The sequence below is a fragment of the Pseudooceanicola algae genome, from assembly GCF_003590145.2.
GTDB classification, from domain to species: Bacteria; Pseudomonadota; Alphaproteobacteria; order Rhodobacterales; family Rhodobacteraceae; genus Pseudooceanicola; species Pseudooceanicola algae.
In genome coordinates, this window is the sequence record NZ_CP060436.1 from 1,806,669 (window position 1) to 1,863,897 (window position 57,229).

Sequence of the window (57,229 nt, forward strand, 5' to 3'; positions counted from 1 at the left end):
AGCCGCGTGGTGACGCCATTGCCCCGGTCATGAGCGGGGATATCGGGCGTGTTGAAGATGCGGGCGGTCTTGGTGTTGGTCATGGTCAAAGCTCCAGCGTCGCAAGGCCGGCGTCCTGCGCGACCTGGTTCAGGGATTTCAGCAAGACGGGCGGACAGGGAATGCCATTGGCCCGCCGGTCACTGCGCAGCGCCAGCGCCCGGTCTCCGGGCAGGCGGATCGCGTCGAAGTCGGGCCGGGTGGCCGAGGTCGTCAGCTCGGTCCGGATCTGGTCGACTTGGCGCTTGAAAAGCTCCGGCGCGCCAAGGGCCTTGAGGTCGATTACAAGGATCGACTGGCCCGTGTTCGTCGGGGTCACGTCGTCGGCGTTGAAATCCACCAGATCCCGGCCAAGCGCCGCGCCGTTCAGCGTGCCCGCCAGCAGACCGATCATCAACGCCAGCCCATAGCCTTTCGGCCCGCCGATGGGCAGCAGTGTCCCTGTCCCCGATTGCGCCGGATCGGTCAGCGGCTTGCCTTCCGCGTCGATCATCCAGCCTTCGGGCAGGTCCTGCCCAAGGGCGGCGGCCATCTTGATCTTGCCATAGGCGGCGTTGGTCGTCGCCATGTCCAGCAGGACAGGCCCGCCTTCGCCGCCGGGCACGCCGATGGCGATGGGGTTTGTGGACAGCAGGGCCTCGGTTCCGCCCCAGGGGGCCATGTGATTGGCGCTGCCGACAGCCATGTAGATGCCGATCATGTCCTGCGGCACCGGGCGCATGGCCCAGACCCCGGCGGCCCCGGCATGGTTGGAATTGTGGCACCCGACCCAGGAAACCCCGTGATCAGAGGCGCGCGCGATGGCCTCGTCCACGCAGCGGCGCACCACCAGATGCCCCATGGCGGAATCGCCATCCACGCGGGCCAGCCCGCCCTTGCTGCGGTCGACCCGGATGTCGGGCGTCCGGTTGAAACCACCGGCCTTCAGACGGTCGATATAGCGGGCAAGGCGAAACAATCCGTGGGCGTCGGCTCCGTGCAGATCGGCCTCGATCATCATTTCAGCAACCACCTCGGCATCTGCCTGCGGCAAGCCATGACGCGCCAGAGCAGAAGCGACGAAGGGCTGAAGAACCGAAAGCGGCAGCCTTGGAACGTCGGGTGAGGTCATGCGAATTCCCTTCTCGCCGGAGATCTTCTAACTCTTATATAAGAGTCGAAGGGCAGGCCCGTCAACGGGGGTCGGCAAAGGGTTTTCAGCGCCGGTCTACGAGGTAATCGTGGGCTGACGTGTTGCACAGGCTGCGGCGCCATTCGACCGGTGTGCGCTCTGCCTCGAAGGCCAGGCGGTCGATTTCCAGCAACGGCGTGCCGGGGGCGATCTCCAACAGCTCTGCATCCCCGAAGCTGGCCGCCGCCGCCCGCAACCGTTCCTCGGCAGAGGTCACGGTCCGACCGTAGCTACGTTCGTAATGGCGGAACAGGTGGTCGGGCAATGCGCCGCCCTCGCCCAGACCGGGCAGGACGGCTTCGGCCACCACGATCCGTTCCAGAATCGTCGGGCGGTCCCGCAACAACCGGACCCGCAGCAGGCGCCGCACCGGACTTTGTGGCGGCAAGGCAAGGCGGTCAGCCTCTGCTTGCGTGGCCGCGCCGATTTCACAGGACTCCAGCCGGGCGGGGGGCAATTCGTGCTGCCCGTCATGGCCGATCATGTTGAAGAACAGGAACAGCGACCGGCGATCCTCGATCTCCGGGACGAAAGTGCCAAGACCCTGACGTCGGGTCAGCAGACCTTCGTCGACAAGGCCGTTCAGCGCGCGGCGCACGGTGCCCTGGCTTACGCCAAGCTCGGCGGCAAGCTTCATCTCGCTGGGGATCATGGCGCCGGGGGGATAGACCTTTTGCAACAGGCGCTGGCGCAATTCGCCATCGACCATTTCATAAAGCGGCACCTGACCGATCCTGCGGGGCGCCCGCCCGCGCGGCGCCATCAGCGCCCCCTCGAGGCCGGGCAGGAAGGCAAGGCGCGACGCATGATCAGTTTCCCCTGCATGACGGAACATAGGCCGGACCTGTCTAGCGCGGCGCCCTGCCCCATGCAATTACGCAGCCGCATCACGCGAAAGGCCGCCCCAGGGGAGGGAGGGTCCCACGGGCGGCCTTTCTGCAGGTCGACGTCAGGCGTTCAGGAGGCCATGACCTGCAATTGCTTCAGGGCTGTATCAACCTCTCGGACACGCTCTGCGTTGTCCGTGGCGACCGACCCATCCGCGTTGTGGAACGAGTTCTCGAACCCCACACGGGCCTTGCCGCCAAGGCGGGCAGCCTCGACCAGGCTGGCGGTTTCATCCGCCCCGAAGGCGCAGACCATCCAGTCGAAGGTCTGCCCCTCTGCCCGCTTGAGCTCATCGAGGTATTCGGACAGGGCAAAGGCGTTGAGGCTGCCATCGGCATAGGTGCCGCGCACCAGCTGAATCAGGTGGTGCTTACCGGGAATGTGGCCGTTTTCCGTCGCGATGACGAAGCCCTGCACCTCTTGCGGGCTGTAGAGGATATGCTGGATCTCGACCCCCTCTTCGGCCGCCCAGTCGTAGAATGCATGGGCGGCGGGCCAGTCGGTGGGCTGGCGCACGATTTCGCGCAGGGCGACAGAGACGTAGCGCGGCTTCAGCTTGCGCATCATGGCGCGCTGCGCCTCGGCCTCGTAGCGCCCGGCAGATTCCGACGTCACTTGCAGGTAGGTGTCGGGCAGATCCGATTCCAGCCGCTCGAGCAGGGCACGATAGCGGCCCGCGTCCAGCAGATGCACGCCCTGGGCGTCGCGCAGATGCAGGTGCAGGCCATCCGCCCCCGCCGCCACGCAGCGCTTTGACGTCTCGACCAACTCGTCGTCCGTCATCGGAAGCGCCGGGTGGTCGGCCTTGGTTCGCCGCGCCCCGTTGGGCGCAGACATCAGCCGGGGGAGCGCCCTCATAGAGCCTCACCCATTTCCGCGAAGCGCCCGCGATGGAACAGCAGGGGCGCGACATCCTGATGGTCGACGCGCAGAACCCGTCCGATGAATATCTCGTGGTCGCCGCTGATGATCCGCTTTTCGGTCCGGCATTCCAGCGTTGCCAGCGCGCTGCGCAGCACCGGCACCCCATAGTGGCCGGCCCACCAATCCACGCCGGAAAACTTGTCTTCGGCGGGATTGCAGAACCGCATTGTCTCGTCCTTGGCGCCCGCCCCCATGATGTTCACGGCAAACCCGTCATGGGCGCAGAAGGCCTCGCGGGACGGGGAATTCAGCCCGATGCTCCACAGGATCTGCGGCGGATCGAGCGAGACGGACGAGAACGAATTGACCACCAGGCCGACGGGTTTCCGGTTTTCGCCAAGCGATGTCACCACGGTCACGCCGGTTGCAAAGCAGCCGAAAACGTCCCGCAGGAGCCGGGCATCGATTTGATCAAGTTCAGTTTCTTCAGACATGCTTTTTCCTTCCTCTTCGTCGCTTGCCCCAGAATATGAGCGGTTGAAGCATCAGGACAATTAATATTAGACTGTGGCAGATAGAAGAAAAGTGGATAGCCGGTCATGAAGCTTCAGCAATTGCGTTATTTCGTTGCGGTCTTCGAGCAGGGCTCGTTTTCGGCGGCCGCCGAGAAGGTCAATGCAACCCAGTCCGGTCTGTCCATGCATGTGGGCCAGATCGAAAAGCGCTATGGCGTGGTGCTGTTTTCGCGCAGTTCCTCCGGTGTCAGCCCGACCGAAGCCGGGCGGTCCTTCTACCGCGAAGCCGTGAAGGTCCTTGCGGCGGCCTACCGCGCAGAGGATCGCATCCGGTCGCTTTCCAAATCCGTGACCGGGCATATCCGGGTCGGCCTGATGCCCACCTTTACCCGCGCGGTGCTGACCCCTGCCCTGCTGGAATTCGCAGAGGAATATCCCGAGGTTCGCCTGTCGATCTCGGAAGCCTATTCCGGGGCGCTGGCCAATGACGTGACCGAAGGGCGTCTCGATTTCGCGGTTGTCCCGGCCTCCTTTGACTTAGGCGAAATGCTGGTGGCGACGCCGATGGGTCAGGATCGGGAATGCCTGGTCTGCGCTGCCGGGCGCGAATTCCCCACCACGCCGGATGGCGTGCGCCTGCGGGATCTGCCGCCGCAGAAATTCGTCCTTCCCGGCCAGGGCAATGCGCGGCGCCATCGGATCGACGCCTACCTTGGCCAGAACCAGATCGAGGTGCTGGAACGCCTGCAACTGGACACGATGCACGGCACGCTCGGGCTGGTGGGGCAGTCGGACTGGGTGTCCATCCTGCCCGGTATCCTTTGCCTGCCCGATCTGGACGGCACGCGCCGCCGCGTCGTGCCGCTGGCCGATCCCGCCCTCACGGTGGATTATCTGCAGATCGAACACGCCTCGCGTCCGCTGAGCCAGGGCGCACAGGCCTTTGCCGACATCCTGCAGAAGGAACTGACCCGCGCGCTCGGGGTCGCGCCTGTCAGCCGGAACCCCGACCGGTCCGCCCTGCGCAGTATCGTCGCCACGGCCTGAGCCGAGCTGACCGCCCATGGGGGAGATGCCTTTGGCGCCGCCTCACCGGATCTGGATGGCAACGGGCGAAGGCCATCAGTAAATCTGATAGGCGCTGAAATTTTTAATCATTTCTTTTATGCCCCGTCGGGCGTTAGCGTTTTCTTAGGGAACGCCGAAACCCTTGCTAAGCAATTGATCTGCAAAGACGTCACCGCGATGCGCGCGCCACGTCGTACCACAGCGGATCATGACCGCGGCCAGGGGCGTTGCACGGGTTCGGACCGCGGGCCCGGTTGCCATTGATTACGGGAATGCACATGACTTCTATCCAACTTCACTCCTCCGTTCATGGGGCGGCCGATGCGCCCGTCCTGCTGCTGCTCAACAGTCTCGGCGCGACGGAGGCCATGTGGGAGGCGCAGATCCCGCTGCTGAGCGGCCATTACCGGGTCATCACTTGCGACACGCGCGGCCACGGTCAAAGCCCGGCCCCCGAAGGCCCCTATGCCTTTTCCGATTTCGTCGATGACGCGCTGGCGGTGCTGGATGCCCATGGGGTTGAAAAGGCCTCTGTCCTGGGTCTGTCGCTTGGCGGGATGACCGCCCTTGGTCTGGGCCTGAACCACCCCGACCGGATCGAACGGATCGTCTGCTGTGCGGCGCGTTCCGACGCGCCAGAGCCTTTCGTGCAAAGCTGGCACACCCGGCTGGCCAAGCTGGACGAAGGCGGCGTCGAAGCGGTCTGGAACGGCACCGTCGGCTTCTGGCTGAGCGAAGAAACCCGCGCCGCCCACCCCGAGCGCGAAGCGGCGCTGCGCGACGGCTTCCTGCGCACCTCGCCCACCGGCTATCGCGGCTGCGCCCATGCGCTGATGGAACTCGATTACCTGCGCCACCTCGGCAAGATGACCGTGCCCGCGCTGTTCGTTTCCGGAGAGAACGACGGCGGCGCCTCCCCTGCAACGATGGAAGAAATGGCCGCCGCCTGCCCCGGATCGCAATATGCCTGCGTCAGCGGCGCCAAGCACGTCATCAACGTTGACCGGCCGCAGGACTTCGCCCTCGCGATCGGTGGCTTCCTCGAACTGGATACCGAGTAATCCCGATGAGACCGACTGATCGCACCAATCCCGCTCCCGCTGCGCCCCGCGCTCAGAACGGCTCAGGCCGGGCCCTCGGCCCGGCGGCAGGTGGGCGTGTCGGTTGATCGGACATATGCTTCCGATCCTGGGACCAATAGGAATATTGGTCCTGATCGGCTACGCGATGGGACGCGGCGCCACGGGGCTGGACACCCGGACGCTCAGCACGGTCGTCGTGATGGTGGCAGCGCCCGCGCTGATCTTCAGCAGCCTGACTTCGTTGGAGATCACACCGCAGGCGGTGGTGGCAATCTCGGGCGCGGCGGCGCTGTGTCTGGCAATCTCGGCCCTTCTGGCCGCTTTGGTCCTGAAACTGACGGGCGGGTCCCTGCGCAGCTTTCTTCCGGTGCTCATGATGCCCAATTCGGGCAACATGGGACTGCCCCTGGTCATGCTGGCTTTCGGGGACGCGGGACGGGAGCTTGCCGCGGCCTATTTCGTCGTCGTCGCCCTGGCCCAGCATTCCATCGGCATGTCGATCTATGCGGGCAGTTTCAAGGTCGGCACCCTGCTGCGTCAGCCGCTGATCTATTCGGTCCTGCTGGTCGTGCTGGTGCTGACGACGGGGATAGACGTGCCCCCCGTCATTGCCACGACGGCCGAGATGACCGGCGGCATGATGGTCCCCGCCATGCTGCTGTTGCTTGGTACATCGCTGGCGCGGCTGCGGGTGGCGGATCTGAAATCAGCCGTCGTCCTGGCCTTCGGGCGGCTGGCGATCGGGGTGATCTCGGCCATCTGCGTGATCTGGATTCTCGGGCTCGAGGGGATGCCCGCGGGCGTCGTTTTCCTGATGGCGACCATGCCGACGGCCATCGTAATCTACGTTTTCTCGGAACGGTACAACCGCGATCCCGAACGCGTGGTCGGTGTCGTCGTGGTTTCAACCCTGCTGACCTTTGCCTGCCTGCCCGGCCTGACCTGGATTGCGCTCAGGATGGCGGGCGTCGCCTCCTAGGTCAGAATCGTTCCCCTGACGACGGATCGGTGGCGAAACCGGAATTACGAAAAATTGGGTGACCAATCATGAAAAAGAAGCCGAAATAATACCAGTCAATAACCTGATTTAAAACGAAAAAAAGATGCGGTGGAAACGTAGAAGATTTATGTTGAATGGAAGGAATGGCTGACCAAAGTTGATCGAAGCTGCGCTCTGCCCGACCACCGGCACGCGCGGTTCAACGGATTGGAGGATCCGTCTGCGGGAAAGCCCCCGCATCACATCAAGGGAGGAGACATCATGACAGACGACAGGAAACACCTGACCCGCCGTGCGATTCTGGCGCAGGGCGCAAGCGCGACCGGCCTGGCGGCCATGGCCATCACCATGCCCGGCATGGCACTTGCCCAGAACTTTCCCCGCCGGCCGGTGACACTTGTGGTGATGTATGCCGCGGGTGGCGGCACCGATGCCATTATGCGCAAGCTGGCCGATGAAATGGCCCGCGCGCAAGGCTGGACGATCAACGTGGTCAACAAGCCCGGCGCGGTCGGCGGCGTGGCGACGCAATATGTCTCTGCAGCACGGCCCGATGGCTACACGCTGCTGGGGGCGGCCAATTACAACCGCTTCGTGCGAGTCCTGGGCCATGCCGATTTCGTGCCATGGCAGGACTGGCTGCCGATGAAGGCCGCCGATGCGCCCGCCAGCTGGTCGGTGCGCGCGGATTCCCCCTTCCAGACCATGGAAGACGTGATCGAAGAGGCAAAGGCCAACCCCGGCAAACTGACGATCTCCACCTCCGGCACCGGTGGTGTCTGGCACGAAGTCTCGCTGATCATCGCCAACATGGCCGGGATCGAGATGAAATACGTCCCCTACAAGGGCGGCAAACCGGCCACGCTGGCCGGGCTTCAGGGCGAAACCGATGTCGCCGGCGGCGGTCTGCATGAACATATCGACCTGATCCGCAGCGGCGAATTGCGCAATCTCTGCCACGCCAGCACCAGCGACATCACCCTGGATGACGGCAAGGTCCTGCCCTCGATCGGCGGGATCATCCCCGAGGCGCAGAAGATCCTGCCCGTCGGTGCCACCTACAACTTCATGGTGCCGCGCAATCTGCCGCCCGAAGTCCTTCAGCAGCTTGCCGACGCCTTCCGCGCGGCCGCAACCTCTGACGGCTTCAAGGAGATGATGGAGCAGAACTTCTTCCAGCCCGGTCTGCTTGTCGGCGAAGAAGCCGACCGTCAGGGCGCGCTGATGGAGACCATCACGGCCGATATCTTCAACAAGAACCAGGACGCCATCGGCGCCGAGGTCCGGACCGCCGAGGAACTTGGCCTGCCCGCGCCCGAGGACTTCGATTCCTGGTGGCCGCCGCAGGGCTACACCCCGCCGCCGATCAGCTGATTGCCCCCGGCCCGGGTTGCGATGGCCGCCCGGGCGCATTCCCTGCTTCAACTAACCAGCCGAAGGCTGGCACCGGAGGTGCCATTCATGACTTCCCCTGTTTCGGACGACATCAAGTTCGAAGGCGAGGACGCGAACGCGGGCGACGCCGCCCCGATCCTCGACATCATCGCGGCCGGAGCCCTGATCGCCACGGCCATCGTGGTCATGGTGGCCTCCCTGCGTCTTCCCGTACCGGGATCTGCGCTGACCGCGCCGGGGTTGCTGCCCTTCATGGCTGCGGCATCGCTGGCGGTCATGGCAATCGTGCTGGGGCATTCGGCAATCCAGCGCCGGCGCGTGACCGGCGCGTCTTCGGAACAGCTTTTCGGTGATCTCGAAGAACAGATGCGGATGCTGGTGCTGGCCGGGATGGTCGGGGCCTACATCCTTGCGCTGCAGCTTCTGGCCTTTCAGGTCTATTTCGACATCGCTGGTATCCCCTTCGTCTTTTCGGCCTTCCAGCCCGTCAGCTTCATCGCGCTTGCCGCCATCATGCATGTCTTCTGGCGCGGCCCCCTGTGGACCAAGGCGGCGATTTCCGCCGGATGGACCCTGGCGCTGACACTGACCTTCCAGAAACTCTTCAACATTCCACTGCCGGGCGGATTCTGAGCCATGATTGACGCATTCCTCCAACTCATGTCTCCGATGCTGCTGATCATGACGCTTGCCGGGGTGTCGCTCGGCATCATCTGGGGCGCCCTGCCGGGGCTGTCGACGACCATGGCCATGGGCCTGCTGATCGGCCTCTCCGCGGGCATGTCGCAGGACCTGGCCATCTGCTTCATGATCGGCGTCTATACCGGTTCGGTCTTCGGTGGCGCGATCTCGGCCATCCTGATCAACATCCCCGGCACCCCCGACGCGGTGCCCACGATGATCGAAGGCCACCAGTTGGCGCAACGCGGCGAAGGCGGCCAGGCGCTTGGCATGTCGATCACCGCCTCCTTCATCGGCGGGACCCTGGGCATCCTGCTGCTGGTCCTGTTCATTCCGCTGATCCTCAGCTTCGCCCTGAACTTCCGCTCGTGGGAGATGTTCTGGCTGGCCGTCATCGGCATCATGGTCTCGGGCTCCATGGCCTCGGGCGAGATGCCCCTGAAGGGCTGGATCGCGGGCTGGATCGGTATCCTGATCGCCCTTGTCGGCCTGGACGAGATCCACGCGGTGCCGCGTTTCACCTTCGGCAGCTTCATGCTGTTCGACGGCATCAGCTATGTCGCCATCCTGATCGGCCTCTTCGGCTTTGCCGAGATCCTGCGCACCCTGCCCTCGCGCTCGGCCCCCACCATCCCCAGCAAGGTCGGCCGGGTCTTTCCGCCGCTGCGCCAACTGCTGCGCTTCACCCCCGCCGCGACCCGGTCGGGCATCCTGGGCGCGCTTATCGGGGCCGTGCCGGGTGCGGGCGCCAACGTGGCCTCCTTTCTTGCCTATGACATCGGCCGCCGCCGTGCCTCGCCCGAGGAACAGGCGAAATGGGGCAAGGGCAGCTATCAGGCGCTGGTCTGCGCGGAAACATCGAACAATGCCAATATCGGCGGGTCGATGCTGCCCACGCTGGCGCTCGGCATTCCGGGCAACGCGGCTGCTGCCGCGCTGCTGGCTGCGCTGACGCTGAAGAATGTCAGCGTCGGGCCGACCATCCAGATCGACCACCCCGGCCTGATCTACTTCATCTACGGCGCGCTGCTGCTGGCCAACATGATGATGTTCGGCGCCGCCTTTGCCCTGATCAAGCCCTGCGTCAAGCTGTTCAGCCTGCCGCGCGGCGTGCTGATGCCGCTGATCATCCCGGTCTGCATCATCGGCGCATGGTCGGTGAAGCTGTCGATGTTCGATGTCTGGATCATGTTCGGCGCCGGTATCTTCGGCGTGCTGCTCAGCATCTTCCGCTTCCCGGTCGCCCCGATCGTGCTGGGTGTCATCCTGGCCCCGCTTGCGGACGAGAACCTGCGCCGCGCGCTGCTGGTCTTCGAGGACAAGAGCCTGGGCTTCGTGATGTCGCAATGGATCGGGACGGTCCTGATGCTGGCAGTGCTGTTCGTGGTGGTGGAAGGGATCCTGCGGGGTCTGCGCAGCCGCCGGGAAAAAACCGCTGCCCTTGCGGCGGAATGACGATGAAAGAGGAAAAGAGCGAGATGACTAAGGACAAACAACAGGTCGGCCTGGCAATCGTGGGCTGCGGCACCATCGGACGGATCCGTGCGGAACTGGCGCGCGCCTTCCCCGGTATCGGCTGGATCGGCCTTTGCGACATCAAGTCCGACATCGGCCACAAGCTGGCCGAGGATGTGCAGGCCGATTTCTACACCGACGATTACCGCGAACTTCTGAACCGCCCCGAGGTCACCGCGACGATCATCGCCACGGACGAGAACTTTCACTTCGATCCCACCATGCTGGCCATCGAGAACGGTCATGCGCTGTTCATCGAAAAGCCGCTGGCCACCGATGCGCGCCAGTCGGCCCAGATCCTTGCCGCGATCGAAGAAAACGGCATCGACGCGGTCGTTGGCTATACCCAGCGGTTCCGCCGCCGGTTCCTGGCGATCAAGGAACGTCTTGTCACCGGCCAGATCGGCGATGTGCATTCCGTCGTCACCCGCGCCTTCATGAACCGCATGGTTCCCATCGCCACGACGCAGCGCACCCAGGAACGTGCCACGCTGACGCCGATGGTGGTTTCGGGGACCCACAGCCTCGACATGTCGATGTGGCTGATGGAGGGCAAGAAACCCGTCTCGGTCTTTGCGCAGTCCTGCGACAAGGTGCTCAGCGCCCATGGCACCAAGGACAGCACCTTCGGCGTCTTCACCATGGAAGACGGCACGATCTGGTCGATGAACATCAGCTGGGCCCTGCCCGAGGTCTGGCCCGGCGCCGTCTACGGCATCGAGATCGGGATTGTCGGCACCGAAGGCGTCATCGACATCGAGGACACGCACCGCGATCTGGTCATGGCGACCAATGTGGCGCAGGGCGGCGGCTATGTGCCCGATGGCTATACGCCCCCGGCGCGGCACGTCGATTTCCTGACCTCCTACCCGCCGGGCGATCTGCATGACGGTCAGCTTTGGGGTCCGATGCGCGAGGAAACCAACAGCTGGTTCCAGCGCGTCTATGCCGGGATGCGCACGCCGCATGCCACCGCCGCCGACGGCCATCGCAACCTGATGATGACCATGGCGATGGACCTTTCGGCCAAGCGCGGCGTGCCCGTTGCCCTGCCCGTCGACCCCGACGAGCTGATGCGCGAGCTGGTCGGATGAGCGCGCTCCATCGCATCACCTTCGGCGGCTACCAGGGGCCGGCCTCCGTGCATACGCGCGGGGCCGAGGCCTTTGCCGCGGCCCTGTCGCGCCTGACCGATGGCCGCGCCGAGGTCGTGCTGCGCCCCAACATCACCACCGAGGGGCGCAAGGCCGCCGATCTTCTCGACATGGTCGAGCAGGGAGAGATCGACGGCTGCTACTTCTCGTCAAGCTACATGGCGGGGCGCGTGGCCTCGCTGGCCTTGTTCGACATGCCCTTCGCCGCGCCGGAACGCGAGACGCTGTTTGCCAAGCTCGACGGCGCGCTCGGGGACCAAATCGCCGAAGACGTGGCGCGCCAGACCGGCTTTGCCGTCCTGGGGTTCTGGGACAACGGCCTGCGCCATGTCTCGGGGCCGCGCGCGCTGAACGGGCCCGGGGACTGCGCGGGGCTGAGCCTGCGGACCCTCGCCAGCGAAGACCACCAGCGCGCCTTCCGCGCCCTCGGCTTTGATCCGCGCGTGATCGATGTCAAGGACCTGGCCACCGCGGTCGAGGCCGGAGAGGTCGATGCCCAGGAAAACCCGCTGACCAATATCTACAATTTCGGCCTGCATCGCGCGCAGCCCGAGATCACGCTGACCGGCCACCTGCAGGGCGTCGCCCCGGTCTGGTTCCATCGCGCCACGGTCGAAAGCTGGCCCGAGGACCTGCACCGCGCCATCCGCGCCGCCATGGCCGAGGCCGGCCTTGCGCAACGCGGTTTCGCCAAGGCCGATGACAGCGGGTGCACCGACGCCCTGCTGGCCGACGGCTGCCGGTTGCACAGCCTGTCCGCCGATCAGCAAGCCGCCTTCCGGGACGCCGTCGCCGCCGAAAATGCCCGCACGCGGGACCGGATCGACCGCGCAGCCCTGGACCTTTTCGAACAGCCTCAGGAGATCACGGCATGACGCCCGACCAAACCGCTTCCAACGATCCGCATTCCGCGCATCGATCTCCCAACAACGGCAGGGGCAGGTTCCGCAGCCCCGAGACGCTGACCATGGCCGCCCTGCTCATCGCCTCGGTACTCTCGATCCTGTTTCTGGGCGCGCTGGTGGCCGAACCCAAGGCGCTGTTCGGACGGTCGCTGTCGGCCATTGCGCCCAGCCTGTTCCCCACAATCGTCCTGACGGCGCTGGCCGTGCTCAGCGCGCTTGCGCTCTACGCGAACCTGCGCGGGATCGCCCCCGAAGAAGACGCGCCCATGACCCGGGACCAATGGATCCGGGCGGCGACCCTGTTCGGCATCATGCTGCTTTACGCGATGATCCTGACGCCCTTCGGGTTTCTGATCTCGACGATCATCGCCGTGGCGCTGATTTCCATGCTGATGGGCGCGACCTCGGTGACGCAGATCACGCTGGTCTCGGTCATCGGGCCCGTGCTGCTTTACCTTGCCGCGACCCGTTTGCTGGCCGTTTCCCTGCCGGAACTCGACCAGGTCGAGGCCCTTTATTCCCTGGTCCCCGGTCTCTGACGTGCAGAGGCTTCCGGACCCCATGAACCGCCCTGTTTCCAAGAGGCTCGCATGATCGAACAATTCACCCAAGGCTTCGCGATGGCGATGCGCCTTGACACCGTAACGATGATGAGCTTCGGCTTGTTTGCCGGCATGCTGGTCGGCGCGCTGCCCGGTTTCACCACGCTGATGGCGATGGCGATCCTGCTGCCGATCTCCTTCTTCCTTGATCCCATCGTGGGCATCCCCTTCCTGCTGGGGATCTACAAGGGCGGGATCTTCGGCGGCAGCGTCCCGGCGATCCTGATCTCGATGCCCGGCACCGGGGCCTCGGTCGCGACCTCACGGGACGGCTACAAGCTGACCCAGAAGGGCCAGTCGCGAAAGGCGCTGGACATGGCGCTGGTCGCCTCCGTCATCGGCGATACGGCCAGCGACATCTTCACCATCGCGATGATCTTTCCCATCGCCTTCCTCGTCATGCAATTCGGCCCGCCCGAGCTGTTCGCCGTCCTTCTGATGAGCCTTGTGGTAATCTCCGCCACCTCGGGTGCGAACCCGCTCAAGAGCCTCATGATGATCATGCTCGGTCTCTGGCTGTCCTTCATCGGCACCGATCCCCTGGGCGGCGTCGAGCGGTTCACCTTCGGCTCCTTCGATCTGAAATCGGGTATTCCACTGCTGCCGATGCTGATCGGTGTCTTTGCCCTGCCCGAAGTGGCCTCGGTCGTGATCCGCAACGAGAAGGCGCGCAAGCTGACCTCGCTTGTCGGTGAACGGATGAACTGGCCGGACCTGCGCCGCTGCCTGCCCACCATCGGCCGGTCGACCGTGATCGGGACCGCCGTCGGGATCGTGCCCGGCCTTGGTCAGATCGTGGCGGCCATGATGGGCTATTCCGCGGCCAAGAATGCCTCCAAGCATCCCGAAACCTTCGGTGAAGGCGAACTGGAAGGCGTCGCCGCCGCCGAGGCCGCCAACAACGCGGTCAACGGCCCGACCATGGTGCCCCTGCTGACCCTCGGCATCCCGGGTGACAACGTCACGGCGATCCTGCTGGGCGCCTTTGTCGCGCAGGGCCTGCGCCCCGGCCCGCAACTGTTCGAGGAACAGGGTGCCACGGTCTTTGCCATCCTCGTGGCCATGGTCATCGCCAACCTGCTGTTCCTGGTGATCGGCTACCTGTCGATCCCGTTCTTCTCGAAGCTGGTGACGATCAAGACCTCGGTCCTTATTCCGCTGGTGATCATGTTCGCCTTCGCGGGGACCTACGTCTATCGCTCCGACCCCGTCGACCTGCTGATGCTGGTGGTCTTCGGTATCTTCGGGATCATCGCCCGTGCCGCAAGGTTCGACGTGATGCCGATGGTGATGGGCTTCATCCTCGGGCCATCGATGGAATACGCCTTCGGCCAGACCATGGCGATGGCCGGTGGCGATGCCACAGGATTTTTCCTGACCGAACGTATCGGTGCACTCTGCATCCTGCTTGCGACACCGGTGATCGGCTTCCTGCTCTGGAAGCGGCTGAACGCCAAGTCTGCCTCGATCGGCGCCCCGGGACATTAGGTCCTGGGCACGAAGACCCGGACACCAAGACCGGGAGGTTCGAGCCGGGAGACTCGAACCAGGACACTAACGAACGACTTAAACCAAGGGAGGACCTTAACTATGATGAAGAAAACCTTGAAGGCATCGCTGACAGCCTGCGCGCTGGCGGCGGCGGCCCTGACCGGGACCACCGGCAGCGCTCTGGCCGAATACCCCGAAAAGCCGGTGACCATGGTGATCCCGCTTGGCGCGGGCGGATCGCACGACCTGAATGCACGGGTCATCACGTCGATCCTGCCGAACTACCTGGACCAGTCGGTGATCGTCCAGCTGACGCCGGGTGCCGGCGGCCAGAAGGGCACGCAGGAGGTCGCACGGGCCAAGCCCGACGGCTACAAGTTGCTGTTCACGCACAACTACATCGACATGCTGCAGCAATACGTCGAGAACCTGCCCTACGATCCGCTCGAAGACTTCGTGACGGTGGCACGGGTGAACTATGCGCCGACCTCGGTCATCGTGCCTGCCGACAGCCCCTACGAGACCTTCCAGGATCTCGTTGACGACGCGAAAGCCAATCCCGGCAAGATCCAGATGGCCCATTCGGGCAACTGGGGCGCCTTCTTCGTGCCGACCGCGCAAATGATGCAGAAGCTCGACATCTCGCTGAACCTCGTGCCCTACCAAGGGGGCGGCCCGGCTCTGCAGGCGCTGCTGTCCGGGGATGCGGATGTGACCATGGCCTTCCCTTCGGCCCTTGGTGAAATGCTGCGTGCAGGCGAAATCCGCGTTCTGGCCACAGCGGGTGACAAGCGGATCTATGACGACGTCCCGACCTTCGCCGAAGTGGGCGTTGATGGCGACATCGGCTTCATGCACCGCTTCGTGCTGGCACCGAAAGACACCCCGCAGGACGTGATCGACACCCTGGCCGCAGCCTTCGAAAAGACTTTCGAGGACCCGACCTTCAACACGCTGATGGGGCGTCTGGGCGAAAGCGTCGACCCGATGAGCGGTCCCGAGTACGAGAAACTGCGCGCAGGTCAGGCCGAGGCCTACGAGAACCTGGTCTCCGATCTGACCTCTCAATAAGCCACGGCTTTCGAAACGACAAAGGCGGTGTGCCCCAAGGGGCGCGCCGCACAGCGTTTACAGCCCCACGGCGCAAAAGGTTGACCAATAGCGCGCCCGTGCGACATCACGGGACCAGATGGAAGAGCCGGGAAAGCAGATGAGCGACAAGATCTTGACGAGGGCCCGCAGCTGGATAGTGAATTCGGGTCTCGCCGAAGGCGACCGCCTGCCCCCGGAACGTTCGCTGTGCACCCAGTTGGGCATGACCCGGTCCGAACTGCGCAAATCGCTGCTGTTGCTGGAAGCCGAAGGGCTTCTGTCGCGTCACGTCGGGCGCGGCACCTACCTTGCCAAGCTCCCCAAGACCGCCGGAAATGCCGGGATCGAAACGGCGATCTCCGCCCTGTCGCAGACCACGGGCCCGGTCGATTCCATGTCGGCACGTCAGGCCCTTGAACCGGAGCTTGCCGCCCTTGCCGCGTTGCATGCCACGCCGGCGCAACTGCGCGAATTGCGCCGTCTGTGTCAGGCGATGCCCGTGGCCAGCAGTTGGGCGCGTTACGAACAACTGGACAGCCGGTTTCACGAAACCATCGCCGAAGCCTCGGGGAATACCCTCTTGCAGGCCATGCACCGCATCGTGAACGGGGTCCGCCTGGTGGTCGTCTGGCGACAGCTCGACACCCCCGACAGCGGACCGGAATCCCATTACCATTCGTTTGACGAACATCAGGCCATCCTTGCCGGGATCGAGAGGCGCAAGCCCGACGAGGCCCGACAGGCAATGTACGCACATCTGAATTCGACGCTGCAGACGATGCTGGCCCGCCGCTGAACCGCATGCGCAACAGGGGCGCCCGCCGTGGGATCGGGAATGTTCATGGCCGCCATCAGATTAACTTTATTCCCGCAAGGCTCTGTCGGCCTTATGTTTTTGGCAACAACTGGATTTGAGGAGAGAACAATATGCGACAGGTCGAAGTGGCTGTCATCGGAACAGGCTGGTGCGGCGGTATGCGCGCGGAATCGCTGGCGAAATCGGCGCTGGTCGACAAATTGCACATCTGCGAGATCAACCCCGAGCGCCTGGCAGAAGTCGCGGCGCTGACCAAGCCCGCATCCACGACGGAAGATTACCAGGACATCGTGGCGAATGACGCGATCGAAGTGGTCTATATTTCGACCACGCCGGAACCGACCCACTACCCCATCGCGCGCGATTGCCTGAAGGCAGGCAAGCATGTGCTGCTGGAAAAACCCATCGCCATGGACCTGGCCGAAGCCGACGATCTGATCAACATCGCCAAGTCGCAGGGCGTGAAGTTCACCATCGGCTATTCGCAGCGCTTCAACCCCAAGATCGCCTATGCCCGCAAGGCCATTGCCGAGGGCAAGCTGGGCAAGGTCGTCAGCGTCATGGTCTCGCGCCACCTGTCGCGCAGCCTCGGGACGCGGATCGCCAACCGGGTCAAGCTGTCTCCGGCGGCGATGGAAAGCACCCATGACCTCGATTTCGTCTTCTGGCTGCTGGCCCCGGCCAAGCCCGAAAAGATCTATTCGCAGGGCGCCTATGGTTTCATGAAGGAACTCAACGGCTCCTACGATTGCATGTGGAACACCGTCAACATGAGCGACGGCAGCCTTGTGGTGATCGGGGGCGGATGGAACCTGCCGCCGAGCTACCCCAACTACTGCGCCACCTGGATCGAGATCACCGGCACCGAAGGGTCTCTGGTTCTGGACGACACCGCACGAGATCACTGGCTGAACACCGTCGAGGGTGGCACGCAGTTCCCCATGTCGACCATGCCGGGTGAACACCTGGATCACGTGTATGCCGGTCAGATGGGGCCGGAAACACTGCATTTCCTTGAATCCGTCCTGCTGGACCGCGCCCCGCTGGTGGCGCCGGAACATGCGCGGATGGTGATGGAAAGCTACCTTGGCGCCGATATCTCGGCCGCCACGGGCGAGGTCGTCGGGCTGCCGCTGTCCAACAGCTCCATGGCGACATTGGCCGACCTCAAAGCAGCCGAATGATCACCTGTAGCGTCATTGGTCTGGGTCAGATGGGGCGGGGCATTGCGCGCCGCCTCGATCAGGCAGGGCTGCTTGTGGCCGCCTTCGACGCCAGCCCGCAGGCGATGGCCGGCGCCGGGCTTTCGCAGGCGGTTCACGAGGACGCGCTGGCCGCCGATGTGGTGCTTTTCGTCGTGCCGAGCACGGCACAGATCGCCGACAAGCTGGCCGATGCCCCGCTTCGGGATGGTCAGGTGATCGTCGATCTGACCACATCGCATCCCGATGACAGTGCGGCCCTTGCGGCGCGCATCGCGTCGCAGGGCTGCGCCTATGTCGATGCGGCGATGACCGGCGGCGCGGCGGGGGCGGATGCGGGCAAGCTGACCCTGATGATGGGCGGCGAGGCACAGGTTATCGACAGGATCGCCCCGGCGCTGGACCAGATTGCGCAACAGCGGTTCCACATGGGGCCGGTGGGGGCGGGCCATTCCATGAAGCTGGTCCACAACCTGATCCTGCACAGCGCGTTCATGGCGACCTGCGAGGGGCTGACCCTGGCGCAAAAGGCCGGGCTGGACGTGGACAGCGCGGTCGAGGTGCTGAACGCCGGCAACGCCCGCAGCTTCGTGACCGAGGTCCGCTTTCCCCGCGATATCCTGAGCGGCACGATGAACGCGCGTTCCCGGATCGCCAACCTGGAAAAGGACCTGGCGCTGGCCAGCCGCTTTGCCGAGGCCATGAATGGTCCTGCGGGCTATACCGACCTGACCCATCGCCTGCTGGCGCTTGCCGTGGCGCGGGGTGAGGGCGAGACGGATTTCTCTCATCTCTTCGAAATGGCCGGTTCCCTGATGGCCGGGGTCGACAATGCCGACAGCTAGGCCAGAGATCGGCGTCTTCGGCCTTGGCCTGATCGGGTCGGCGCTGTCGGGGCGGTTGCTGAGCGGCGGTTATACCCTGCGCGGCTTTGACCCCGACGGGCAGCGCCGGGCGGATTTCGCCGCCCTTGGCGGCACGGCCTGCCCCCCCGAAGAGGTCTGGCAGGCCGAGGTCGTCTTTTCCTGCGTCTTCGACACCGACCAGCTTGCCGTGCTGATCGACGCGGCCCCGCCCGGGCCACGCATCCTGATTTCCGTCAGCACCTGTGATCCCGACCGCATGGCCGATCTGGCCCAAGCGGCTGCCGGAAAACACATCACGCTGATCGAATCCCCGCTGTCCGGCACCTCGCGTGCGCTGGCGAAAGGCGCCGTCCTGCTGCTGGTCAGCGGGGACACGGCCAGCGCCGCGCGCCTCGCCCCCGTCTTCGAACGCCTGTCACACCGGCATATCCACGTCGGCGCCATCGGCAACGGCAACCGGGCCAAGCTGGCGATCAACCTCGTGCTTGGCCTGAACCGCGCGGCCCTGGCCGAAGGCATGGTCTTTGCCAGCGCGCTCGGCCTTGCGCCGCAGGATTTCCTCGACATGGCGCGGGCCTCGGCGGCGCATTCGGACGTGATGGAGGCCAAGGGCGATCTGATGGTCGCGCAGGATTTCACGCCGCAGGGGCGCATCGCGCAATCCTTCAAGGATTTCTCCCTGATCGAGGACCGCGCCGCCGCCGAAGGCCAGGGCTTGCCATTCACCGCCACCTATCTTGAGATGATGCGCGACGCTCTGGACCGTGATGAGGGGGATCTGGACAATGCCGCCGTCCTCTTGCCGATCAAACGCAGCCGCCCCCGCGACGCGGCGGGCAAACCCTAACCGATCCGGCCAAGGCTGCCTTTGGCCGGGCTTCACCAAGCGCGCGTTGCGTGCATTCGACAGACAGGACGCATGATGATCGACCTATATACCTGGACGACCCCCAACGGCCGCAAGGTTTCCATTCTGCTGGAAGAACTGGGCGTGCCCTATACGATCAAGCCCATCGACATCTCGAAGGACGAGCAATTCGCGCCCGAGTTCCTGGCCATCGCGCCGAACAACCGCATCCCGGCCATCGTGGACCATGAAACCGGTGTCCACCTGATGGAAACCGGGGCGATCATGATGTACCTGGCGCAGAAATATGACCGCTTTCAGGCCAGCGGCGACGAATACTGGCGCATGGTGGAATGGCTGATGTGGCAGATGGGCGGCCTTGGCCCGATGCTGGGTCAGGTGCACCACTTCGTGAAGTACAACCAGGGCAAGTCGGAATATTCCGAAGCCCGCTATTCGGCCGAGGCAAAGCGGCTTTACGGAGTGCTCGATCGCCGCCTTGAGGGGCGCGATTACGTCGCCGGTGAAGGGCGCGGCGAATACACCATCGCCGACATGTCCATGTGGCCCTGGATCTCGCGTCATGACTGGCAGGGGATCGACCTTGCGGATTACCCGAATGTGCGCAGCTGGTACCAGCGCCTGCGCGCCCGTCCGGCGGTGCAATCGGGCTATCACCTGCCCAAGAAGGTCAACGAGATCCCCGAGGGCTGAATGCAATTGCGCCCGGCTGCGGATCAGCCGGGCGCACGAGGCCTTAGAGAACTTCGAAGACCGAAGCGGTGTCGTAATCCTCGGGCAGGTCGGCCAGCGCCTTGGTGTAGAGCCGGCGCGCCTGGGCAAACAGCGGCGCGTCCCGGCCCCGTTTGGCCAGATCCGTTTCGATGAGGTCGAGATCCTTTTCGAACATCCGCAGGGTGGCCGAGGCCGGGCGATAGGCCGCCGAGATCATCAGCGGCATCCGCAGGTCCGACATCCGCGACTGCCCTGCCCCGGAGCTGAGCAGGTTATAGACCGCGTCCCGGTCCAGCCCGAGGGCATCGGCATAGGCAAGGGTTTCCGCCGCCGCCGCGTTGTGGACCGCGACCGCGTGGTTCGCCATCAGCTTCATGCGGATGCCCGAGCCGAAATCCCCGACCTTCTGGACCAGTCGCGTGAACCCTTCGAGCACCGGCATAGCCGCGTCGATCGCCGCATTCTCTCCCGAGGCCATCATCACCAGATCCCCGGCCTTCGCCTGGCTCCCGGTGCCGCTGACCGGGCAATCGAGCAGGGTGATCCCTGCGCCGGCAAGCGTGTCGCGCAGGGCGATCTTGTCCGCCAGCGCGAAGGTGCCGGTTTCCACCACGATCTGTTCGGGGGTCAGCAGTTGCGCCAACTGGCCACCGACCGCTTGCAGAACATCGGGGCGCGAAAGCGAGATGACCACAGTTCCGCAGTCGGCAAGCCATTCTCCGGGGCCGTCATGGGTGGTGACGCCCAGCCCCTGCACCGCCGCGCGGGCGGCCTCCGTGGGATCGGCGCCATGCACCTGGAACCCGGCCTTCAGCAGGTTGGCGGCATAGGAAGCCCCCATGATCCCCAGCCCGATGACCCCCACGGTGCCCTTTTGCGTCGTGCTCATGACGTGCCCACCGGCAGCAGCAGGCTGGAGCCCGTGGTGCGCCCCGCCTCAAGGTCGTGATGCGCCCTGACGACATCGGCCAGCGGATAGGTCTGGTCGATATTCACCGCAATCGCCCCGCTGGCCACCATGTCAAAGATCGCCTCGGCCGCCGCGACCAGATCGCTGCGTTCCGCGATGTAGTCCGCAAGGGTCGGCCGGGTGAAATAGAGCGAGCCATTGTACTGAAGCTGACCGGGGGTGACCGCCGGGGCCTCGCCCGTGGTGGCGCCGAAGGACACGAACATGCCGTAGCGCCCAAGGCTTTGCAGCGAGGCGTCGAAGCTGGCCTTGCCGACGCTGTCATAAACCACCTGCACGCCCTTGCCGCCGGTGATCTCGCGCACCCGCGCGGCCACGTCTTCGGTCTTGCGGTCAATGGCATGGGCATAGCCGAGGCGTAGCAGTCGGGCACAGCTTTCGGCCCCTGCCGTGACGCCGATCATCCGCGCGCCAAGGGCCTTGCCCCATTGGCCCGCGATCTGACCGACCCCGCCCGAGGCCGCCCAGAACAGCACATCGTCACCGGGCTGCACCTTGTAGGTGCGGGTCAGCAGGTAATGCACCGTCGTGCCCTTCATCAGCACGGCGGCGGCGGTGCGCGCGTCGATGCCCTCGGGCAGTTTCACGGTACGCGCGGCGGGCAGGTTGCGATGGCGGGCATAGGCCCCCAGCACCGGCCCATAGGCCACCGCGTCCCCGACGGAAAAGTCGGAGACGCCCTCGCCGATGGCAATCACCCGCCCGGCCCCTTCTAGGCCGAGAGGGCTTGGCAGGGACATCGTGTAGGTGCCCGAGCGCTGGTAGACATCCATGAAGTTCAGGCCGATCGCGTCCTGCACGATCTGGACCTCCCCGGGTCCGGGGGCGTCCAGCGGCGCCGTTTCCAGCTGCATGACCTCGGCCGCGCCCTGTTCGTGCATCACGATCCGCTGCGTTTCGGTTACGGTGTCCGGGTCGGTCATTTGGTGAATTCTCCAGCCTCGAGGATGACGGTCTCCACCTCGCCGGCGCCGTTTTCGCGGCGATGACGGGCGGCCTCGTTGTATTCATCCGACTGGAAACAGCGCACGCCGCTGTCGAAATCGGGGAATTCGATCACCACGAAGCGCTTGAACTTTTCCGGGCCTTCCATGACCTGGAATTTTCCACCGCGGGCCAGGACCTTGCCGCCATATTGCGCGATGATCGCGGGGACCTGGTCGGTGTAACGCTTGTAGGCGACGGGATCGTTGATCAGGGATCGGGCAAGCCAGAATGCGGGCATTTGAAGGCTCCTTCTTTTCTACATCATCAGATTGGGGAAGAAATTCGCGATCTGCGGGAAGCAGATCAGCATCAGCACGACCAGCAGCATCACCAGCCAATAGGGTGCAGCGGACAGGAAGATATGCTGCACGCCGACCTCGGGGTCGTTGATCGAGGCCTTGACCGTATAGACCAGTAACCCGAAGGGCGGTGTCAGCAGCCCGGCCTCGATGGCGATGATGCCGACGATGGCAAAGCTCAGCTGGTCGAAACCGAAGGCCATGGCGACCGGTTCGACGATCGGCACCGTCAGCAGCATGATCGAGATCGAGTCGATGATCATGCCCAGCAGGAACCAGACGACGATGATCGCGGTCATCACCATGAAGGGCGACAGGCCCGAGTTCACGATGCCGTCGCGGATGGCCGAGGTGACGCCCGTCATTGCCAGGGTCCGCGAATATAGCGCGGCCGTCAGCAGCAGGATCAGGATCGGCGCGGCAATCCGGCCGACCGAGAAGATGGCCTGGACGAAACCGCTCCACCGCATGCCGCGCAGCACGGCCAGCCCGAGGGCGAGCGCCGCCCCGGCCCCTGCCCCTTCGGTCGGGGTAAAGAGACCCATCCAGATGCCGCCGAGGATCGAGGCGACGATCCCGAACAATCCGAGGGCAGCCCCGAGCAATTGCATCCGCGGCAGGGGCTTGGAGGCGGTGTCCTCGAACTCGGGCAGGGCTTCTGCGCCCCCGGCATCGACAGAGGCCACCTTGCGGGTCGGGGCCTTGGCGTCCGGCCCTTCGCCGACAAGCGAGGGGCGCAGCAACGCGGCGATCACGATATAGGCCACATAGAAGGTTGCCAGCAGGACCCCCGGCGCGACACCGGCCAGGAAAAGACGACCGATGCTCTGTTCGGTCAGGATGCCCCAGACGATCATCAGAACCGACGGCGGGATCAGCATGCCAAGGCAGCTTGACCCGGCGATGGCGCCAAGCGCGAAGGCGCGATTATAGCCATGGGCGCGCATTTCCGGGTAGGCGATGCGCGAGAACGCTGCCGCCGAAGCGATGGAGACCCCCGTCACGAAGGAGAACACGGTATTGCCCAGCACGGTCGCGATGGCGAGGCGGGCGGGGACGCGCCGCAGCCCCTTGTTGATCCCGATGTAGATATCGGTGATGACGCCGGATCGTCCCATGAATTCGCCCATGAGCATGAACAGGGGAATCACGGCAAAGGTAAAGCTGCGCAGGGCTTCGGCCGAGGTCGATGCAAGCACCGCTTCGGTGATGCGCAGGCTGCCCGTGGCCATGTAGATGCCGACGGCGCTGGTCACGGCCAGGGCGATCGCCACGTGGAACCCAAGCAACACGAGGCTGATCAGCAGCGTGATCACCAGGAACGCGGTGGTATAGTCAAACATTGAAAACCCCTAAAGTTCTAGGTTGGCGAGGCGGAAGCCCAGGATCTCGGCCAGCAACAAGATGAGGTAGTTCAGACCGGCAAGCCCGGCCCCGATGATGATGGCAAAGCGTGCGGGCCAGACCGGCACACGCAGGGCGCCTTCGCCGTCGAATTCTCCGTTGGCGAGGGACCGCAACGCCGGGGTGATGCCCGCGTGCAGCAGGAAGAAGAAGATCCCCGCCCCTGCAGCCAGACACAGGATGAACAGCAGGCGCTGCACGGCGGGCGGCAGCATGTCGACCACGAAGGTGGCCCGCAGCATGGAGCCGCTTCGGATCGCATAGCCAACCTGCATGAAAACGATGATGACGACGGAATTGGCGACCAGTTCCTTGGTGCCGGACAGCGGTGTCCCGATCGCGCGGCAAACGATGTCGGCCAGGATCAGGAAACACAAGGCAAAGGCCCAGACGGCCCCGAGCACCATGAGGCTGCGGGTAAGCCAGTCGGACAGGCGTATGAGTAGCATGACATCTCCGGATGAACGAGCGTTGCAAGTGGCAAAGGGGCGGCGGCAATGCCGCCCCTCCGATCATCTTGAAAAGGTCACTCGATCTCGTAGCGCACCGGCCATGTGTAGCCATGGGCTTCGGCACGATCCATCGCGAGGTTCAGAACCTCGGCGCCGGGCAGACCTTGCGCATCAAGGGCGGCGGCCTGTTCCTGGGGCCAGGGCGCCAGGGCCGTTGCCCAGTCGAGACGGGCCTGCGGGTCGATTTCCTTGACGGTGATAATATCGCGCAGTTCTTCGACCAGACGGTCGTATTCGGCGCGGTTCTTGCGGCCGGTTTCCTGTTCGAACTCGGCAGCGACCTCAAGCAGGATCGGCTTGACGTCTTCGGGCAGCGCTTCGAAGCTGTCCTTGTTCATGGTCAGCGCGTGCCAGGTGATCGACCCGAAACCGGTCAGCGTGTAGTAGGGCCCCGGTTCATAAAGCTTCAGGTTGAGCCAGGCCGAGGGGAACATGATCCAGCCTTCGTAGACATTGGTCATCATCTCGGAATAGGCATCGGCCAGCGAGGATTGCACCGGCAGCACGCCGGCGTAATCGAGCCAGTTCAGGTTCAGTCCCGCGCCGGCGATCTTTTCGCCCTGGAGGTCATCCAGCGTCTCCCAGTCGAAGGACGTCCCGAGGTTGTAGCCACCGTCGGCAATGCGGGCCAGCAGCACCTGGTTGAACTTGTCCTCGAAGACGTCGGTCATGTAGGGGACTTCTTCGTAGACTTCCTGCGCGATCTGCAGGGACACTTCGGGGTTCATCGGCCCGAAGGGCAGCATGGCCTGGAAGGCATGCAGCGGCAGGTTCGAGGATTCAAAGCACATGCAGTAGCCGCCGATATCCAGGATGCCGTCCTGAACGGCATCCAGAACCTCGGTCACCTTGACGATGGAGCCAGAATAGCCTTCGACGAAGTTGATCGTGTGGTCGGTCTGTTCCTCGACACGGGATTTCAGTTCTGCCTGGAAAAAGTCGATCATGAGACCGGCGTAGACCACGCTGGGCGGGTGGCCCGAACCGATGCGCAGGTTGATGTTATCCGCGTTGGCGGCAGTCACGCCGAGCACGCTGGACGCGGCGAGTGCCGCGCCCATGAATAGATGTTTCGTCATGGTATCCTCCCTTGGACGAAAGCCGCCTTAACGCGCCCTGGGTCCTCCTCCCCTGGCGTGACAGCGGGTCTGGTTCGCGGGAAAAACGTCACCTTCCCGCAGGCGTTCAGGTCTCGTAGGTTCCCCGCGCCGGATAGTCATTGGCCAGCGCATAGGGGGCCTTCGAAAGCAGGAATTCCAGATCCGGGCGTGGCCACGGCATATTGGCGATATCCACGAGGTAGAGCCGCCCATCGGGCCGGACCCAGAACATGCCCGGTTCGGCAAAGATGTCCTGTTCGGTGTCCTTGAAGGCCTTGGAGATCCAAAGACCCCAGTCCTTGGCCATCTCGGTGGTCAGACCATAGCCGATCCGCAGCCCGCCTGTCTCCCATTCCTTCTGGGACAGGGTGGCAAGCTCTTCATCGTTCATCGAGACTGCCACGACGCTGAAACCGGCGTCTTCGAACTTGTCGAGCATACCGGCCAGTTGACTGATGTAGGATTTGCAGACCGGGCAGTGATGGCCGCGATAGACCACGATCATGGTGAAGGCGTCGGGCTTTTCCTCGGCCAGGTCAAAGCGTCCACCGCCGACAAGCGGCAGGGACAGGGACGGTGTTGGTTGGTCGGGTGCAAGTTTATGCGACATTGTTCAGCTCTCCTTTGCCCGCAGGCTTTCGTAGGACACCATGATCCCGTCCCCATAGGCCGGGCGCTGTTGCAGCCGGTCATAGTAGGCCTCGAGGGCCGGTAGGGAGGGGCGTTCGAATTCCATGGTGAAGTAACGATAGAGGCTAGCTCCGATTACGATATCGCCAAGGGTCAACTGATCGCCGACCAGGAAAGAGCGCCCTTGCAAATGACCATCGAGCATTTCCCAGGCCACATTCAGGCGTTGCACGGCCGCGTCGCGGACCGCCGGATCCCGTTCGGCGCGGGGCAGACGCACCGTCTGGTAGAAGATGGTGATGATCTGCGGATAGGCCTGGCTCTGGAACCACTCCATCCACATGTCGGCCTGGGCGATTTCGGCCGCCGACCCACCTTCGAACCTGCCGCCGGCATAGTTCCGCGCCAGGTAACGCAGGATCGCATTGGATTCCCACAGCACCAGGTCCCCATCCTTCAGGACCGGCACCAGCCGGTTGGGATTCATCGCGCCGAATTCCGCCGTGTCGAGCCCACCGAAGGCTCCACCCATTTCCTCCAGGTCATGGGCCGCGCCGAGCTCTCCCAGGAGCCAGCGCACCTTCTGAACGTTGATGGATGTCTTTCTGCCATAGAGCTTCATTCGGTGGGTCCTTGATTGTCTTCGGTGGCGGACGGATCAGATATCGCTCAGCGTCACGGCCTGGCCGGTTTCGGACGATTGGGCGATGGCTTCCAGCACCTCGATGTTGTGCACCATCTCGCGCGAGGTGAAGGGATAGGGCGCCTCGCCCAGGGCCGCGAGGGCAAAGGCCTCGAGGTTGGCAGTCACGCTGTCTTCCCAGTCAAAGGTCTGCTGCTCCACGTCCTGCCCGCTGCGCGAGGTCAGGACCCGCACCTTGCCGTCTGGGGTATCGGGGTGGCTGTCGTTCAGCACCTCGGTCCACTGGTCGCTGCCGAAGACATGCATGCGGATGAAATGCGGTGTATGCAGCACGGCGCTGAAGGTCGCGGTCATGCCGGCCTCGAACTTCATCTGCACGGTGACCACATCGCCGGTCTCCCACCCCAGCGAGCGATCCGCCGTGAAGGCGTGCAGGGTCTCGACCGGCCCGAAGAACGAGATCATCAGATCCGACAGATGGATGCCCATCGCGGTCATGCCGGCGGCCGGGCAGACATCCTTGCGGGTGCGCCAGTCGTTGGCAGGAACGCCGATCAGCTTGTCGTGGCTGAAGGCCGCCTCGGCGTGCATGATCGTGCCAAGCGTGCCCTCTTCCAACTGCTTGCGCAGCAGCAGCATCGCCGGTTCAAAGCGGCGTTCATGGCCGATGCCCAGCTGCACGCCAGCCTCTTCGCAGGCCTTCACGGACCGGCGCGCACTTTGCGCCGTCAGGCCCAGGGGCTTTTCGCAGAACACGTGTTTGCCCGCGGCCGCCACCATGCAGATCTGTTCCTCGTGCAGGGTGTTGGGTGTGGTCAGGATAACCGCGTCGATGTCGTCACGGGCCAAGGCGGCGTCGAAATCGGACCAGACCTCAAGGCCCTTCGCCTTGATATCCCCGTGATTTCCCGTCGCCGGCTCGATGATTCCGGCGATGGTCAGCCAAGGATGGTCCTTCAGGCGGGTCGCGATATGCCTGCCCCACCAGCCAAACCCTGCCACGGCGACTTTGAAACCTCTGGATGCCATTGATCTTCCTTTTCCGCGTCTTGCGCGGCGCCAGCCAGGCGCCGCTAACTGCTTTTCAAGAGGACCCTAACGTGTCGAAGTTCACCAAATCAATTGATCTAAAGCGATGAACTCCATCACGAAATCCGATAGTCATGTCACTGGCCGAGCCGCAATTTTCCAGCCCGCGCCCGGACCGCATTCGGGTCGCGAGGGGCGGTGATCCGGTGGACTTTCCGGCAAGGGCCGGACGCGTCGAGACGCCTGGCCCTTGCCCGTCTTCAGGTATTAATGCGCAGTTTCCGGCGCATTCAGACGCATGCCATCCGGGATCGGCAGCGGCTTGTTCGGGCCGTCGATGAATTCGACCGTGGTAAAGATCAGCTCGCTGTCGCCGATGTTTTCCACCGCGTGCAGCATCTCGTCATCCTTGCCGTAATCGAAATGCCGGGTCTCGCCCTTGAAGTGCTCGACATCGCGGACCTCGCCGGACGAGAAATAGCCGCGGGCCTTGCCCGGCACCATCGCCGTCCAGAAGTAGCGGTTGACGTGGCGGTGGAATCCGCAGCGCTTGCCGGGGGCGATATGCAGGTGCCAGACGCGCATGGTCGGCGTCTCGGACACCAGGATCGACCCCACGCAGCCGTTGTCCCGGCTTTGCAGCATCTCTTCGTAAAGCCCCTTGGGCCAATGTGCGAAGGCTGTCGGATCGGGGTTCATTTCGACGTGATCGGGGCCGTGTGCCACAGTGTCGGTCATTGTCGTCTCTCCTCAACTGACGGTTTCAGCGGCGGGTTCCAGCGCCGCAAGATCGGCGCGGAACGCCTTGGCGATTTCCGGGGCAAGCGGGCGCAGCGGCGGCGCCATGCGCAGCCAGGCGTCGTCCCCGCTGCGCCAGGCCTCGGCGGTCTTCATCGCGGCCATCATCGGATATTTCCCGGCCGTCGCACGGGCCCGGCGGACCTGCTCCATCGCCGCATCGCGTTCGGCGCCGGCCGGGGCCTTGAGAGCCGCCTGCACGTAGTTTGCAAAGATGTTCGTCGAACCCGAGATGATCCCCGCCGAGCCGATATCGAGGCCCTGCCACAAGAACGCCTCGGAGGACGGATAGACGTCGAAATCCTCGGCCACACCGCCGGTTGCCTCGATAAAGGCGCGGGATTGTTCGAAATCGCCGCTGCTGTCCTTGAGGCCGGCAATCACCGGGCCGTAGGCGGCCCGCAGGCGGTTCACCAGATCGGTCGACAGCGGCACCTGCGACATTTGCGGGAAGTGGTAGAGATAGATCCGCAGATCATCGCGCCCGACCCGTTCGATCAGATCCGCGTAATAGGCGAACACCCCGTCGTCCGAGGGCGACTTGTAATAATAGGGCGGCAGCACCAGCACGTTGGTATAACCCGCCTCGACACAGGACAGTGTCAGCATCTGGCAGTCCCGCGCCGAAGGCGCGCCGGTGCCGAAGATCACCCGCTCTGGTGCGATCCCGGCGGCGGCGAAATGGCCCGGCAGCGCCAGCCGGTCATCCAGACCGACCGAGGTGCCCTCGCCCGTGGTGCCGGTGGGGGCCACGCCGTCGCAGCCGCCCTCGCTCATGAGATGCTGGCAGTAGCGCACAAGCCGCGCGTGGTCGAGACTGCCATCCGCATTGAACGGCGAAATGGCGGCGGCGTAGATGCCTCTGATGGCTTTGGTCATGTCTTTGTCCAATCTTGTCGGAATATCGGCAGTAGAAGTCACTTGTCGCCGCCGGTGGTGGTCTTGTGCATGGACACGACCACCTTGATCGCATCGTCAATGCGCTCGGCTGCGTATTTGATCGCGGTCGGCAGTTCATCCAACGGGAAGGTGTGGCTGTGCACAAGGCCCGCGTCAAAGCGGCGTGCCGCCATGAAGGCCATGGCGCGGTGCGTGGCCGACCGGCCTTCGCCCCGGATGCCGTAGAGGTAGATGTTGTTCACCGCCAGCGCGCCGAGGTCGAAGTTGACCTTGTTCTTCGGGAAGGCTGCCAGGCAGATCCGGCCGCCCCGGTTGGTCATCTGCACGGATTGGTTCACGGTCGTCTCGTTGCCCGCGCAATCGATGACGTAATCCGCGCCCTTGCCGGTCAGTTCCTTCACCCGCGCCACCGCATCTTCTTCGCGGGGGTTGATGATGATGTCGGCGCCCAGCTTGCGGCCGATCTCGTTGCGGCTTTCACGGGTCCCGACCAGGATCACCGGCGACGCGCCGAGCGATTTGGCCACGGCAACCGCCAGCAGGCCGATGGGACCGGGTCCGATGACCACGACGCTTTCGCCCGCCACCAGCCCGCCGAGTTCCGTCAGCCCGTACATCGAGGTCCCGGCCGTGACGACCAGTGTCGCCTCTTCGTCGGACATGTCGTCGGGGACGGGGATCATCGTGTTGACGTTGTTCACCACGTATTCGGCAAAGCCGCCGTTGGTGGTAAAGCCGTTGGCGCGGTGGCCCTTGTCATGATCGCCGTAGTTCTGACCGTAGTTGTGGCATGAGGTATACATCCCCATGCGGCAGCGTTTGCACTGGCCACAGCCTGCGTGCACCTCGACCGTGATGCGGTCGCCGACAGCGAACTGGTCGACCCCCGGCCCAAGCGCGGCGACGGTGCCCATGTATTCATGGCCGGGGGTGAAATCCTTGTTGAAAGGCGCACCGCCCTCGACCATCGCCGGAGTGCCGTATTCGAGGATCTCGAGATCGGTCGCGCAGATCGCAACCGCATCGACGCGCACAAGCACCTCGGCGCGGCCGGGCGTCGGCACGGGCTTTTCGATCATCTTCAGTTCCTTCGGGTCACCAAGCACCCAGGCCCGCATGTGGGACGGCACTTCCGGCCCGATACCTTGGGATTTCTTCTGGACGTGCGGGGCTGTCGAAAGATCGTCGGGCATTGTCTTCTCCGCGAAGTATGGTTGACCAATAAGGTGCCGTTCAGGCGCAGGGGCATTAAGGATCAGACGCGGGGAAGTTCAAAATTCTTTCGCATAGCTGTGGATTTATGTGGGAAACCAGATGTATTTGACAGTGTGATTGGTTGACCATTAACGGAATGCCAGCCGAATTTTCAACGCCCCCAAGCCAAGGTGACTCGCGCGCCTTTCCCGCGCCCTGCCCGACCTGCCGTTCAGCGACCGTTTCCGGCCAGGTCCGCCGTCAGGTCCGCGGCAGTCTTGCGCACCATATTCGCAATCGCGTCGATGCGGTTGACCGTCACCCGGCTTGCCACGCCCGAGGCCGAAACCGCCCCCACCGGATCGCCAGCGGGCGACCAGACGACTGCAGCCACACAGCGCATGCCGCGCACGTATTCCTCGTTGTCGACGGCATAGCCCCGGGCGCGGATTGTCCCGACCTCCGTCATGACCCCTTCCAGGCTGCGCAGGCTGGTCGGGGTCATGGGACGCAGACCCTGACGCGCGACAAGGGTCCGGATCGCGTCGTCGGGCCAGGTCGCGATGATCGCCTTGCCCATGCCAGAATGCAGGATCGGAACCCTGCCGCCCGGGGGGGCGATGGCACGGTTGATCTCGCGGCTTTCAGCCTGGGCGATGGTCACCGTGTCTTCCTTTTCGACGATGCCGAGGTTGGCCGTTTCCCGCGTCTGGTCGCGCAACTGACGCAGGAAGGGCCGCGCCTGAACGACGATATTGGCGTAGTGGGAAAAGCTCTCTCCGACCGAAAATGCGCGATGGCCAATGACCCAACGGCCCGATTGTGCCTCGTGGGTGACGAAGCCGCGCAGTTGCAGCGTCGTCAGCAACCGATGCGCCGTCGAAGTCGCAAGGCCGACCGCGCGGGACACTTCCGACAGGCTGAGCCCGCCCGAGGCCTCTGCCAGCGCCTCGAGCAAGGCAAGGGCGCGATCCACCGATTGCACGATGCTGCCCCCGCCACTTTGTGAAATCCGCATCTCTCCCCCGCAGCTTTCCCGTATCGTGGGAAACTTAGTTTCGGAAATTGATTGCCGCAACCCGCCGGAATTACCTCTGGCCGCAGAGGAGGAGGCTGGATGAGGTATCGCGAACACCACGTGGTCAGGTCAGTGTTGGGAGGCAGGCCGTGATCGCCCCCGCAAGCAATCCGCTACGGGGGCAACGGCCCCTGTTCGCGCAACCGTTTGAATACCCGAAACATCCTCGGCCCGCGCGGCCGACCCTGATGCCGGATCGCCGGCATCAGGGGGCGTCCGGGCCGGGCACCCGAACCGCCGCCCCCCCCTTTACCCACACCGCAGGGCGCAGGGCCATCCCGCCGCATGCCCTGCCCCCGGAAAGCAGCGTCCACCCATCCCTGCGTCGCTGCCGCAAAGCCAAGGCCGCAAGGCAAACCCCAGACCGGAGACCACCCCATGATGACCATCAAACGGCTCGACATCGCAGATGCACAGAAGCTGATTGCAGGCGCCCGCGACAAGGCCGTCGAGATCGGCGTGCCCATGTGCATCGCGATCACCGACGAATCCGGCAACCTTGTTGCCTTCGAACGCATGGATGGCGGCAAGGTGACAAGCATCACCATCGCCATCGACAAGAGCTTTACCGCCTCGGGCGCCAAGAAGGCCACGCATGAATATGGGGATGCCAGCCAGCCCGGCGCCCCGGCCTACGGGATCGCCTCGGCGATCAACGGCCGCCTGATGGTGGTCGGCGGCGGCCTGCCCGTCATCGTGGACGGCGAAGTCGTCGGCGGCATCGGCATCAGCTCGGGCACCCCGGCGCAGGACGTCACCGTGGCACAGGGCGGCCTTGACGCCTTTCTTGCCAGCCTCTGAAAACGGCCATTCGGAACCGTGAAAACGCGAAACGGCGCAGGAGACGATCCTGCGCCGTTTCTTGTTCCCCAGGGGCTGCGTCAGCCCTGGATGTAGACGACATGGGTGGCGGTGAATTCATAGAGCCCATGCTTGCCGTCCGCGCCGCCGATCCCCGATTTCCGGCGTCCCGCGTGGAAACCCTGCATCGCTTCAAAGTTCTCGCGGTTGATGTAGGTTTCCCCGAACTTCAATTCGCGCGCTGCACGCATCGCCGCGCTCAGGTCGCGGGTATAGACCGAGGAGGTCAGCCCGTAGTCGCTGTCATTGGCCAGCGCGATAGCCTCTTCCAGGCTCTCGACGATCTGCACCGGCAGGACCGGGCCGAAGATCTCGTTACGCATGATGTCCATGTCGGCGCGGGCCTCGGTGATCAGCGTCGGTTCATAGTGGAAGCCCGCCCCAAGGTCGGCTTCCTTCCCGCCCGTGACCACGGTCGCGCCTTCCTTGCGCGCGCGCTCCACGGCTGTGGCGACCTTGGCCAGTCCCGCCGCGTTGATCAGCGGGCCCATGTGCAGGTCCTCGTCAGCGGAAGGATCGCCATAGCGGGTTGCCTCGAAATGCGCCTTCAGCTTGTCGACGAGGGCATCGTGCACCTCGCGCTCGACATAGACCCGTTCGGCGCAATTGCAGACCTGCCCGGTGTTGATGACCCTGGAATCGTAGATCGCCTTGGCCGCCAGATCGAGGTCGGCATCCTTCAACACGATGGCCGGGGCCTTGCCCCCAAGCTCCAGGTTGACCTTGGTCAGGTTCTTGCCCGCCGCCTGCATGATATGCGACCCCGTCGCCACGCTGCCGGTGAAGGTGATCAGGTCGATCCCCGGATGCTGCACCAGGGCCTCGCCCGCAACGGCGCCGCGGCCGCCGACAAGGTTGAAGACACCCTGCGGCAGGCTGGTCTCGGCCACCAGTTCGGCAAAGAGATAGGCGTTCAGCGGGGTTTCCTCGCTCGGCTTGATGACGATGGTATTGCCGGTCAGCAACGCCGGAGCCATCTTGCGGGCGATCAGGAAGAAGGGGAAGTTCCAGGGCAGGATGCCCGCCACGACGCCTAGCGGCTTGCGCAACAGCAACATGGTTTCGTCCGGCCGGTCGCTGGTCAGGACCTCGCCTTCGATCCGCCGGGCCCATTCGGCCATGTAGTCGATGTAATCGGCGGTGAAACCGACCTCGACCTCGGCCAGGCCGCGCACCTTGCCCTGTTCCTTGACGATGGTATCCGCCAGTTCGACCCGGTGCTTGCGCAGCTTGGCCGAGATTTCGCGCAGATAGCCGGCGCGTTCGATGGGTGGCAGTTTCTCCCACCCTGCCTGAGCCCGGCGCGCGGCCTGCACGGCGGTGTCCACATCCCCTTCCGAGGTTTCCGGGATGCGGCCCAGCAGGGTGCCGGTAGCGGGGTTCGTGACATCGATCATCTCGGCCGGGTTTTCGATGAAGGCCCCGTCGATATAGTTTCTGTAGTCGCGGGGCGCGTCCGAAAACGTCTCGGAAGGTGCGCGGTGGTGTGTCTGGGCAGTCATTCTAGGCTCCTTCGGGGTTTGGGTTTGCCTGACGTGGCGCCGCAGGCAAGGACGGCTTCGCAAAGGCAGCGGGTCGTCGTCGGGGTCGGGGGCGCATGGTCACCCCGGCCTCCCTGGTCGCAAGCGCCGCCAGAGGTGCCCGGTGACCATCACGGTCACCAGGATCGCCCCCCAGAGGGCCGTCGCCAGGTGTTGATTGGTGCCAAGCAGGTTCAGCCCCGATCCGATCACCTGCAGGATCACCAGCGCTAGGACCACGGGCGCGACGCGCCCGAAGCCGCCGAACGGATCGACCCGGCCAAGGAAGCAGGCAAGGACGGTGATCAGCAGGTAGGCCTCTCCATGGCCGACCCGGACCGAATTGAACCGGCCCGCCATGACGATCCCCGCCACGGCGCACATCACCCCGGACAGGACATAGACCATGGTCAGCGCACGTTTCGTGTTCAGACCGGAATAACGGGCCGCCTCGCGGTTTGAACCGATCATGTAGATCGAGAACCCCAATCGGGTGCGGTTCAGGATCAACGCCCAAAGCCCGACACAGGCGAGGAAGATCAACAGCGGCACGGGCACCCCGAACAGCGCGCCCTGCCCCAGGCTGGCAAGGTCGGGGGGAAAGCCCGACAGGCTGCCTCCGCGGGTCAGGAATTCGCCCAGGCCACGCAGGAAGATCATCATCGCCAGCGAGGCAAGGATCGGGTGGGCATTGGTATAGGCAACGATCGCCCCCAGCAGCCCGCCGATCAGGGCGCCGCTCAGCAAGGCGGCGAGGATGCCGAGCAGGACAATACCCGTGCCCGCGTCGGCGCCGCCGCCCCACATGATGACCCAAGCCAGCACCAATCCCGAGATATTCGCCGAATAGGTTACAGCCAGGTTCAGCCCACCCGACAGCAGCGGGATCATCATGGCCAGCGTCAGCAGCCCCAGTTCGGGCAGCTGGTAGGCTACGGATGAAAAGGTCGCGAAGGTCAGAAAGCGATCCGAAAGCGTGGAAAACAGCAGGATCAGGGCCACGAGGACCCCCAGCAGGCCAAGGACCTCGGCATCGACGGGCATGGCTGCGCGCCGTTGATCGTCTTTTTTGGCACGGCGAAGGAACGGCATCATTGGGCAACTCCCTTCGATGGTCCTCCGGGGCGGCGCAGCAGCCTTGTCAGGTAAGCCGGTGCGCCACTGGGCATGCCGATGGCGATCAGGATGATGGCGCCGATGATCATGCGGAAGGCGTATGGCGAGGTCCCGAGCAGGTTCAGCCCGTTCTGCGCGATTGCGACCAGCGCCAGCCCCAGCACCGCGCCTAGCAGGGTGCCGCGCCCGCCGCCCAGGCGCGCGCCGCCCAGCACGACCGCCGCCAGCACCTCCAACTCGCGGCCATAAAGGGCATTGGGCACGATTTCCTGCGCGTAATGCGCCTGCATCAGGCCCGCGATCCCCGCGCAGGCCCCCATCCAGCCGAAGGCGAGGTAGTGCATCGCACCGATGTGGATGCCCAGGCGCCGGGCCGCTTCGGGGTTGTCGCCCATGGCGAACAGCTGTCGGCCAAGGTTGAGCCTGCGCAGCAGCAGCCATGTGGAGAACAGCACCGCTGCCATGACGATCACCGGCAGGGTGATCTCGGCCCAGCCATAGGCCGTTTCACGTTCGAAAACGACGACGCGGGTGACCAGCCAGTCGGGCAGCATGTAGATCGACCTGCCCCCGGTAAAGAACATCAGCAGGCCGAAGAACAGGTTGAAGGTGGCGATGGTCACGACGATGGAGATGATCTGGAAATGATAGATCAGCGCCGCGTTGATCGCGCCCAACATCGTGCCGAAGGCAATCGCCAGTACAAAACCCATGGCCCAGTTCCCGCCCCCGAGACCGGGCAGCGCGATGGCCACCAGGTACTGCACGACCGAGGCCCCGACGGCGAAGGAGATATCGATCCCCCCGGCAATCAGCACGACCAGCAAGCCGGCGGCGAAGATCAGGTTCACGGCAGAGTAATTCAGGATGTCGAACATGTTGACCAGGGTCAGGAAACTGTCGGTGGTCAGGGAAAGCCCGAGGCAGATCAGCGCGATGACACAGGTCAGCCAGGCCTCGGTCCCGGTGATGCGCGGCAGGAACTTAGGCATGAACCGCTTCCTCCAGATCATCGAGCGCGCATTCGGCAGGCACGAATGCCTCGATCAGACGACCGTCCCGCATGTGCATCACCCGATCGCAGTTGAAATAGACCTCCGGTGTCTCGTCCGAGATCAGCAGGATCGCCATGCCTTCGGCGGCCAGCGCCGCGACGATCTCGAAGATGCCCGCGCGGGCGCCGACGTCGACGCCCACGGTGGGGCTGTCGAGGATCAGCAGCTTCGGACCGGCGGCAAGCCATTTCGCCAGAACGATCCTTTGCTGATTGCCGCCCGAGAGGCTCGACACCGGGTCCTCGGAGCGTCCGATCTTGACCTTCAGCTTCGTGATCCAGCGATCTATCAGGTCACCCTGCTTGCGCGGCGACAGAAGGCCGCCTGGCCCCAGAAGCTGATCGAGGACCGTCACGGTCGTATTCTTGCCGATGCTTTGGGGCTGCACCAGACCCAGCGACAGCCGGTCTTCGGGCACATAGGCGATACCGGCTTCGATGGCGTCCCGGTTCGAAAGCATCTTCAATGGCTTGCCACCCAGCCGGATCTCGCCCGCGTCGGGGCGCGTCAGGCCAAACAGGCTTAGCGCCAGCTCGGTGCGCCCTGCCCCCAGACGCCCGGTCAACCCGAGGACCTCGCCCGGTCGGATGTCGAAACTGATGTCCTCGTAGTCCCCGTCGCGCGACAGGCCCCGCACCGAGATCACCGGGTCGCCGGCAAAGGCCGTCAGCGCCCGCGTTTCATAGTCGAGCTCGCGGCCCGTCATCAGTTCGGTCAGGCGACCCTGGGTCATCCCTTCTGTCGGATAGGTGCCGACGTAGCGCCCGTTGCGCAGAACGGTGACCCGCGAACAGATATCCAGCACCTCGGCCAGACGGTGGCTGACGAAGACCACGGCGATGTTCTGCGCCGACAGCCGCCGCACGATCTCGATCAGCGCATCGGTTTCGTGCCGCGAAAGGGAGGCCGTCGGTTCATCCATGAAGACCAGCCGCGCATCGGCCACCAGCGCCCGGCCAATCGCCACAAGCTGCCGGTTGGCAATCGACAGCGAGGCAACCCGCGCATCAAGGTCGATCGAGACATTCAGCCGGGCAAGAATGGCGGCCGCCTCTTCGCGCATGGCGCTGTAGTCGACAAGCCTGGGGCGCGATCCCAGATTACGCTCGAAGGCGATGTTTTCGGCCACGGTCATTTCCGGAAACAGGGCCATGTCCTGCCAGATCACCTGGATGCCCAATTCGCGGGCCCGCGCGGGGTCCAGCCCCGTCATGTCCTGCCCGTCCCATTGCATGACCGCCCCCGGTTCGGGGCGATGAACACCGCTGACGGTCTTGATCAGCGTGGATTTCCCGCAGCCGTTTTCCCCCGCGAGGCACAGCACCTCGCCCGGGCGCACGTCGAAGGTGATCCGGTCCAGCGCCTGTACCCCGCCGAACCGCTTTGACAGGTTTTCCAGATGCAGCAACGACGACTGCCGGGCCGTCCCGTCAGGTTCAAAATCGGTCGCCATAAGCCCCCCAACCCCGTGAACAATGAATGCCGGGACCGGCCCGTCGGACCGGCCCCGATCACACCTCAGAGGCCGAGCGCGGCAAGGTCGTCGACAGTATCCTTGTTGATCGACACCAGCTGCTGGACGATGATGTCGCGACCTTCGAAATCGGGGGTCACGGTACCGAGGCCTTCGATGGTCATGCCGTCCTCGATGGTTTCCCCATTGGCCAGCATGTTGCCCAGGGTCACAAAGACCTCGCCCGCCTGCTTGGGGTTCCACATGTACCCACCGCTGAGGACCCCGTCATGGACCATCTTGCGGCCCTGACCGGGGGAAAAGACGCCCAGCACGGCAATCTCGCCGGACCGGCGGCGTTCTTCCACGGCGCGGGCGGCACCGATCGGCCCCTGACTGCCAAAGGCCAGAATGCCGCCAAGGTCTTCGTGGGCCCGCAGCAGATCCAGCGTGGTGCGGCGCGATGCATCCACATCTTCGGCCACGCCGTAGCGTTCGCTGACCTGCTCCATCTCCGGGTAGTTTTCATCAAGATAGGCCACCGCCGCATCCGCCCAGGCGTTATGCAGGGGCACCGTCAGGCCCCCGACGAAAACCGCGTATTTGCCCTGACCGCCAAGGTCCTCGGCCAACTGCTTGGCAAAGGCCTCGCCAAAGCCCTGCACCGAGGTCAGCTCGAAATCCCAGTCCACGTTTTCCTGGTCGGGGGATTCATGGGTCAGCACGATGATGCCCTGATCGCGGGCGCGCTTCAGCACCGGCTCCAGCACCTCGGCGTCATTCGGCACCACGCCGATCACGTCGACACCCTGGGCGATCATGTCCTCGATGGCGCGCACCTGCAGCGCGGGGTCCGCGCTGGTCGGGCCGACCATGAAGCCGTTGATACCAAGTGCGTCGGCGCGCTCCTCTATCCCCGCCTCCATCGCGTTGAACCAAGGAATGCCGCCGATCTTGGCGACCACGCCGATGGTCGTTGTGCCGTCCTGCGCCTGCAGCGCACCGGCCGCCATGAAGCTTGCGGTTACCGCCAGCAGCGCGCGCCGGGTGAAAGTCCTGATAGCCATCTTGATGTCCTCCCTCGGGTTGTCGGTCAGCAGAAATGGCCTCCTCCGCCTGTCTGCTAAACATTTGCTAAAACCTTTTAGCTTGCTCGGTCAATATATTTTTGCCACTGTATCGCCAACAGCATTCCCAGTTTTGAGCGACCGAAACCCATCCCGCATGAACAGCAACACACCCAAAAAGCGGATCACGATCCGCGATGTGGCGCAGGCCGCAGGCACCTCTGTCTCGACCGTCAGCTTCGTTCTGAACAGCTCGTGGAAGCGGCATCGTGTGCATCCCGACACTGCCGCGCGGGTGCAGAAGGTCGCGGACGACCTGAACTATCGGCCCGACCAGCGGGCGCGGGCGCTGCGGCTCAAACGGTCGTCCTTTGCGGGGATGATCGTGCCTTATTTCCGGGACGGTTTCTTTGCCGACATGGCCGAAAGCTTTGAAACACAGGCGCGCCGCAGGTCCCTTGTCCCGATCATGTCCAGCACGCAGCGCAACCCGAAGATCGAACAGCAGGTGGCGGAAACCCTGATCGCGCAACAGGTCGAACTGCTTGTCCTGGCGGGCGTGGCCGAGCCATCCGCGATCGATGACCTTTGCCAGAAACGCGGCGTGCGCTGCGTCAGGATCGACGTGCCGGACAAGGATTCGCGCAGCAGCGCCATCGGTTTCGAGGCCAGGCTGCCGGTCGATGCCGTCATTCTGCGCCAGAAGGTCGATGCGGCGATGGGAGAATGTTTTGCCTGGTTCGATGCCACGGCAGACAAGGCGCTGGCCGCCGCCGAAGCCGCGCCAGAATTGATCCTGAACAGGACCACGGCACGGCGCGGCAAGGCTTCGGCGTCGCAGAAAGGCAATCCGAGGGAGGAGTACATGGCAGACGCAGGACGGGTCGTTTTCGATATCGGCAAGACGAACATGAAGCTGAGCGTCGTCTCATCGGGCGGAGAGACGATGGAATCGCTGTCGCGCCCCAACACGGTGCTGGAATGCGGCGCGCCGGGCCCCGCCACGGGGCCATGGCGGCGCCATGATCTGGCCGCTGCCGAGGCCTGGCTTCTGGCGTCGCTGGCGGACCTGGCCGGGCGGCACCGGTTGGGCACCTTCATCTGCACCGGCCACGGGGCCACAGGGTGCCTTGTGTCGCGCGCCGACCTCGACGAGACCGAACCCGCCCTGCCGATGATCGACTACGAACAGGACATGCCTGCCGAGGATGACGAGGCCTTCCTGGCCGAGGCAGGCCCCTTCGGCGACCGGGGCTCTGCCATCATGCACGGCGCGACCCATGCGGCGCGCCAGATCATGTGGGTAAAACGCGCCGCCCCCGACCGGTTTGCGCGGGCAGAGATGTGGCTGGGTCTGCCGCAATACTGGGCCTGGCGCCTTTCGGGGCATGGGGCGGCCGAGATCACCTATCTGGCCGCGCAATCGGAACTGTGGAACGTCGCCGAACAGCGCCCGTCAGAAATCGCGCAGCGACACGGCTGGGACGGGCTGTTGCCCAAGATCCGCCGCGCCGGTGACATCCTCGGCCCGATCCGCCCCGAGCTGGCACAGCGCCATGGGCTGCCGGGGAACCTTCAGATCCTGACCGGCCTGCATGATTCCTCGTCCAATTTCCACGCCTATCGGGCCTCGGGGTTGCATCCGCTGACGGTGCTGTCGACCGGCACCTGGCTGGTCGCCCTGTCCGACGGCATGTCCATCGACCGCCTCGACCCCACCTACGGCATGACCCTGAACGCCGATATCGACGGGCGGCCGCTTGGCGGGGCGCTGGTCATGGGCGGACGTGAATTCGACGCGGTGGCGCAGGGGGCGGACGGCCCGGCAGACCCCGACCGCATCGCCGGGCTGATCGCCCGCCAGACCATGGCCCTGCCCAGCTTCGACGACGACCACGGGCAATTCCCCGGCAGCGGCGGGCGCGGCCGGATCGTGGGCCCCCCGCCCGGGGACGCCGCCGACAGGCGCGCGCTGGCGGTGCTTTACGCCGCGCTGCTGGCACGCGAATGCCTGCTGTCCGTCGAGGCCCGCGGAGAGGTCGTCCTGGATGGCGCCTTTACCCGTGATCCGGTGTTCTGCGGCCTCGTCGCCGCGCTTTGCCCGGACCTGAGTTGCCGGGTCAACCACACCGCCGATGGTGTCGCGGTCGGCGCGGCCCAGATCGCCGCCCGCACGACGACGCGCCCGCCGATGCCCGAACGGGTCGCCTCCCTTAGCCTTCCCGGTCTTGCCGCCTATGCAGATGCCTGGCGGGCGCTGGAAAAGACAACAAACGAGACCTCTCTTTCGTGAAAGGACGTTCCATGACCGATACAGATACCCGCAGCGCGATGATCGAGACCTGCCTGAAGATGACCGCCGCCGGGATCAACCAGGGCACGGCCGGCAACGTGTCGGTCCGCACGGAGAGCGGGCTTCTGATTACCCCCTCCTCGATGCCCTACGATCAGATGTGCCCCGAGGATATCGTCGAGATGTCCCTGGACGGGCAGTGGTCCGGCAACCGCCGCCCATCCTCGGAGTGGCGATTCCACCGCGACATCCTGGCCGCGCGCAAGGACGTCTCGGTGGTGCTGCATTGCCATTCGGTCCATGCCACGGCCCTGGCCTGCCTGCACCGCAGCATCCCCAGTTATCACTACATGGTCGGGGTGGCCGGCGGCACGGATATCCGCTGCGCGCCCTATGCGACCTTCGGCACGCAGGCGCTGTCGGATGCCGCGATCACGGCGCTGGTGGACCGCAAGGCCTGCCTTCTGGGGCAGCACGGGCAGATCTCTCTGGGCAAGAACCTCGACGCCGCGCTCTGGATGGCCATCGAGGTGGAAACCCTGGCGGACATGTACCTTCGCGCGCTGTCGGTGGGCGAACCGCCGATCCTGCCGGATGACGAAATGGCCCGTGTTCTGGACCAGATGCAGCGCATGGACTACGGGCTGGCCCCCAACGACGAACCCGCGCCCGTCGGCGCGGATTAGGCCGGTTTCACGCAGCTTGCCCGGCTTCGCGTCGCGCCCTCAGCTTTCGCGCAGGGCGCGGGCGAACTGGTCGGAAAGCGGCTTCAGCAGGTAGGCCATGGGCGATCTTTCCCCGGTGCGGATGAAGCAATCCACCGGCATTCCGGGCAGCAGAACCGCCCCTTCGGGCAGCTTGTCCATCTCGCCCGGATCCAGCCTGAGTTCGGCGCGGTAAAACCGGGGTCCTCCGGGCGTATCCTCGAAGGCATCGGCCGAGACCCGCGTCACGACTCCGGACAGCGCCGGGGTCTGGCGCTGGTCCAGCGCCGAAAAACGCAAGGTCGCGGCCTGACCGGCATGAACCTGATCGATGTCACGCGGTTCGATCTGGACCGAGATAACCAACGGGCGGTCCTGCGGCACGAGGAAGGTCAGCACCGCGCCCGGCTGCACGACGGCGCGCGCATTCTGGACCGTCAGATCATGGACAATCCCGGCCACCGGCGCCTCGACGGTCAGGCGACCGATGCGGGCCATCAGGCTGCGGCGTTCCTCTGCCGCGCCCCGCGCGGTATGGGTCAGGTCGCGCAACTGGGTGATTGCCTCTTCGCGCCGCTGTTCGCGCAGTTGCAGCACCTCGATGTCGATTTCGGTGCCCCGTTCCAGCGTCTCGGCGCGTGTCGCGATCAGCTCCCCGACCGAGCCGCGCAACTGTTCCTGTTCCCGGCGCAGGGCCAGCACGGTAGAATTCTGGGCAAGCCCACGGTTCAGCAGGCTTTGCTGGGACTCCAGCTCCTCTTCGATCAGCTCAAGCTGGGCGCGATGCGATGCCAGTTGCGCATCGAGGCCGACGATCTGTTCGCGGATCTGCTGCTGGCGTCGGCCAAGCTGTTCGACCTCGCGTTCGATGGCCGCGGCACGGGACCTGATCAGGCGTCTTTGCCCTTCCATCAGTTCATTGACCTCAGGGCGGCTGGGAGCGAGGTCCAGCAGTTCCTGATCAAAGGTGATCTCGATCTCGCCGTCGCGTTCCGCCTCGAAACGGCCGATGCGCGCCCTCGCCTCGAACAACTGGTTTTCCACCAAGGCCAGTTCGGACCGCAGGTCGCTGCCATCGAATTGCATCAGCGGCGCGCCGGCGGCGACCGTATCGCCTTCTTCGACAAGCACGGTTTCGACCGTGCCGCCGTCCCGGTGCTGCACGACCTGTCGGTTGCGGTCGACCTCGATCCGGCCCCCGGCGACCACCGCGCCTGAAATCCGCGCCATGACCGCCCAGCTGCCAAAGCCGCCGACCAGCAGGAGCAGCGCGACCATCCCCAGCACAAGGGGCCCGCGCGCCGACCATTTCGATCCGTTGCTCATGTCGGTTTTCCGCCTTTGACGGCCCTGGGGGTCGCTTGCGCCGCCTGTCCGCCAGTGAATTTCTGCAGGATCTCGTCGCGTGGCCCAAAGGCGACCTGTGCGCCATTTTCAAGGAACAGCAGCAGATCGCATTCCCGGATCGCCGCCGGGCGATGCGCCATCAGGATTACGATGCGCCCGGCCTCTTTCAGGCTGCGGATCGCGGCGTTGAGGGCATTGTTGCCTTCGCTGTCGAGGTTGGAGTTCGGCTCGTCAAGGATCACAACCACCGGATCGCCGTAAAGCGCGCGGGCCAGGGCGATCCGCTGCAACTGGCCACCCGACAGGCCTGCGCCATCGGGGCCGACGGCGGTATCATAGCCATCGGGCAGGTTCACGATCAGCTCATGCGCTGCGGCCAGCTTGGCGGCGGCGACGATCTTTTCGGGGTCGGGACCGATTTCGAGCCGGGCGATGTTCTGCCCGATGGTGCCATCGAACAGACGCACCCGCTGCGGCAGGTATCCGACGTGCTGGCCAAGCGCATCCGGCCCGTATTGGCCCAGCGTCGGCCCGCCAAGACGCACGGTTCCGGCCGCCGGGACCACCGCCCCGGTCAGCGCCAGAGCCAAAGTGGATTTCCCTGCACCGGAGGGACCGATCACCCCGACAGCCTGGCCGCCCGCGACGCTCAGGGACACACCACGCAAAAGCGACCGGTTCACGCCGGGAACGCGCAGGGCAAGGCCTTCGACCTCGAGCCGGGCATCGGGACGCGGCAAGGGCATCGGCTCTGCCTCGGGCGGCACGCGGGTCAGCAGATCGGCCAGCGAAACCCAGCCCCGCCGGGCCCGTTGCGCCAGAGACCATTGGCCCAGCCCGACCTCGATCGGGGCAAGGGCGCGACCCAGCAGGATCGACCCGGCGATCATCGCGCCCGGCGACAGCTCGCCCTTCAGGGCCAGCAGCGCGCCGAGACCGAGCATCGCGGATTGCAGGAACATCCGCAAAGCCTTGGTCAGGGCAGAGAAACCGCTGCCCTTTTCGGTCGCATTCACGCCGCTTGCCAGGGCGGCGTCGCGCGCAACGACCCAGCGGGAAAAGGCGGCGCCCAGCATGCCCATGGACTGGATCATGCCCGCCTCGGTGCGGATCTCCTCGGCCAGCAGCGCCTCGCCATGGGCGGCGACGGCGGCTTCGCGGCGCGGGCGGCTGGTCAGCAACTGGTTCAGCAAGGCCACTACGACCAGCAACAGCCCCCCGGAGATCGCCAGGGTGCCGAGCCAGGGGTGGAACAGCGCGATGCCGAACAGGAAAACGGGCGTCCAGGGCAGGTCGAAGGCGGCAGAAGCCAAGGGCGAGCCGATCAGCTTCTGGATGGATTCAAGATCCGCGCGCCCGGTTTCCGCCGCCGGGTCCCGCGCCACGGCCGAACGCCGGATCATCGCGCGAAAGACGCGTTCATCAAGGGCGGCCTGGAACCGCGCCCCTGCGCGCGCCATCAAGCGGCTGCGGGCAAAATCCAGCGCCGCCATGATCGCGTACAGAAAGGCCGCCAGCAGCGTGAGCGCGACAAGGGTTTCAACCGAGCCGCTGTTCAGCACGCGGTCGTAGACCTGCATCATGTAAAGCGGTCCCGTCAGCATCAGCAGGTTGACGAAACAGCTGAACAGCCCCGCCGCCCAGAACAACCCGCGCCCAAGACGCCGGGCGTCGCGCAATTCCGATCGGCCGTCGGCCTGGGATCTTGTCATGGATGCCTCTCATTCCTCGCGCGGGCCGGGGGAACATCCGGCCGGCCAGCGGGTCGTGGAAGATTGGTAACATTCGCGCTTTGCGCGGCACAATCAAAGACTGAATTATCTGTCAGCCGGTTGGTGGCGCGCGCCGCAGGAAGGGGCGCCCGAGGTGATCCCCGGACGCCCCGCCCCTGCCCGTGCAGGCAGGACGTTCAAATCGGATCAGACGAGGAAGGTGCTTTCGTCCAGATCGGCCATGGCGACCGACTTCAGGATGATCTTGTCTTCGGCTTCGGCGGTTTCAAAGGCGCCGAGGTTGATGATCGTGGCCCAACCCTGATCCTGGGTGGCGGCCATGACGGTGGCAAAGTCGACTTCCAGCGCGGTCAGGTCGATCAGGTCGATATCGGCTTCGAAGTCATGAACGAAGTCCTTGCCGGACCCGGCGGAGAAGACGAAGGTGTCGCTGGCTTCATCCGCGCTCCATTCGCCGCCCCAGAGGTGGTCGTCACCGGCACCGCCTTCGATCACGTCGCTGCCCAGACCACCGACCAGCTTGTCGCTGCCCGCGCCGCCCAGCAGCTCGTCGGCCCCGGCGCCACCGCTGAGATAGTCGGTGCCTTCGCCGCCCGACAGCAGGTCATCGCCGGCTTCGCCGCGCAGGCTGTCGTTGCCCACACCGCCAAAGGCGCTGTCGTCGCCCGCCGCACCCGAAATATTGTCGTCGCCCTGGTCGCCGTAAAGCGTGTCGTTGCCGGTGCCGCCATTGATCTCGTCATCGCCTTCGTTGCCGTGGATCTCGTCGTTGCCTTCGCCACCGCGCAGGCTGTCGTTGCCGCCTTCGACCTTGGTCAGGGTCGGCTCACGCAGCAGGACGGCCGCATCGGCGTCGATTTCGGCGAAGGGGTCGGAGGACCGGGGATCGGCCGCACCGTCGTTGGACCCGGTCGAGGGCGCCTCGGACATGAATTCGGAATAGGCTTCGCCTTCGGACCAGTCGACATTGACCTTGAAGATCGCGCCGCTTGCGTCGGTGCCCTTGTCAAGATCGTGGTCGCCCTTGTTCAGACCATAGTAAAGGTTGCCTTCGCCATCGAAGAAGACCGCGCCGTAGGCACCGCTGGACATGCCCTGCTCCATCGCGTCGCCGTACAACGTGCCGGTGATCGCAACTTCGGTGAAGGTCGGCTGGCCGCCATCATCGACTGCGCTGACGTCGATCTTGACGACCTTGCCGTTGCCGCCGTTCGAACCCGGCGATACGACCGCGTAGAAGGCTTCGGAGCTGGCGTCATAGGCCATGTCGAAGGTGCGATCCTTGAACATGCCCGCCGGGAAGTGGAAGTACTGGATGGCGGGGTTGCCATCGGCATCGCGGTCCGACACGTCGACGACGCTTACCCGGTCCAGGGTGGTGTGGAAGGTCCAGAGGTTGCCGCTGTCGTCGAAATCACCGACGAAATCACCGTAGAAGCCTTCGCCGATACGGTAGGTGGCACCATTGGCGTCGATCGCCACGATGTCGGTGCTCCCGACGGCATTGCCGACCGAGTCGGTGCCGGCGGATTTCGCCACGCCGTAGATCAGGTCGTCCTCGACGTTGAACCCGGTCGCGTTGATCAGGAAATCGGGCTGCTCGCCAACGGCGGTGTAGGTCTTGGTTTCGGTGTCGAAGACATTCAGCTGACCGCCGATGACCTGATACAGTTTCGCCTGACCGGCCGCAAAGGCCGCGACGTCGGTGGCAGCGCCGTCCACGACCAGCGTGCTGTCGTACGAGATGATCGGGCCGTCGAAGTTGTAGTCGACACCGCTGTCGGGCTCGACGGCACGGAAGCTCAGGTCACCGGTTTCGCCGGTGCTTTCGACATCGACTTCGAAGGTCTGGTAGGCGCCCGAGGTGGTCTGGACTGTCTCGACGACTTCGCCGTTCCACAGGACTTCGACCATGGCCGAGGACCGGCCGCCGGACAGGTTGGCCGCCAGGTCGAAGGCGATGGTGTAGGTTTCGCCGGCTTCGGTGCTGGCGGATTGCGCGATCACGTCCTGGCCATAGTCGTCCTGGAAGGTCCAGCCACCGGAAGCCGCGAGCGAGGAGAATGTGTTGGCTGCGGCAGTGGCGTCGACCAGCAGGTTGTCGCCCTTGAGATCGCCGTAGATCACGTCGTCTCCGGCACCGCCGTTGACGATATCGGCGCCAAGGCCGCCTTCGGCGTAATCGTTGCCGTCCTCCAGGTTCAGGATGTCTGCGCCGTCGCCACCGAAGACAACGTCGTCGCCACGGCCCGCATTCACGATGTCGTCGCCGGCACCCGACGACAGCATGTCGTTGCCACCGTTGCCCAGCAGCACGTCATTGCCTGCACCGGTTTCGATCGTATCGTCGAAGGAATGGGTCAGGTCGCGATCCGAGACCACCACCTTGGCCGCGTCATAGACCCAACGCACGCCGTCGAAGCTCCATTCGTCGCCAACCATGTCGCCGGCCGCCAGATCATGGCCGAGGCCGGTGCTGATGACGTCGTCGCCTTCACGGCCGTTGACGAAGTCGATCTGATCGGTGTCTTCGTCCAGCAGGACACCGAGGTCGTTCTGGAAACCGTCCTGGATGGCATCGTCGAAGGAAGTTCCGAGGAAGGCGTTGATTTGGGAAGTCTGGGTCATTTTCATGGTCCTGGCGTTTTGCTGACGCTAAGCGCCAATTCGGAAAAGTCAGGCTGCATCTTGTTCAAGTCATTCGACCAGCCCGGCGTATCTTGTGGGGATCGTTATGACAGGCGGCGGGCGGATTTGCCTGCCAGCAAGGGGCTAGGGCGATATCTCAAAAGGATAGTCGGGATAGCCCGTCGGCCCACGTTCGCCCCTGAGGCGACCCGTTCGGGGGGCCTGATCGCGGATCGCGGCGCAATTCTTCGCGTCGGTCCCGTCCGGCGAATAAAGGCGAAAGGGGCGGAAACCCTTGTCCGACGGGAACCCATCCCTCCGCCCCGCCGCGCCCGCCTTTGCCCCGATGCCGCTGTCCTCTGTCCGCTGTCGCAAACGGAAAACTTTGCGGCGCTGCAACGAAAGCACGAGGGCACCGTCAGGGTAGCCTGAGCGCAGTGCAAAGCCTCAGGTCGAAGAAGGTCGGTTGATGATAAAGGTGCTATCCGGGGTCTGGGCGCTTCTGCTTGGTGTCGTGTTGATCATGCTCGGCAACGGGATGCACTTTACCCTGATCGGCCTGCGTGGCGTGATCGAAGGCTTTTCCTCGTCCGAACTGGCGATCGTGACCTCGGGTTATTTCCTCGGGTTCCTTTCGGGCGCGCGCCTGACACCACTGATGATCCAGAACGTCGGCCATGTGCGGGTCTTCGCGGCGCTCGGCAGCTTCATGTCGGCGGCCTTGATCGCCCTGCCGATCCTGTCGGAGCCATGGGCCTGGATCCTGTTGCGGATGCTTGTGGGGTTCTGCATGTCCGGCATCTATGTCGCGGCGGAAAGCTGGCTGAACGCCGCCGCCACGAACGAGACCCGCGGCAAGGTCCTGTCGGCCTACATGATCGCCCAGACGCTGGGGATCATCGGCGCGCAGGGCCTGCTGACGCTTGGGGATGCGGGGACCTCGGTGCTGTTCATCTTCGCCTCGATCCTTGTCTCCGTCTCCTTTGCGCCGATCCTTCTGTCCGCCGCCCCTGTTCCGGTGGTCGAGGTCGCGCAGCCGATGCCCCTGCGCGTGCTGTTCAAGGGCGCACCGCTGGGGACCATCGGAATTTTCCTGCTGGGCGGCGTCTATGCGACGCAATCGGGCATGGGGGCGGTCTTTGGCAGCCAGATCGGCCTGACCTCGTCGCAGATCTCGCTGTTCATCGCCATGCTCTTTGCCGGGGCACTGGTGCTGCAATATCCCATCGGCTGGCTGTCGGACCGGATGGACCGGCGTCTGCTGATCTTCGGCCTTGCCGTCCTCGGGGCGTCGTCCTGCATGCTGGGCTGGATGACCGGTGACGGCCTGCGCCCCCTGATGTCGGCGGCGTTTCTGGCCGGAGGTGTCACGACGCCGCTTTATGCGCTGCTGCTGGCCTATACCAACGACTCCCTGCCTGCTGCGGATATGCCGGCGGCCTCCGGTGGGCTGGTCTTCACCTTCGGGCTGGGGGCGATCTCCGGACCGCTGGTCACCGGTTGGGCCATGCAGCACCTCGCCCCCCGTGCCTTCTGGCTGGTGCTGTCGATGCTGTTCCTCGCGATTGCGCTTTATGCCCTTTATCGCATGACGCAACGCGGCGTGATCCCGACGGAAGACACGGACAGCTATCTCAACGTCCTTCCCACGGCTTCGCATATTGCTGTCGAGGCGGCGGTCGAATGGGCGGTCGACAACGCCGAGGCCGAAAGCGAAGACAACGCCAGGTGAAGGCGCGCCTGCCCGTCACGACTTGCGGTCAGCGCAAGCTCGGCCGGCAGGCTTCCCTCAACCAAGAGAATACGTGATATTGCATATTCGCACTGGCGAATTTAATGGCGCGCCCATCGAAATCCGCAAACGGAATATAACGGGCGCGACCGTCCAGAATCGAAACGGCATTGCAATTGGGATAAACCAATACCGTGCAACATGCCGCCATTGATATCGCATGCATTGAAATAGCACCTTGATTAAATATCGGCTTTCCCTGAGCTTGCATCCAAGTGTCCGCTGGAAGGGGAGGAGAGTTTGACCCGGCCGAGCGAGAGCCGTTTCAACAGAAAGCCCAGACCAGCCATGAAGCCCAAGTCCCTTCTCGCCCAGCTCGCCCTGTCCACGGCCCTGACCTCTGCCCTTCTCGGAACCAACGCGCACGCAGACGGGCAGACCACGGTGGGGCAAACCTATGCCGGTCAGAACCAGCACCTGTCCTTCGATATATCGTCCTCCTCCTATCATTTCATCTGGAGCACGATTTCCCAATCTATCGACGGCTGGGACCCGCGGAGCTTTTCGTTGACCGGTTCCACCGTCGGCCTTGCGCTGAACAGCGGAACCACGCTGCAATCCGGGCGCAGTTTCGGTTTCAATGCCATCGGGATCTACAATACCCAGCAATATTACGGCAACGTCGACATCCAGCCCGTGACCGTCGACCTGACGGACACGGATGTTGACGTGTCGGTTGCCAGCGGGGCCACCGTGGATAACCCGGTGATCGGTCTCTACGTCGAAAGCCGGGCGCTGCACGGCGTCGACTCGGGCGGTGCGGCCTCCCCGTCTGGTGTGCATAACGTGACCCTTTCCGGCGCGACCGTCACCGTCAGGGCCGACCCCAGCGCCAGCTACAAGGCCGGCGGCGCGGCGGTTTACCTTGACCAGCATCCTGAAGCCGGTGGTGCCGGCCATGACGACAAGAACACCAACGGTGGCTATGGCAGCCTTGCGCGCACCGTCAACGTTGCAATCGGGAACTCCGTCCTGACCACCGAAGGCCGGGATATCGCCGGCCTCTTCGTCAACCAAAGGGGCGGCATCGGTGGCCCCGGCCATGATGGCGATTCAAGCGTGAAAGGCGGCACCGGCGGCAGCACCGAAGGCGTCAACATCCGCTTCAGCGGCGGTGGCAACAGCATTTCGACCACGGGGGATGCCTCCGATGGGGTATCGGTGATCTCGTCTGCCGGGAACGGCGGCAAGGGATCGGACGATGGCGGCGCCTTCAGCTTCAGCCCGGATGGCGGCGACGGCGGCAATGGCGGCGATGCGGGCCTGTTGTCCTTCACCTCCGATGGGGTCCTGAACATCGCCACTGCCGGTGAAAACGCCGCCGGGATCGAAATGATCGGGCTGGGCGGCTCCGGCGGCCAGGGAGGCGACATCGAGGATATCTCCTTCGGCGACGCCGGACAGGCGGGGATCGGCGGCAAGGGGGCCAAGGTCCAGATCCAGCTTGGCGCGGACACCCGCGTGCAGACCGGCGGCCCCGAAGCCAACGGCATCCACGTGGAATCCATAGGCGGAGACGGCGGCGTCGGCGGCAAGGAACAGACCGACATCTCCGATGCCGAAACCCCGGATGGCGGGCGTGCCGGTGCCGGTGGCGATATGAACCTGAATGCCGCGCCCGACAGCAGCGTGACCACCCAAGGAGAGAATTCCCACGGCATCCTTGCACGCAGCATCGGCGGCACGGGCGGCGCATCCGGCCCGGCGGCAGGCGGTTTTGGCGAAGGCCATGCCGGGCGCGGCGGCGAAGGCGGGGCTGGCGGGGCGGTCACGATCACCTCCTCGGGTGAAATCCGGACCTATGGCCTTGATGCGCGCGGCATCCTCGCCCAGAGCCTCGGCGGCACGGGCGGCAGGGGCGCGGATGCGAACGGCGTGCTGGCCGCCGAAGGGGGCACCGGCTACAAGGGCGGGAACGCGGGCAACGTGGTCGTGACGCAGGGCGCAGGGTCCATCACCACCTCTGGGGACAATGCGCAGGGCATCCTTGCGCAATCCATCGCAGGCGGCGGCGGCGCGGGCGGCCGGGGCGACGGATCTCTTTTTTCGGCCAGTGGCGGCGACGGCGCAGAGCCAAGCAATGCCGGCACCGTTGCCGTGACGAACAACGGCCTCATCACCACCGACGGCGAAACCTCCTTTGGCCTGGTCGCGCAGTCGATCGGCGGCGGTGGCGGTGTCGGCGGCACGGGCAGCGGTGTCTTCGTCTCGTCAGGGGGGGATGGCGGTGTCGGGGGCGATGGCAACACGGCGCGGGCCGACCTTGCCTACCAGATCACCACCAACGGGCAGATGGCCCATGGAGCGATCGTGCAATCGATCGGGGGCGGTGGCGGCGCAGGCGGCAATTCCCTTGCCGGCGGGGCCTTCACCGCACTTGCCATCGGCGGGACCGGCGGTGACGGCGGCAACGGCGCGCTGGCCGAAGCCCGGATGGACGACGGCAAGATCAGCACCCAGGGCGGCGGCGCCAATGGGCTGGTGGTGCAATCCGTGGGTGGCGGTGGTGGCGCCGGCGGCACCGCCTATGCAACATCGGTCGGGATCATCGTCGCCGAGGCCGCGGCCATCGGCGGAAGCGGTGGCAACGGCGGCGACGGGCATACCGCGACGGCGACGCTGGACAACGGCAGCGTGATCCGGACCTCGGGCGCAGGCGTCAGCGACGTCGACAACCACGGGCTGCTGGTGCAATCCATCGGGGGCGGTGGCGGCGTCGGCGGCGGGGCAGATGCCTTTGCCATGGCCGTGGCCCTGCCCATCGGCAAGGAAGACGGCGCGGCCAGCACGCCGACCATCACCATCGATGCTGCCGTGGGCGGGTCGGGCGGCAATGGCGGCGATGCCCTGATCAGCGAGAACCAGAGCGCCAGCGCCTCGGCCCATGTCAGGGGCGGCAGTTCGGTCAGCACCTCGGGCGACGGCAGCCAGGGCGTCATGGTGCAATCCATCGGCGGCGGCGGCGGTTCGGGCGGGGATTCCTCGGCCGCCTATGCCTCGGTCGGAATGGGGGCCAGCCGCATTCCGGGTACTCCCTCCCCGGTCAACGTCAACCTGTCCCTCGCCGTCGGTGGCAAGTGCACCGAGTCAGCCAGCGACCCGAGCTGTTCCGGCGGTAGTGGCAGCAAGGCAGAATTCATCCTGGGCGACGACAACAGCCTGCCCAGCCTTGTCAGCACCACCGGGAACCTGTCCAACGGCGTCGTGATACAATCCATCGGCGGCGGTGGCGGCAATGCCGGTCTCGGCTCGACCGCATCCAGCAATTACTTCAGCGGCCCGAAGCAGCAGATCAAGATCACCCTGGGCAGCGTTGGCGGCGCGGGTGGCAACGGCGACGAGGCCACGGCGACGATCGCGGAAAACGGCATGGTCCAGACCTCGGGCAGCAATTCGCGCGGCCTGGTCGTGCAGTCCATCGGCGGCGGCGGCGGCATCGCCTCGGGCGGGGGCGTCACGCGGATCGGGGCCCTCGACAAGGATGTGTCGTTCAGCGTGCCCTCCGGCCAGTCCTTCGTGCACACGATCGACACGGAGATGTCCCTGAAGATCGGCTCGGACGGCGGCACGGGCGGCAATGCAGGCCTTGCGAAAGTGGTGCACATGGGCACCATCCAGACCCTTGGCGCCGGCTCTACCGGCATCCTGGTGCAGTCCATCGGGGGCGGCGGAGGGATCGGCGGGGCCGCCGGCGAACCCGCAGATCCCTCCGATGAGGTGATCGACGACTTCACGGATCTCTTCAACGAGATCTACGCCGAGACCGTACCGGCAGAGAGCTCCACGCTTCTGGTGTTGGCCGCAGAGGGCGACGGCGACGCGCCCGAGCCGATCAAGTCCGGCAAGCTGTCGATCAACGCGAGCGTCAACATCGGTGGCACCGGCGGCTCCGGCGGTCACGGCGGCCAAGTCGACGCGACCCAGTCGGGCGTCATCGTCACCTATGGCGACCTCTCCTTCGGCCTCAAGGCGCAATCCGTCGGCGGCGGCGGCGGCACCGGCGGCACCGCCGTGGCCGAAGCGACCCCGAACACCCTGCGGTCCTACTTCAAGAGCTACAACATCAAGACCAACCTGTCGCTCGGCTTCGAAGGAAACGGCGGGCCGGGCGCATCGGGCGGCGCGGTCAACGTCACGCTTGGCGAAGGGCTGATCAGTACCGGGCTGACAGATGGCAGCAGTGGTTTCGGCGCCATCGGCATCCTGGCGCAATCGGTCGGCGGTGGCGGCGGAACGGCCGGCGACAACACCGTGGCACCCGATGGGGTCCAGAGCGATGACGCAGACCCCGACGAGGACCTTTCTGTCGACCTGACCCCGCCCAGCCTGACGCTTGGCGCGAATGTGTCAGTGGCCGGCACCGACACATTCGCCGGAGCGGGCGGTGTGGTCACGCTGGCAAGCGCAGCGGGCGAAACCGGGACACAGACCGTCATCACCCAGGGCGAGCAGGCGCATGGTGTCGTGCTGCAATCGATCGGCGGCGGTGGCGGGATCATCACCCGCGGCGGGTCGGTCGACCTGGGCTATGACGACAGCGTCCTGAACCCCACGGCCTATGTCAGCTTGGGCAGCCGTTCCAGCAATGCGCAGATCGAGGGCGGCTTGATCGACACCGCGGGCCTGACTGCGGCCACGCCGCTGGAGATCCTGACCAATGGCACCGGCGCCTTCGGGATGCTGGCGCAATCGGTGGGCGGCGGCGGCGGGATCCTGTCGGCCTCCCACGGCATGACGACGCAGTCCTTCCAGATGGGCACCTCCGGCTTCGGCAACGGCGGAGCCGTCAACCTGGTCCTGCCCACCGGCAGCACCATCACCACCACGGGCAAGGCCGCGCATGGCATCGTGGCCCAGTCCATCGGGGGCGGCGGCGGGATCTTCACCACCTACCATGACAGCGCGCCCTCTGTTTCCAACATTACCACGCGCTTTGCCGACACCGGTGGCACGTCCATCGACAGCAGCGGCGCCGGCCAGGATGTGACCATCGAGTCCGCTGCCGATATCCATGTCAGCGGCGAAGGCGCCATGGGCATCATCGCCCAATCCGTCGGTGGCGGCGGGGGCCTGGCCGCACTACGGGACGGTACGCTGTTCCTCGGCACTTCCAGCACGGCGTCCAACACCGACGGCTACGGCGGAAAGGTCACCCTGCGCCTGACCGGCGACGTAATTGCCTCGGGCAGCGGCGGGACCGGCATCATCGCCCAGAGCGCCGGGGTCACCGGCCGTCAGATCGTCTCGATCACCCTCGGCAGCGAGGACGGGACCGAGGTGTCCACCGTGTCGGGGGGAACCGGCGATGACGCCTGGGGCATTCGCCTGCTCGGCGGGATCGAGGACGCCCAATATCACAACCAGCTGACCATCCACGCCGGATCTCTCGTCTCGGCGGTCTCGGGGCAGGCGATCCTGCAAAGCGATGGCAACCTCGATGTCTTCAACAGCGGCGAGATCCGCGGCACGGTCCAGCTGGGCACGGGCGTGGTCAGCGGCACCCCTGCCGTGGCCTCCCCTGCTCCGACGCCCCTCGCCTTTGCGGCCAGCGTGCCCAGCTATGGCACGCTCTACAATTCCGGCACGCTCGGTTCCCTGCCGGGGACCGAAGCCGTGATCGGCGGGCACCTCGTGCAAGATGGCGATGGCGTCATGGCCCCCGTGGTGAACTTCGCAACCGGCGCGGTCGGCGGCTTCCGGGTGCTGGGCGATGCGCAGCTTGACGGGACGGTCGTTCCGCAGCTTGCCGGCATCATACCGGGCGTCTCGATTGGTTTCCTGACGGTCGAGGGCAGCACCAGCGGCGCGCTCGGCGGGGGGCGGTCGGCGCTGTTCGGCTATGATGTCGAGATCCGAAATGGCAGCCACATGCTGTCGGTCAGCGGCCGGGATTTCGACGCCGCCGAGTTCGGGCTATCGACCGCCGCCGCCGAAACCGCGCGCGAGCTGGAATATGTCTTCGACAGCGGCCAGACCGAGCTTGCGGGCTATTTCGCAACCCTCGATCAGGTCGCGACCATCGATCCCGCGGCCTTCGACACCGCACTGGGCCAGATCAGCCCGCATCCGGTCATGGGCCTGATGGCACACCGGGCCAGCGAAGCCTCGCGCATCGCCGACGCGGCGATGAGCTGCCCCGTCTTCGAGCGCGGCGATGCCTTCCTCAGCGAAGACTCCTGCGTTTATGGACGTCTCGGCGCCTCGCGCAGCGAACAGGACAGCGACGGCGACACCGACAGCCGCTATGGCGACACCACCTGGCTGATCGGGCAACAGACCGAGATCTCGCCCGACGTGTTCCTGGGCGGCACGCTGTCCTACAGCGACACCTGGATGAGCAACGACACCGGCGTTTCCGCCGATGGCTACGGCGTCGCGGCGGCGGTGACGCTGAAACATGAAACCGGCCCCTGGCTGCTCACCGGCGCGGTCTTCGGCAATCTTGGCCAGGACGATGTGGAACGGCGGGTCGACATGGGCACCTTCAGCGGCACCGGCACGGGATCGGTCACCAGCCGGTCGCTGGGACTGCGCGCCCGCGTCGCCTATACCATCGGCAGTGAACGCAGCTATCTGCGGCCCTCGATGAACCTCGATGGGATCATCGCGCGCTCCGAAGCCTGGAAAGAGGACGGCATGGGGGCGATCGGGCTGGACTACGACGCCACCGAACACCGGACCGCGATCCTGACCCCGGCGCTGGAATTCGGCGGGCGGACCGAGCTGCGCGAGGACCTGAGCCTGCGCAGCTTTGTCTCGGCCGGGGTGATCCTGCGCAGCAACGACACCTGGAACGCAACGGCCCATCTACGCGGCGCAGGGGGCAGCGACGGGATCGACGTCAGCCTGCCGCAGGACAGCACCGCGCTGCAACTGCGGGCCGGGGTTCAGCTTTACAACAAGGACGGGCTGGATCTGCGGGTCGAGTACACGGGCAGTTTCGGCGAGACCTCGACCAGCCATTCGGGGCTGCTGAACGTCTCCTACCGGTTCTGAAACCGACCTGCGGGCCCTCTCCGGCCCGCAGGCTTCCCCTTCAGGGGCGTCGAAACCGCCTCATCAATCCGGCCACGAGAACGCAGGCGCGCGGCCAGCCAACGCCGGGCCCCTAGGTCCGCAGGAAAAGCGCATTGCTGATCGACGCGAAATCGATCGGCTTTTCGCAGCGGGGGATCTCGGCGTAGCTGGGATCGATGGACGCCGCATCATACCCCGTCAGGAACAGGAAGGGCACCTGCCGTTGCCGAAGCACATCGGCAACCGGGTAGACATAGCTGCCCCGGATATTCACATCCAGCAGCGCCGCGTCCAGATGCGCCCGGCTTTCGATTTCCCGAATGGCATCTTCGACGGTCGCAACGGGCCCGCAAACCACGGCCCCGGCTTCGGTCAGCCCTTCGGCCATGTCGAGGGCGACAAGGTAATCGTCCTCCACGATCAGGATCGTCCGTCCCTTGAATTTAGACATCGGCATTCAATTCTCCTGCTCGTTATTCAGAGGCACTTCGATCACGCAGCGCAGCTCTGTCTCATTCAACTCGTAGGATGTCCGCGCCCCGAGGGAATGCGGAAGGGCCTGTTCGATCAGGGTCCGGCCATAGCCGCTATCTGCGACCTTGATCCGATCATCCGTCGTATCGATGCCGGTTTCCAGCCATTCGATCCGCATCCAGACATGGTCTTCCCCGTCCGAAATCTCTTGCCAGGAGACCTTTAGCCGCCCGGCCTCGTTGCCGAGGGCGCCGTATTTCAGCGCGTTCGTGGCCAGTTCGTGCAAGGCCAGCGACAGCGTCTGGACGACCGAGCTGCGCACCAGGATGCGCGGGCCCGCGAATTCGATCCGGTCGCCGTCGATCTCGTGCCCGATGGCCTTGACCTCAAGCCGCAGGATATCCCCGATGTTGATCGGCTCGACATCGGCGCGCGACAACAGCCCCTGGACCCGCGACAGCGCGGCCAGCCGGTTGCGGAAATGCGACTGGAATTCCTGCATGGAGCCGGTGGTGCGCTGCGTCTGGCTGGCGACGGCCTGTACCACGGCAATCAGGTTGCGGGTGCGGTGCTGAAGTTCCGCGATCAGCACCTGTTGCTGGGCGGTCAGGCTGCGCGCTTCGGTGACATCCCGGCCAAGGCCCGCGATGCGGGTCACGCGGCCATCGTCGGCCTTCAGCGGGAAATCCGTTTCCT

Annotated in this window: 49 protein-coding genes (2 of these 49 only partly in view); 21 read left to right on the plus strand and 28 right to left on the minus strand. The window is 64.9% G+C overall.

Annotation, left to right across the window (positions count from 1 at the left end; all coding sequences use genetic code 11):
- The 5 genes from PSAL_RS08505 to PSAL_RS08525 all read right to left on the minus strand — a co-directional run.
- Window positions 1-83 carry the beginning of a cupin domain-containing protein gene (locus PSAL_RS08505; protein WP_119838994.1) on the minus strand. Its footprint begins 340 nt before the window's first position, so 83 of the gene's 423 nt are visible here — the first part of the coding sequence; it begins with the start codon at window positions 81-83; the stop codon falls past the left edge of the window.
- A 2-nt stretch (window positions 84-85) separates the two neighbouring features.
- Window positions 86-1,150, minus strand: a complete 1,065-nt coding sequence (locus PSAL_RS08510; RefSeq protein ID WP_119838995.1) for an Ldh family oxidoreductase — start codon at window positions 1,148-1,150, stop codon at window positions 86-88.
- 85 nt (window positions 1,151-1,235) lie between these two features.
- Window positions 1,236-2,045 carry a GntR family transcriptional regulator gene (locus tag PSAL_RS08515; RefSeq protein ID WP_119838996.1) on the minus strand — a complete coding sequence of 270 codons (810 nt, stop codon included), beginning with the start codon at window positions 2,043-2,045 and terminating at the stop codon, window positions 1,236-1,238.
- Between the two features lie 122 nt (window positions 2,046-2,167).
- A complete protein-coding gene (locus tag PSAL_RS08520) occupies window positions 2,168-2,935 on the minus strand; it encodes a 3-keto-5-aminohexanoate cleavage protein (RefSeq protein ID WP_231388662.1) in 768 nt (255 codons plus the stop codon).
- Window positions 2,936-2,952: 17 nt separating this feature from the next.
- Entirely contained in the window at window positions 2,953-3,456 is a 504-nt protein-coding gene (locus PSAL_RS08525) for a flavin reductase family protein (RefSeq protein WP_119838998.1), read from the minus strand.
- 105 nt (window positions 3,457-3,561) lie between these two features.
- On the opposite strand from PSAL_RS08525, the gene PSAL_RS08530 reads away from it, so the two are divergent.
- The 16 genes from PSAL_RS08530 to PSAL_RS08605 all read left to right on the plus strand — a co-directional run bounded on the left by PSAL_RS08530 (window position 3,562) and on the right by PSAL_RS08605 (window position 19,908).
- Complete coding sequence (locus PSAL_RS08530; protein WP_119838999.1) at window positions 3,562-4,524, plus strand: LysR family transcriptional regulator; 963 nt, start codon at window positions 3,562-3,564, stop codon at window positions 4,522-4,524.
- 299 nt (window positions 4,525-4,823) lie between these two features.
- On the plus strand, window positions 4,824-5,606 hold the full coding sequence (locus tag PSAL_RS08535) for an alpha/beta fold hydrolase (protein ID WP_196222772.1): 783 nt from the start codon (window positions 4,824-4,826) through the stop codon (window positions 5,604-5,606).
- 115 nt (window positions 5,607-5,721) lie between these two features.
- On the plus strand, window positions 5,722-6,606 hold the full coding sequence (locus PSAL_RS08540) for an AEC family transporter (protein WP_119839001.1): 885 nt from the start codon (window positions 5,722-5,724) through the stop codon (window positions 6,604-6,606).
- A gap of 282 nt (window positions 6,607-6,888) precedes the next feature.
- Window positions 6,889-8,001 carry a Bug family tripartite tricarboxylate transporter substrate binding protein gene (locus tag PSAL_RS08545; protein WP_119839002.1) on the plus strand — a complete coding sequence of 371 codons (1,113 nt, stop codon included), beginning with the start codon at window positions 6,889-6,891 and terminating at the stop codon, window positions 7,999-8,001.
- 87 nt (window positions 8,002-8,088) lie between these two features.
- Window positions 8,089-8,655: a tripartite tricarboxylate transporter TctB family protein gene (locus PSAL_RS08550; protein WP_196222773.1), complete on the plus strand. Its 567-nt coding sequence runs from the start codon at window positions 8,089-8,091 to the stop codon at window positions 8,653-8,655.
- A 3-nt stretch (window positions 8,656-8,658) separates the two neighbouring features.
- Complete coding sequence (locus PSAL_RS08555; RefSeq protein ID WP_119839004.1) at window positions 8,659-10,158, plus strand: tripartite tricarboxylate transporter permease; 1,500 nt, start codon at window positions 8,659-8,661, stop codon at window positions 10,156-10,158.
- 23 nt (window positions 10,159-10,181) lie between these two features.
- Window positions 10,182-11,312 (plus strand): Gfo/Idh/MocA family protein, encoded by a 1,131-nt coding sequence (locus tag PSAL_RS08560; RefSeq protein ID WP_119839086.1) that lies wholly within the window; start codon window positions 10,182-10,184, stop codon window positions 11,310-11,312.
- The gene (gene dctP, locus PSAL_RS08565) at window positions 11,309-12,247 is read left to right on the plus strand and encodes a TRAP transporter substrate-binding protein DctP (protein ID WP_119839005.1); all 939 of its coding nucleotides are present in this window, start codon (window positions 11,309-11,311) and stop codon (window positions 12,245-12,247) included. Before PSAL_RS08560 ends, dctP begins: the two co-directional genes overlap by 4 nt.
- Entirely contained in the window at window positions 12,244-12,816 is a 573-nt protein-coding gene (locus PSAL_RS08570; RefSeq protein WP_119839006.1) for a tripartite tricarboxylate transporter TctB family protein, read from the plus strand. The genes dctP and PSAL_RS08570 overlap by 4 nt, the downstream gene beginning before the upstream one ends.
- Before the next feature lie 51 nt (window positions 12,817-12,867).
- Complete coding sequence (locus PSAL_RS08575) at window positions 12,868-14,367, plus strand: tripartite tricarboxylate transporter permease (protein ID WP_119839007.1); 1,500 nt, start codon at window positions 12,868-12,870, stop codon at window positions 14,365-14,367.
- A gap of 102 nt (window positions 14,368-14,469) precedes the next feature.
- The gene (locus tag PSAL_RS08580) at window positions 14,470-15,441 is read left to right on the plus strand and encodes a tripartite tricarboxylate transporter substrate binding protein (protein WP_119839008.1); all 972 of its coding nucleotides are present in this window, start codon (window positions 14,470-14,472) and stop codon (window positions 15,439-15,441) included.
- Window positions 15,442-15,580: 139 nt separating this feature from the next.
- A complete protein-coding gene (locus tag PSAL_RS08585) occupies window positions 15,581-16,258 on the plus strand; it encodes a FadR/GntR family transcriptional regulator (RefSeq protein ID WP_196222774.1) in 678 nt (225 codons plus the stop codon).
- 131 nt (window positions 16,259-16,389) lie between these two features.
- Entirely contained in the window at window positions 16,390-17,463 is a 1,074-nt protein-coding gene (locus PSAL_RS08590) for a Gfo/Idh/MocA family protein (protein ID WP_119839010.1), read from the plus strand.
- Entirely contained in the window at window positions 17,460-18,326 is an 867-nt protein-coding gene (locus PSAL_RS08595) for an NAD(P)-dependent oxidoreductase (RefSeq protein ID WP_119839011.1), read from the plus strand. The genes PSAL_RS08590 and PSAL_RS08595 overlap by 4 nt, the downstream gene beginning before the upstream one ends.
- A complete protein-coding gene (locus tag PSAL_RS08600) occupies window positions 18,313-19,194 on the plus strand; it encodes an NAD(P)-dependent oxidoreductase (RefSeq protein WP_119839012.1) in 882 nt (293 codons plus the stop codon). The genes PSAL_RS08595 and PSAL_RS08600 overlap by 14 nt, the downstream gene beginning before the upstream one ends.
- A 75-nt stretch (window positions 19,195-19,269) precedes the next feature.
- A complete protein-coding gene (locus PSAL_RS08605) occupies window positions 19,270-19,908 on the plus strand; it encodes a glutathione S-transferase family protein (RefSeq protein WP_119839087.1) in 639 nt (212 codons plus the stop codon).
- 43 nt (window positions 19,909-19,951) lie between these two features.
- Here the strand turns inward: PSAL_RS08605 and PSAL_RS08610 are convergent, their stop codons facing one another.
- The 13 genes from PSAL_RS08610 to PSAL_RS08670 form a co-directional block, all read right to left on the minus strand.
- Window positions 19,952-20,818, minus strand: a complete 867-nt coding sequence (locus PSAL_RS08610) for an NAD(P)-dependent oxidoreductase (RefSeq protein WP_119839013.1) — start codon at window positions 20,816-20,818, stop codon at window positions 19,952-19,954.
- Window positions 20,815-21,822 (minus strand): quinone oxidoreductase family protein, encoded by a 1,008-nt coding sequence (locus PSAL_RS08615; RefSeq protein ID WP_119839014.1) that lies wholly within the window; start codon window positions 21,820-21,822, stop codon window positions 20,815-20,817. The genes PSAL_RS08610 and PSAL_RS08615 overlap by 4 nt, the downstream gene beginning before the upstream one ends.
- Window positions 21,819-22,124, minus strand: coding sequence for a DUF1330 domain-containing protein (locus tag PSAL_RS08620; RefSeq protein WP_119839015.1), 306 nt, complete (start codon window positions 22,122-22,124; stop codon window positions 21,819-21,821). Before PSAL_RS08620 ends, PSAL_RS08615 begins: the two co-directional genes overlap by 4 nt.
- 18 nt (window positions 22,125-22,142) lie before the next feature.
- Complete coding sequence (locus PSAL_RS08625; RefSeq protein ID WP_119839016.1) at window positions 22,143-23,528, minus strand: TRAP transporter large permease; 1,386 nt, start codon at window positions 23,526-23,528, stop codon at window positions 22,143-22,145.
- Window positions 23,529-23,537: 9 nt separating this feature from the next.
- Window positions 23,538-24,038, minus strand: coding sequence for a TRAP transporter small permease (locus PSAL_RS08630; RefSeq protein WP_119839017.1), 501 nt, complete (start codon window positions 24,036-24,038; stop codon window positions 23,538-23,540).
- A 77-nt stretch (window positions 24,039-24,115) separates the two neighbouring features.
- Window positions 24,116-25,180 carry a C4-dicarboxylate TRAP transporter substrate-binding protein gene (locus tag PSAL_RS08635; RefSeq protein ID WP_119839018.1) on the minus strand — a complete coding sequence of 355 codons (1,065 nt, stop codon included), beginning with the start codon at window positions 25,178-25,180 and terminating at the stop codon, window positions 24,116-24,118.
- Between the two features lie 106 nt (window positions 25,181-25,286).
- A complete protein-coding gene (locus PSAL_RS08640) occupies window positions 25,287-25,811 on the minus strand; it encodes a peroxiredoxin-like family protein (protein ID WP_119839019.1) in 525 nt (174 codons plus the stop codon).
- Window positions 25,812-25,814: 3 nt separating this feature from the next.
- Window positions 25,815-26,453 (minus strand): glutathione S-transferase family protein, encoded by a 639-nt coding sequence (locus PSAL_RS08645; RefSeq protein ID WP_119839020.1) that lies wholly within the window; start codon window positions 26,451-26,453, stop codon window positions 25,815-25,817.
- Window positions 26,454-26,489: 36 nt separating this feature from the next.
- Window positions 26,490-27,503, minus strand: a complete 1,014-nt coding sequence (locus PSAL_RS08650) for a Gfo/Idh/MocA family protein (protein WP_119839021.1) — start codon at window positions 27,501-27,503, stop codon at window positions 26,490-26,492.
- Between the two features lie 267 nt (window positions 27,504-27,770).
- The gene (locus tag PSAL_RS08655; RefSeq protein ID WP_196941924.1) at window positions 27,771-28,241 is read right to left on the minus strand and encodes a cupin domain-containing protein; all 471 of its coding nucleotides are present in this window, start codon (window positions 28,239-28,241) and stop codon (window positions 27,771-27,773) included.
- A 12-nt stretch (window positions 28,242-28,253) separates the two neighbouring features.
- Window positions 28,254-29,180 (minus strand): dihydrodipicolinate synthase family protein, encoded by a 927-nt coding sequence (locus tag PSAL_RS08660; protein WP_119839022.1) that lies wholly within the window; start codon window positions 29,178-29,180, stop codon window positions 28,254-28,256.
- Window positions 29,181-29,218: 38 nt separating this feature from the next.
- Window positions 29,219-30,394, minus strand: a complete 1,176-nt coding sequence (locus tag PSAL_RS08665; RefSeq protein WP_119839023.1) for a zinc-dependent alcohol dehydrogenase — start codon at window positions 30,392-30,394, stop codon at window positions 29,219-29,221.
- 233 nt (window positions 30,395-30,627) lie between these two features.
- Window positions 30,628-31,413: an IclR family transcriptional regulator gene (locus PSAL_RS08670; protein ID WP_119839024.1), complete on the minus strand. Its 786-nt coding sequence runs from the start codon at window positions 31,411-31,413 to the stop codon at window positions 30,628-30,630.
- A 438-nt stretch (window positions 31,414-31,851) separates the two neighbouring features.
- On the opposite strand from PSAL_RS08670, the gene PSAL_RS08675 reads away from it, so the two are divergent.
- The gene (locus PSAL_RS08675; protein ID WP_119839025.1) at window positions 31,852-32,274 is read left to right on the plus strand and encodes a GlcG/HbpS family heme-binding protein; all 423 of its coding nucleotides are present in this window, start codon (window positions 31,852-31,854) and stop codon (window positions 32,272-32,274) included.
- An 80-nt stretch (window positions 32,275-32,354) separates the two neighbouring features.
- On the opposite strand, the gene aldA is transcribed toward PSAL_RS08675, so the two are convergent.
- The 5 genes from aldA to PSAL_RS08700 form a co-directional block, all read right to left on the minus strand.
- Window positions 32,355-33,836: an aldehyde dehydrogenase gene (gene aldA / locus PSAL_RS08680; RefSeq protein WP_119839026.1), complete on the minus strand. Its 1,482-nt coding sequence runs from the start codon at window positions 33,834-33,836 to the stop codon at window positions 32,355-32,357.
- 99 nt (window positions 33,837-33,935) lie between these two features.
- The gene (locus PSAL_RS08685) at window positions 33,936-34,949 is read right to left on the minus strand and encodes an ABC transporter permease (protein ID WP_231388663.1); all 1,014 of its coding nucleotides are present in this window, start codon (window positions 34,947-34,949) and stop codon (window positions 33,936-33,938) included.
- On the minus strand, window positions 34,946-35,962 hold the full coding sequence (locus PSAL_RS08690; RefSeq protein WP_119839027.1) for an ABC transporter permease: 1,017 nt from the start codon (window positions 35,960-35,962) through the stop codon (window positions 34,946-34,948). The genes PSAL_RS08685 and PSAL_RS08690 overlap by 4 nt, the downstream gene beginning before the upstream one ends.
- Window positions 35,955-37,478 carry a sugar ABC transporter ATP-binding protein gene (locus tag PSAL_RS08695; RefSeq protein WP_119839028.1) on the minus strand — a complete coding sequence of 508 codons (1,524 nt, stop codon included), beginning with the start codon at window positions 37,476-37,478 and terminating at the stop codon, window positions 35,955-35,957. The genes PSAL_RS08690 and PSAL_RS08695 overlap by 8 nt, the downstream gene beginning before the upstream one ends.
- A 65-nt stretch (window positions 37,479-37,543) precedes the next feature.
- Entirely contained in the window at window positions 37,544-38,545 is a 1,002-nt protein-coding gene (locus PSAL_RS08700; protein ID WP_119839090.1) for a substrate-binding domain-containing protein, read from the minus strand.
- A gap of 157 nt (window positions 38,546-38,702) precedes the next feature.
- Here PSAL_RS08700 and PSAL_RS08705 point away from each other — a divergent pair, with 157 nt between their 5' ends.
- Window positions 38,703-40,838 (plus strand): LacI family DNA-binding transcriptional regulator, encoded by a 2,136-nt coding sequence (locus PSAL_RS08705; RefSeq protein ID WP_196222775.1) that lies wholly within the window; start codon window positions 38,703-38,705, stop codon window positions 40,836-40,838.
- 11 nt (window positions 40,839-40,849) lie between these two features.
- Window positions 40,850-41,524, plus strand: coding sequence for a class II aldolase/adducin family protein (locus PSAL_RS08710; protein WP_119839030.1), 675 nt, complete (start codon window positions 40,850-40,852; stop codon window positions 41,522-41,524).
- A 39-nt stretch (window positions 41,525-41,563) separates the two neighbouring features.
- Here the strand turns inward: PSAL_RS08710 and PSAL_RS08715 are convergent, their stop codons facing one another.
- The 3 genes from PSAL_RS08715 to PSAL_RS08725 all read right to left on the minus strand — a co-directional run bounded on the left by PSAL_RS08715 (window position 41,564) and on the right by PSAL_RS08725 (window position 47,250).
- Window positions 41,564-42,868 carry an HlyD family type I secretion periplasmic adaptor subunit gene (locus tag PSAL_RS08715; protein ID WP_119839031.1) on the minus strand — a complete coding sequence of 435 codons (1,305 nt, stop codon included), beginning with the start codon at window positions 42,866-42,868 and terminating at the stop codon, window positions 41,564-41,566.
- On the minus strand, window positions 42,865-44,601 hold the full coding sequence (locus PSAL_RS08720) for a type I secretion system permease/ATPase (protein WP_119839032.1): 1,737 nt from the start codon (window positions 44,599-44,601) through the stop codon (window positions 42,865-42,867). Before PSAL_RS08720 ends, PSAL_RS08715 begins: the two co-directional genes overlap by 4 nt.
- Before the next feature lie 207 nt (window positions 44,602-44,808).
- Window positions 44,809-47,250 carry a DUF6923 family protein gene (locus tag PSAL_RS08725; RefSeq protein WP_231388664.1) on the minus strand — a complete coding sequence of 814 codons (2,442 nt, stop codon included), beginning with the start codon at window positions 47,248-47,250 and terminating at the stop codon, window positions 44,809-44,811.
- Window positions 47,251-47,719: 469 nt separating this feature from the next.
- On the opposite strand from PSAL_RS08725, the gene PSAL_RS08735 reads away from it, so the two are divergent.
- Complete coding sequence (locus PSAL_RS08735) at window positions 47,720-48,982, plus strand: MFS transporter (RefSeq protein ID WP_119839033.1); 1,263 nt, start codon at window positions 47,720-47,722, stop codon at window positions 48,980-48,982.
- 348 nt (window positions 48,983-49,330) lie between these two features.
- Window positions 49,331-56,038, plus strand: a complete 6,708-nt coding sequence (locus PSAL_RS08740; protein WP_119839034.1) for an autotransporter outer membrane beta-barrel domain-containing protein — start codon at window positions 49,331-49,333, stop codon at window positions 56,036-56,038.
- Window positions 56,039-56,150: 112 nt separating this feature from the next.
- Here the strand turns inward: PSAL_RS08740 and PSAL_RS08745 are convergent, their stop codons facing one another.
- Window positions 56,151-56,510 carry a response regulator gene (locus tag PSAL_RS08745; protein ID WP_196941925.1) on the minus strand — a complete coding sequence of 120 codons (360 nt, stop codon included), beginning with the start codon at window positions 56,508-56,510 and terminating at the stop codon, window positions 56,151-56,153.
- Between the two features lie 6 nt (window positions 56,511-56,516).
- Window positions 56,517-57,229, minus strand: the end of a protein-coding gene (locus PSAL_RS08750; RefSeq protein ID WP_196222776.1) for an ATP-binding protein. 3,079 nt of this gene lie beyond the right edge of the window; the window shows 713 of its 3,792 coding nt (coding positions 3,080-3,792); its start codon lies off the right edge, out of view; the stop codon is at window positions 56,517-56,519.

Excerpts from the sequence above, each read along its gene's own strand:
- PSAL_RS08655 (WP_196941924.1), bottom strand. The coding sequence starts at position 28,241 with ATGACCGACACTGTGGCACACGGCCCCGATCACGTCGAAATGAACCCC.
- PSAL_RS08510 (WP_119838995.1), bottom strand. The coding sequence starts at position 1,150 with ATGACCTCACCCGACGTTCCAAGGCTGCCGCTTTCGGTTCTTCAGCCC.
- PSAL_RS08555 (WP_119839004.1), top strand. The coding sequence starts at position 8,659 with ATGATTGACGCATTCCTCCAACTCATGTCTCCGATGCTGCTGATCATG.
- PSAL_RS08630 (WP_119839017.1), bottom strand. The coding sequence starts at position 24,038 with ATGCTACTCATACGCCTGTCCGACTGGCTTACCCGCAGCCTCATGGTG.
- PSAL_RS08660 (WP_119839022.1), bottom strand. The coding sequence starts at position 29,180 with ATGACCAAAGCCATCAGAGGCATCTACGCCGCCGCCATTTCGCCGTTC.
- PSAL_RS08575 (WP_119839007.1), top strand. The coding sequence starts at position 12,868 with ATGATCGAACAATTCACCCAAGGCTTCGCGATGGCGATGCGCCTTGAC.
- PSAL_RS08690 (WP_119839027.1), bottom strand. The coding sequence starts at position 35,962 with ATGCCTAAGTTCCTGCCGCGCATCACCGGGACCGAGGCCTGGCTGACC.
- PSAL_RS08635 (WP_119839018.1), bottom strand. The coding sequence starts at position 25,180 with ATGACGAAACATCTATTCATGGGCGCGGCACTCGCCGCGTCCAGCGTG.
- PSAL_RS08665 (WP_119839023.1), bottom strand. The coding sequence starts at position 30,394 with ATGCCCGACGATCTTTCGACAGCCCCGCACGTCCAGAAGAAATCCCAA.
- PSAL_RS08705 (WP_196222775.1), top strand. The coding sequence starts at position 38,703 with ATGAACAGCAACACACCCAAAAAGCGGATCACGATCCGCGATGTGGCG.
- dctP (WP_119839005.1), top strand. The coding sequence starts at position 11,309 with ATGAGCGCGCTCCATCGCATCACCTTCGGCGGCTACCAGGGGCCGGCC.
- PSAL_RS08695 (WP_119839028.1), bottom strand. The coding sequence starts at position 37,478 with ATGGCGACCGATTTTGAACCTGACGGGACGGCCCGGCAGTCGTCGTTG.
- PSAL_RS08650 (WP_119839021.1), bottom strand. The coding sequence starts at position 27,503 with ATGGCATCCAGAGGTTTCAAAGTCGCCGTGGCAGGGTTTGGCTGGTGG.
- PSAL_RS08595 (WP_119839011.1), top strand. The coding sequence starts at position 17,460 with ATGATCACCTGTAGCGTCATTGGTCTGGGTCAGATGGGGCGGGGCATT.
- PSAL_RS08745 (WP_196941925.1), bottom strand. The coding sequence starts at position 56,510 with ATGTCTAAATTCAAGGGACGGACGATCCTGATCGTGGAGGACGATTAC.
- PSAL_RS08590 (WP_119839010.1), top strand. The coding sequence starts at position 16,390 with ATGCGACAGGTCGAAGTGGCTGTCATCGGAACAGGCTGGTGCGGCGGT.
- PSAL_RS08625 (WP_119839016.1), bottom strand. The coding sequence starts at position 23,528 with ATGTTTGACTATACCACCGCGTTCCTGGTGATCACGCTGCTGATCAGC.
- PSAL_RS08725 (WP_231388664.1), bottom strand. The coding sequence starts at position 47,250 with ATGACCCAGACTTCCCAAATCAACGCCTTCCTCGGAACTTCCTTCGAC.
- PSAL_RS08640 (WP_119839019.1), bottom strand. The coding sequence starts at position 25,811 with ATGTCGCATAAACTTGCACCCGACCAACCAACACCGTCCCTGTCCCTG.
- aldA (WP_119839026.1), bottom strand. The coding sequence starts at position 33,836 with ATGACTGCCCAGACACACCACCGCGCACCTTCCGAGACGTTTTCGGAC.
- PSAL_RS08615 (WP_119839014.1), bottom strand. The coding sequence starts at position 21,822 with ATGACCGACCCGGACACCGTAACCGAAACGCAGCGGATCGTGATGCAC.
- PSAL_RS08735 (WP_119839033.1), top strand. The coding sequence starts at position 47,720 with ATGATAAAGGTGCTATCCGGGGTCTGGGCGCTTCTGCTTGGTGTCGTG.
- PSAL_RS08520 (WP_231388662.1), bottom strand. The coding sequence starts at position 2,935 with ATGTCTGCGCCCAACGGGGCGCGGCGAACCAAGGCCGACCACCCGGCG.
- PSAL_RS08670 (WP_119839024.1), bottom strand. The coding sequence starts at position 31,413 with ATGCGGATTTCACAAAGTGGCGGGGGCAGCATCGTGCAATCGGTGGAT.
- PSAL_RS08610 (WP_119839013.1), bottom strand. The coding sequence starts at position 20,818 with ATGAGCACGACGCAAAAGGGCACCGTGGGGGTCATCGGGCTGGGGATC.
- PSAL_RS08715 (WP_119839031.1), bottom strand. The coding sequence starts at position 42,868 with ATGAGCAACGGATCGAAATGGTCGGCGCGCGGGCCCCTTGTGCTGGGG.
- PSAL_RS08720 (WP_119839032.1), bottom strand. The coding sequence starts at position 44,601 with ATGACAAGATCCCAGGCCGACGGCCGATCGGAATTGCGCGACGCCCGG.
- PSAL_RS08525 (WP_119838998.1), bottom strand. The coding sequence starts at position 3,456 with ATGTCTGAAGAAACTGAACTTGATCAAATCGATGCCCGGCTCCTGCGG.
- PSAL_RS08530 (WP_119838999.1), top strand. The coding sequence starts at position 3,562 with ATGAAGCTTCAGCAATTGCGTTATTTCGTTGCGGTCTTCGAGCAGGGC.
- PSAL_RS08540 (WP_119839001.1), top strand. The coding sequence starts at position 5,722 with ATGCTTCCGATCCTGGGACCAATAGGAATATTGGTCCTGATCGGCTAC.
- PSAL_RS08685 (WP_231388663.1), bottom strand. The coding sequence starts at position 34,949 with ATGATGCCGTTCCTTCGCCGTGCCAAAAAAGACGATCAACGGCGCGCA.
- PSAL_RS08710 (WP_119839030.1), top strand. The coding sequence starts at position 40,850 with ATGACCGATACAGATACCCGCAGCGCGATGATCGAGACCTGCCTGAAG.
- PSAL_RS08620 (WP_119839015.1), bottom strand. The coding sequence starts at position 22,124 with ATGCCCGCATTCTGGCTTGCCCGATCCCTGATCAACGATCCCGTCGCC.
- PSAL_RS08560 (WP_119839086.1), top strand. The coding sequence starts at position 10,182 with ATGACTAAGGACAAACAACAGGTCGGCCTGGCAATCGTGGGCTGCGGC.
- PSAL_RS08645 (WP_119839020.1), bottom strand. The coding sequence starts at position 26,453 with ATGAAGCTCTATGGCAGAAAGACATCCATCAACGTTCAGAAGGTGCGC.
- PSAL_RS08600 (WP_119839012.1), top strand. The coding sequence starts at position 18,313 with ATGCCGACAGCTAGGCCAGAGATCGGCGTCTTCGGCCTTGGCCTGATC.
- PSAL_RS08545 (WP_119839002.1), top strand. The coding sequence starts at position 6,889 with ATGACAGACGACAGGAAACACCTGACCCGCCGTGCGATTCTGGCGCAG.
- PSAL_RS08580 (WP_119839008.1), top strand. The coding sequence starts at position 14,470 with ATGATGAAGAAAACCTTGAAGGCATCGCTGACAGCCTGCGCGCTGGCG.
- PSAL_RS08675 (WP_119839025.1), top strand. The coding sequence starts at position 31,852 with ATGATGACCATCAAACGGCTCGACATCGCAGATGCACAGAAGCTGATT.
- PSAL_RS08740 (WP_119839034.1), top strand. The coding sequence starts at position 49,331 with ATGAAGCCCAAGTCCCTTCTCGCCCAGCTCGCCCTGTCCACGGCCCTG.
- PSAL_RS08700 (WP_119839090.1), bottom strand. The coding sequence starts at position 38,545 with ATGGCTATCAGGACTTTCACCCGGCGCGCGCTGCTGGCGGTAACCGCA.
- PSAL_RS08550 (WP_196222773.1), top strand. The coding sequence starts at position 8,089 with ATGACTTCCCCTGTTTCGGACGACATCAAGTTCGAAGGCGAGGACGCG.
- PSAL_RS08585 (WP_196222774.1), top strand. The coding sequence starts at position 15,581 with ATGAGCGACAAGATCTTGACGAGGGCCCGCAGCTGGATAGTGAATTCG.
- PSAL_RS08605 (WP_119839087.1), top strand. The coding sequence starts at position 19,270 with ATGATCGACCTATATACCTGGACGACCCCCAACGGCCGCAAGGTTTCC.
- PSAL_RS08535 (WP_196222772.1), top strand. The coding sequence starts at position 4,824 with ATGACTTCTATCCAACTTCACTCCTCCGTTCATGGGGCGGCCGATGCG.
- PSAL_RS08570 (WP_119839006.1), top strand. The coding sequence starts at position 12,244 with ATGACGCCCGACCAAACCGCTTCCAACGATCCGCATTCCGCGCATCGA.
- PSAL_RS08515 (WP_119838996.1), bottom strand. The coding sequence starts at position 2,045 with ATGTTCCGTCATGCAGGGGAAACTGATCATGCGTCGCGCCTTGCCTTC.